Source organism: Phenylobacterium sp. (genome assembly GCF_004297125.1).
In the GTDB taxonomy this organism is placed as follows: domain Bacteria; phylum Pseudomonadota; class Alphaproteobacteria; order Caulobacterales; family Caulobacteraceae; genus Phenylobacterium.
The window spans coordinates 53,987-109,978 of the sequence record NZ_SCVD01000038.1; the positions used below are offsets into that span (position 1 = coordinate 53,987).

52 protein-coding genes (2 of these 52 only partly in view) are annotated in these 55,992 nt (G+C 69.8%); 25 read left to right on the plus strand and 27 right to left on the minus strand.

What is annotated here, in order from left to right; translation table 11 throughout:
• From EPO51_RS24350 to EPO51_RS24370, 5 genes are all read right to left on the minus strand, one after another.
• Window positions 1-742, minus strand: partial view of an HWE histidine kinase domain-containing protein gene (locus EPO51_RS24350; RefSeq protein ID WP_293355974.1) — the 5' portion only. The gene continues 287 nt to the left of window position 1, outside the view; 742 of the gene's 1,029 nt are visible here — the first part of the coding sequence; its start codon is at window positions 740-742; the stop codon falls past the left edge of the window.
• A gap of 150 nt (window positions 743-892) precedes the next feature.
• Window positions 893-2,164, minus strand: a complete 1,272-nt coding sequence (locus EPO51_RS24355) for a cytochrome P450 (protein WP_293355977.1) — start codon at window positions 2,162-2,164, stop codon at window positions 893-895.
• 101 nt (window positions 2,165-2,265) lie between these two features.
• A complete protein-coding gene (locus tag EPO51_RS24360; protein WP_293355980.1) occupies window positions 2,266-2,916 on the minus strand; it encodes a PEPxxWA-CTERM sorting domain-containing protein in 651 nt (216 codons plus the stop codon).
• A gap of 242 nt (window positions 2,917-3,158) precedes the next feature.
• Complete coding sequence (locus tag EPO51_RS24365; protein ID WP_293355983.1) at window positions 3,159-4,073, minus strand: hypothetical protein; 915 nt, start codon at window positions 4,071-4,073, stop codon at window positions 3,159-3,161.
• A 66-nt stretch (window positions 4,074-4,139) separates the two neighbouring features.
• Complete coding sequence (locus EPO51_RS24370) at window positions 4,140-4,424, minus strand: DUF4242 domain-containing protein (protein WP_293355986.1); 285 nt, start codon at window positions 4,422-4,424, stop codon at window positions 4,140-4,142.
• A 108-nt stretch (window positions 4,425-4,532) separates the two neighbouring features.
• On the opposite strand from EPO51_RS24370, the gene EPO51_RS24375 reads away from it, so the two are divergent.
• Window positions 4,533-5,486, plus strand: a complete 954-nt coding sequence (locus EPO51_RS24375; protein WP_293355989.1) for a LysR substrate-binding domain-containing protein — start codon at window positions 4,533-4,535, stop codon at window positions 5,484-5,486.
• On the opposite strand, the gene EPO51_RS24380 is transcribed toward EPO51_RS24375, so the two are convergent.
• Window positions 5,465-6,724 (minus strand): serine hydrolase domain-containing protein, encoded by a 1,260-nt coding sequence (locus EPO51_RS24380; RefSeq protein ID WP_293355992.1) that lies wholly within the window; start codon window positions 6,722-6,724, stop codon window positions 5,465-5,467. The two genes, EPO51_RS24375 and EPO51_RS24380, sit on opposite strands and share 22 nt — an antisense overlap.
• Window positions 6,725-6,840: 116 nt before the next feature.
• On the opposite strand from EPO51_RS24380, the gene EPO51_RS24385 reads away from it, so the two are divergent.
• The 5 genes from EPO51_RS24385 (at window position 6,841) to EPO51_RS24405 (ending at window position 11,681) form a co-directional block, all read left to right on the plus strand.
• Window positions 6,841-7,347, plus strand: a complete 507-nt coding sequence (locus tag EPO51_RS24385) for a VOC family protein (RefSeq protein WP_293355996.1) — start codon at window positions 6,841-6,843, stop codon at window positions 7,345-7,347.
• Complete coding sequence (locus tag EPO51_RS24390) at window positions 7,344-7,685, plus strand: DUF3703 domain-containing protein (protein WP_293355999.1); 342 nt, start codon at window positions 7,344-7,346, stop codon at window positions 7,683-7,685. Before EPO51_RS24385 ends, EPO51_RS24390 begins: the two co-directional genes overlap by 4 nt.
• A gap of 53 nt (window positions 7,686-7,738) precedes the next feature.
• Window positions 7,739-9,061, plus strand: a complete 1,323-nt coding sequence (locus EPO51_RS24395; RefSeq protein ID WP_293356002.1) for a PA2928 family protein — start codon at window positions 7,739-7,741, stop codon at window positions 9,059-9,061.
• Between the two features lie 92 nt (window positions 9,062-9,153).
• Window positions 9,154-10,608 (plus strand): sensor histidine kinase, encoded by a 1,455-nt coding sequence (locus tag EPO51_RS24400; protein WP_293356005.1) that lies wholly within the window; start codon window positions 9,154-9,156, stop codon window positions 10,606-10,608.
• 80 nt (window positions 10,609-10,688) lie between these two features.
• Window positions 10,689-11,681 (plus strand): SDR family NAD(P)-dependent oxidoreductase, encoded by a 993-nt coding sequence (locus EPO51_RS24405; RefSeq protein WP_293356008.1) that lies wholly within the window; start codon window positions 10,689-10,691, stop codon window positions 11,679-11,681.
• 30 nt (window positions 11,682-11,711) lie between these two features.
• Here EPO51_RS24405 and EPO51_RS24410 read toward each other — a convergent pair whose 3' ends face one another.
• Window positions 11,712-16,616: an autotransporter domain-containing protein gene (locus EPO51_RS24410; RefSeq protein ID WP_293356011.1), complete on the minus strand. Its 4,905-nt coding sequence runs from the start codon at window positions 16,614-16,616 to the stop codon at window positions 11,712-11,714.
• Between the two features lie 233 nt (window positions 16,617-16,849).
• On the opposite strand from EPO51_RS24410, the gene EPO51_RS24415 reads away from it, so the two are divergent.
• From EPO51_RS24415 to EPO51_RS24430, 4 genes are all read left to right on the plus strand, one after another.
• Window positions 16,850-17,677, plus strand: coding sequence for a carbonic anhydrase (locus tag EPO51_RS24415; RefSeq protein ID WP_293356014.1), 828 nt, complete (start codon window positions 16,850-16,852; stop codon window positions 17,675-17,677).
• Between the two features lie 91 nt (window positions 17,678-17,768).
• Entirely contained in the window at window positions 17,769-18,008 is a 240-nt protein-coding gene (locus EPO51_RS24420; RefSeq protein ID WP_293356017.1) for a hypothetical protein, read from the plus strand.
• A gap of 65 nt (window positions 18,009-18,073) precedes the next feature.
• A complete protein-coding gene (locus tag EPO51_RS24425; RefSeq protein ID WP_293356020.1) occupies window positions 18,074-18,259 on the plus strand; it encodes a hypothetical protein in 186 nt (61 codons plus the stop codon).
• A gap of 58 nt (window positions 18,260-18,317) precedes the next feature.
• The gene (locus EPO51_RS24430; RefSeq protein WP_293356023.1) at window positions 18,318-18,656 is read left to right on the plus strand and encodes a hypothetical protein; all 339 of its coding nucleotides are present in this window, start codon (window positions 18,318-18,320) and stop codon (window positions 18,654-18,656) included.
• Here the strand turns inward: EPO51_RS24430 and EPO51_RS24435 are convergent.
• Window positions 18,653-19,465, minus strand: a complete 813-nt coding sequence (locus EPO51_RS24435; protein WP_293356026.1) for a terminase small subunit-like protein — start codon at window positions 19,463-19,465, stop codon at window positions 18,653-18,655. The genes EPO51_RS24430 and EPO51_RS24435 overlap by 4 nt on opposite strands.
• A 374-nt stretch (window positions 19,466-19,839) precedes the next feature.
• Between EPO51_RS24435 and EPO51_RS24440 the strand changes: the two genes are divergently transcribed.
• The 5 genes from EPO51_RS24440 (at window position 19,840) to EPO51_RS24460 (ending at window position 25,366) form a co-directional block, all read left to right on the plus strand.
• Complete coding sequence (locus EPO51_RS24440; protein ID WP_293356029.1) at window positions 19,840-19,971, plus strand: hypothetical protein; 132 nt, start codon at window positions 19,840-19,842, stop codon at window positions 19,969-19,971.
• A 595-nt stretch (window positions 19,972-20,566) separates the two neighbouring features.
• The gene (locus EPO51_RS24445; RefSeq protein WP_293356032.1) at window positions 20,567-21,517 is read left to right on the plus strand and encodes a hypothetical protein; all 951 of its coding nucleotides are present in this window, start codon (window positions 20,567-20,569) and stop codon (window positions 21,515-21,517) included.
• On the plus strand, window positions 21,514-21,858 hold the full coding sequence (locus EPO51_RS24450; RefSeq protein ID WP_293356035.1) for an STAS-like domain-containing protein: 345 nt from the start codon (window positions 21,514-21,516) through the stop codon (window positions 21,856-21,858). The genes EPO51_RS24445 and EPO51_RS24450 overlap by 4 nt, the downstream gene beginning before the upstream one ends.
• An 80-nt stretch (window positions 21,859-21,938) precedes the next feature.
• A complete protein-coding gene (locus EPO51_RS24455) occupies window positions 21,939-22,457 on the plus strand; it encodes a hypothetical protein (RefSeq protein WP_293356038.1) in 519 nt (172 codons plus the stop codon).
• A 71-nt stretch (window positions 22,458-22,528) separates the two neighbouring features.
• Complete coding sequence (locus EPO51_RS24460) at window positions 22,529-25,366, plus strand: ATP-dependent DNA helicase (RefSeq protein WP_293356041.1); 2,838 nt, start codon at window positions 22,529-22,531, stop codon at window positions 25,364-25,366.
• Here the strand turns inward: EPO51_RS24460 and EPO51_RS24465 are convergent.
• From EPO51_RS24465 to EPO51_RS24515, 11 genes are all read right to left on the minus strand, one after another.
• A complete protein-coding gene (locus EPO51_RS24465) occupies window positions 25,363-25,779 on the minus strand; it encodes an SRPBCC family protein (RefSeq protein WP_293356044.1) in 417 nt (138 codons plus the stop codon). The two genes, EPO51_RS24460 and EPO51_RS24465, sit on opposite strands and share 4 nt — an antisense overlap.
• The gene (locus EPO51_RS24470) at window positions 25,772-26,077 is read right to left on the minus strand and encodes an ArsR/SmtB family transcription factor (protein ID WP_293356047.1); all 306 of its coding nucleotides are present in this window, start codon (window positions 26,075-26,077) and stop codon (window positions 25,772-25,774) included. The genes EPO51_RS24465 and EPO51_RS24470 overlap by 8 nt, the downstream gene beginning before the upstream one ends.
• A gap of 61 nt (window positions 26,078-26,138) precedes the next feature.
• Window positions 26,139-26,396, minus strand: a complete 258-nt coding sequence (locus EPO51_RS24475; RefSeq protein ID WP_293356050.1) for a lipoprotein — start codon at window positions 26,394-26,396, stop codon at window positions 26,139-26,141.
• Between the two features lie 74 nt (window positions 26,397-26,470).
• On the minus strand, window positions 26,471-27,403 hold the full coding sequence (locus tag EPO51_RS24480; protein ID WP_293356053.1) for a prephenate/arogenate dehydrogenase family protein: 933 nt from the start codon (window positions 27,401-27,403) through the stop codon (window positions 26,471-26,473).
• A gap of 3 nt (window positions 27,404-27,406) precedes the next feature.
• Window positions 27,407-28,537 (minus strand): pyridoxal phosphate-dependent aminotransferase, encoded by a 1,131-nt coding sequence (locus EPO51_RS24485; RefSeq protein ID WP_293356056.1) that lies wholly within the window; start codon window positions 28,535-28,537, stop codon window positions 27,407-27,409.
• A gap of 49 nt (window positions 28,538-28,586) precedes the next feature.
• The gene (locus EPO51_RS24490) at window positions 28,587-29,390 is read right to left on the minus strand and encodes a chorismate mutase (protein ID WP_293356059.1); all 804 of its coding nucleotides are present in this window, start codon (window positions 29,388-29,390) and stop codon (window positions 28,587-28,589) included.
• Window positions 29,391-29,487: 97 nt separating this feature from the next.
• Window positions 29,488-30,594, minus strand: a complete 1,107-nt coding sequence (locus tag EPO51_RS24495) for an ATP-binding response regulator (RefSeq protein ID WP_293356062.1) — start codon at window positions 30,592-30,594, stop codon at window positions 29,488-29,490.
• A gap of 206 nt (window positions 30,595-30,800) precedes the next feature.
• Window positions 30,801-33,290 (minus strand): TonB-dependent receptor, encoded by a 2,490-nt coding sequence (locus tag EPO51_RS24500; RefSeq protein WP_293356065.1) that lies wholly within the window; start codon window positions 33,288-33,290, stop codon window positions 30,801-30,803.
• 344 nt (window positions 33,291-33,634) lie between these two features.
• Window positions 33,635-36,805, minus strand: a complete 3,171-nt coding sequence (locus tag EPO51_RS24505) for an amidohydrolase family protein (RefSeq protein ID WP_293356068.1) — start codon at window positions 36,803-36,805, stop codon at window positions 33,635-33,637.
• A 23-nt stretch (window positions 36,806-36,828) separates the two neighbouring features.
• Entirely contained in the window at window positions 36,829-39,312 is a 2,484-nt protein-coding gene (locus EPO51_RS24510) for a TonB-dependent receptor plug domain-containing protein (protein WP_293356071.1), read from the minus strand.
• 405 nt (window positions 39,313-39,717) lie between these two features.
• Entirely contained in the window at window positions 39,718-42,579 is a 2,862-nt protein-coding gene (locus EPO51_RS24515) for a TonB-dependent receptor (RefSeq protein WP_293356074.1), read from the minus strand.
• A gap of 240 nt (window positions 42,580-42,819) precedes the next feature.
• Between EPO51_RS24515 and queC the strand changes: the two genes are divergently transcribed.
• Genes queC through EPO51_RS24530 form a run of 3 tightly spaced genes read left to right on the plus strand, consistent with a single transcriptional unit; the run spans window position 42,820 to window position 44,576 of the window.
• Window positions 42,820-43,542, plus strand: coding sequence for a 7-cyano-7-deazaguanine synthase QueC (gene queC / locus EPO51_RS24520; RefSeq protein WP_293356077.1), 723 nt, complete (start codon window positions 42,820-42,822; stop codon window positions 43,540-43,542).
• Window positions 43,539-44,171: a 7-carboxy-7-deazaguanine synthase gene (gene queE, locus EPO51_RS24525; protein ID WP_293356080.1), complete on the plus strand. Its 633-nt coding sequence runs from the start codon at window positions 43,539-43,541 to the stop codon at window positions 44,169-44,171. Before queC ends, queE begins: the two co-directional genes overlap by 4 nt.
• Before the next feature lie 33 nt (window positions 44,172-44,204).
• Entirely contained in the window at window positions 44,205-44,576 is a 372-nt protein-coding gene (locus tag EPO51_RS24530) for a 6-carboxytetrahydropterin synthase (RefSeq protein ID WP_293356083.1), read from the plus strand.
• 1 nt (window position 44,577) lies between these two features.
• Here EPO51_RS24530 and EPO51_RS24535 read toward each other — a convergent pair whose 3' ends face one another.
• The 5 genes from EPO51_RS24535 to EPO51_RS24555 all read right to left on the minus strand — a co-directional run bounded on the left by EPO51_RS24535 (window position 44,578) and on the right by EPO51_RS24555 (window position 49,095).
• Window positions 44,578-45,078: a response regulator gene (locus tag EPO51_RS24535; RefSeq protein WP_293356086.1), complete on the minus strand. Its 501-nt coding sequence runs from the start codon at window positions 45,076-45,078 to the stop codon at window positions 44,578-44,580.
• Window positions 45,079-45,262: 184 nt separating this feature from the next.
• Entirely contained in the window at window positions 45,263-46,381 is a 1,119-nt protein-coding gene (gene aroC / locus EPO51_RS24540) for a chorismate synthase (protein ID WP_293356089.1), read from the minus strand.
• A 50-nt stretch (window positions 46,382-46,431) separates the two neighbouring features.
• Complete coding sequence (locus EPO51_RS24545) at window positions 46,432-46,770, minus strand: hypothetical protein (RefSeq protein WP_293356092.1); 339 nt, start codon at window positions 46,768-46,770, stop codon at window positions 46,432-46,434.
• 104 nt (window positions 46,771-46,874) lie between these two features.
• Window positions 46,875-47,801 carry an SDR family NAD(P)-dependent oxidoreductase gene (locus EPO51_RS24550; protein WP_293356095.1) on the minus strand — a complete coding sequence of 309 codons (927 nt, stop codon included), beginning with the start codon at window positions 47,799-47,801 and terminating at the stop codon, window positions 46,875-46,877.
• Window positions 47,802-47,835: 34 nt separating this feature from the next.
• Window positions 47,836-49,095 (minus strand): MFS transporter, encoded by a 1,260-nt coding sequence (locus EPO51_RS24555; RefSeq protein WP_293356098.1) that lies wholly within the window; start codon window positions 49,093-49,095, stop codon window positions 47,836-47,838.
• 212 nt (window positions 49,096-49,307) lie between these two features.
• Between EPO51_RS24555 and EPO51_RS24560 the strand changes: the two genes are divergently transcribed.
• Window positions 49,308-49,808: a GNAT family N-acetyltransferase gene (locus EPO51_RS24560; protein ID WP_293356101.1), complete on the plus strand. Its 501-nt coding sequence runs from the start codon at window positions 49,308-49,310 to the stop codon at window positions 49,806-49,808.
• Between the two features lie 6 nt (window positions 49,809-49,814).
• Here EPO51_RS24560 and EPO51_RS24565 read toward each other — a convergent pair whose 3' ends face one another.
• Complete coding sequence (locus EPO51_RS24565; RefSeq protein ID WP_293356104.1) at window positions 49,815-50,606, minus strand: hypothetical protein; 792 nt, start codon at window positions 50,604-50,606, stop codon at window positions 49,815-49,817.
• Between the two features lie 131 nt (window positions 50,607-50,737).
• Here EPO51_RS24565 and EPO51_RS24570 point away from each other — a divergent pair, with 131 nt between their 5' ends.
• The 5 genes from EPO51_RS24570 to EPO51_RS24590 are packed head-to-tail and all read left to right on the plus strand — an operon-like array spanning window position 50,738 to window position 54,155.
• Window positions 50,738-51,310: a DUF1285 domain-containing protein gene (locus EPO51_RS24570; RefSeq protein ID WP_293356187.1), complete on the plus strand. Its 573-nt coding sequence runs from the start codon at window positions 50,738-50,740 to the stop codon at window positions 51,308-51,310.
• Window positions 51,307-51,957 (plus strand): CoA pyrophosphatase, encoded by a 651-nt coding sequence (locus tag EPO51_RS24575; protein ID WP_293356107.1) that lies wholly within the window; start codon window positions 51,307-51,309, stop codon window positions 51,955-51,957. Before EPO51_RS24570 ends, EPO51_RS24575 begins: the two co-directional genes overlap by 4 nt.
• The gene (locus EPO51_RS24580; protein ID WP_293356110.1) at window positions 51,950-52,210 is read left to right on the plus strand and encodes a hypothetical protein; all 261 of its coding nucleotides are present in this window, start codon (window positions 51,950-51,952) and stop codon (window positions 52,208-52,210) included. The genes EPO51_RS24575 and EPO51_RS24580 overlap by 8 nt, the downstream gene beginning before the upstream one ends.
• Window positions 52,207-53,457, plus strand: coding sequence for a CCA tRNA nucleotidyltransferase (locus EPO51_RS24585; RefSeq protein WP_293356113.1), 1,251 nt, complete (start codon window positions 52,207-52,209; stop codon window positions 53,455-53,457). The genes EPO51_RS24580 and EPO51_RS24585 overlap by 4 nt, the downstream gene beginning before the upstream one ends.
• Window positions 53,457-54,155: a type 1 glutamine amidotransferase gene (locus EPO51_RS24590; RefSeq protein WP_293356116.1), complete on the plus strand. Its 699-nt coding sequence runs from the start codon at window positions 53,457-53,459 to the stop codon at window positions 54,153-54,155. Before EPO51_RS24585 ends, EPO51_RS24590 begins: the two co-directional genes overlap by 1 nt.
• Here EPO51_RS24590 and hemF read toward each other — a convergent pair.
• Complete coding sequence (hemF, locus tag EPO51_RS24595; RefSeq protein WP_293356119.1) at window positions 54,152-55,030, minus strand: oxygen-dependent coproporphyrinogen oxidase; 879 nt, start codon at window positions 55,028-55,030, stop codon at window positions 54,152-54,154. The genes EPO51_RS24590 and hemF overlap by 4 nt on opposite strands.
• Window positions 55,031-55,034: 4 nt before the next feature.
• A complete protein-coding gene (locus EPO51_RS24600; protein ID WP_293356122.1) occupies window positions 55,035-55,505 on the minus strand; it encodes a tRNA (cytidine(34)-2'-O)-methyltransferase in 471 nt (156 codons plus the stop codon).
• Between the two features lie 207 nt (window positions 55,506-55,712).
• On the opposite strand from EPO51_RS24600, the gene petA reads away from it, so the two are divergent.
• A protein-coding gene (petA, locus tag EPO51_RS24605) for a ubiquinol-cytochrome c reductase iron-sulfur subunit (RefSeq protein WP_293356124.1) crosses the window boundary here: on the plus strand, window positions 55,713-55,992 show its 5' portion. It continues 275 nt past the right edge of the window; only the first 280 of its 555 coding nucleotides appear in the window; its start codon is at window positions 55,713-55,715; its stop codon lies beyond the right edge, outside the window.

The window sequence follows — 55,992 nt, forward strand, 5'->3', positions numbered from 1 at the left end:
TGGCCAGGGTGAGGGCGTCCTTGGGGCCGAGGGGCAGGATGGAGCCCTGGAGCGACACGCGGCCGGCCTGCCCGAACGGCTCCAGGATCCGCTCCAGCACGTCGCGCAGGGTCACCGCGTCCCAGTTGTGGCGGCCCAGCAGGCCATGGGTCTCCGACAGCGCCTGGATCCTGCCTTCGAACGCCTCGACCACCTCGTCCCCGGCCACTCCCCGCAAGGTCTGGACGGCGATGGCCCGCACAGTGGCCAGGGTGTTCAGCGTGCGGTGGTTCATCTCGTCCAGCAGGAACCGGAGCTGTTCGGCCTCGCGCTTGTGGTCGGTCAGGTCCACGAACGACGACACGTGCGTGCCGATGTGGCCGGTCGGGTCGTCGACGGGTGAGATGACCACCGCGGCCCAGAACAGGCTTCCGTCCTTCCGCCGGTCGCGCATCTCGAAATGGCCGCCGCTTTCGCCGGCGAAAGCGGCCTCGATCCGCTGGGCCTCCATCCGGTTGTCGCCGCGCGACAGCAGGAAGGCGAACGGCTGGCCCAGCACCTCTTCGCAGGCGTAGCCGGTGAGCTTCAGGAAGGCGTCGTTCGCGAAGACCAGCGGATTGCCGGGCGCGTCGGCGTCGGTGAAGACCATCGCCATGCGGGTCCGCTCCGCCGCGACGACGAACGGGCCGCGGTCCTGCCGGAAGCCGTCGACGCCGGCCTCGGCGGCCTTCTGCTCGGGCGACTTGACCGCGATGTTCGGCATGGGCGTTCCAATCCTTTGGAGGCCGCCCCGTGCAGGATGGGTTCGCGCCATGGTCGGCGCGGAAGCCGGGAGAAGCGCCCGCCGCCACTTAGGCGCGTGATCTCCCGAAATAGCTGCAAAATAAAAAGATGCTCGATCAGGTCGAGCCCGCTAGTTCCGCGTCGGGATCACCACCGGCAGGGTCTCGTAGCCCTTCACGAAGGTCGAGAACGAGCGCCTGGGCTCGCCCACGACCCGCACCTCCGGGAAGCGCTTCAGGATCTCTTCCCAGATGATGGTGAGCTGCAGCTCGGCCAGCCGGTTGCCCACGCAGCGGTGGATGCCGAAGCCGAACGAGATGTGCTGCCGCGGCCGCTCGCGGTCGATGATGTAGTCGTTCGGCCGCTCGATCACCGTGTCGTCGCGGTTGCCCGAGACGTACCACATGACCACCTTGTCGCCGGCCTTGATGGTCTTGCCCTGGAACTCCACGTCCTCGGTCGCGGTGCGGCGCATGTGGGCCAGGGGCGTCTGCCAGCGGATGGTCTCGCTCACCATCGACGGGATCAGGTCGGGGTTGGCTCGCAGCTTCTGGTACTGGTCCGGGTTCTGGTTCAGCGCCAGGATCGAGCCCGAGATGGTGTTGCGCGTGGTGTCGTTGCCGCCCACGGTCAGCAGCACGACGTTCCCGAAGTACTCCCGGGGCTCCATGTTCCGGGTCGCCGGATTGTGCGCCAGCATCGAGATCAGGTCGCCGGCCGGCGGGGCGTTGACCTTCTGGTTCCACAGGCCGGTGAAATAGGCGTGGTACTCGCCGAAGATCGCCATCTTCTGCTCGATGGATTCCACCAGCCCGCCCGGCGTCGGAACGGCGGTGACCACGTCCGACCAGTAGGTGATCCTGCGCCGGTCGGCCTGCGGCGCGTCGAACAGCGTGGCCAGGGTCATGGCCGTCAGTTCCTTCGACACCAGGTCGACCCAGTCGAATTCCTCGCCGATCGGCAGGTTGTCCAGGATCGCGCCCGCCCGCTCGCGGATCTCCGGCGCCATCGCCGCCAGGGCCGGCGGCGCCACGGCCGGGCTCACCGCCTTGCGCTGCACGTCGTGTTTCGGCGGGTCCATGGCGATGAACATGGGCAGCGGGTCCATGTTGGCCTGTCCGCCGGCGATGGTGATCCCGCCCTTCATGAAGTCCGACGAGAACCGCGCGTGGTCCGTGTCGATGGCCATGATGTCGTTGTACTTGGTGATCGACCAGTACGGCCCGAACTCGTGCTCGGCGGTGTAGTGGACCGGGTCCTCGGCCCGCAGCCGCTCGAAGATCGGCCACATCGCGTCGGCCTGGAACAGCTCCGGCCGGGCCGGGTTCAGCTTCTCCAGCGGCAGGCCATAGGCCTCGGCCCGCGCCTGGTCCTTGCTCATCAGGCCATTGCCGTCCGCCATCGCCGTCTCCTCCACCGTCTTTGCGACAGTGAACGCCGATAAGGCAGGATTGGCTAGAGGGTAGGGCGCAGCCGAGCCGGGCTTGGAGCGGACATGAGCCTCTAGGCTGCCACCGCCCGGCGGCGGCGGAGCATCGCGCCGGCCGTGCCGAAGCCGAGGAGCATCAGGGCCCAGGTCCCGGGCTCGGGCACCCCCGGATCGCCGCCGCCGGGCGCCACGTAGGCGCGCTCGTTGGCCAAGGTCGCGCTGAGATTGCCTTGCACGTAGACCGTCGAGCCGATGTTGAAGCCCGTCTGCGGATCGACCTGCTTGATCTGGAAGTTCTTGCTGTTGAACCGCAGCCGGTAGGTCGAGCCGTTCGTGTACTGGAAGTCCGAGACGTAGTTGAAGCCGTTGAAGACGCCGTTGTTGAACTGGATGGCCGGGGTGATGCCCATGGACCCGGTGACGGCGTCCCCGAGGTCGAAGCCCAGGCTTCCGATGTCGAACGTGAAGGCGCTGTCCGGATCGACGGCGAGGGTGGCGAATGGCACCAGGATCAGGCCGCCGGTCACCAGGTCCTTGTCATAGACGAACGAGCCGCTGACGCTCATCCCCTGGATGATGTCGCCGCCGCTGAAGGGCGCCCTCACCGCGGAGCTGCCCGAGGTCAGCGTTCCGGAGAAATCGACCTGCACCAGGGTGGTGGCGTGGGAGACGCCCGCCAGCGCGAGCCCGAAGGCCAGGGTGGCCCCAGCGATGATCTTGTTCATGTGTTTCCTCGAAACGACGACCTGACGAACGTTCATTATATTTGTACGCGTACATGTCGCTCAGAACCCACGGGATGGCGCGGTTCATCGGCAAATCAATCGTGGATCAGCTTGAAGGGACTGCAAAGTGATTTCCCAACAACGCGAACCGCAGGCTCTTTTTCTAAGCCTGCGGTTGCAATAATCATGTGACACTTACGGCAAAGCTTGTTCTTTGCCGTGTATTTGGCGATATCCGCCGCCTAGCAGAAGGCCGGAGCGACCTCCTCGATCCGCGCGCGGCCCTTCGGGCTCACCTGGGCCAGGGCGTCGAGGAAGGCCTCGTTGCGCAGGGCCGAACCCAGGAAGGTCCAGCGCATCGCCTGGTGCTGCACCTCGGTGAACCGCTCCCGGTGTGCGTCGCTCAGTGTCCGCCCGATCGCGGCTTCCAGGGCGACGAGGTCGAGCGCGGTCTGCTGACCGAGCCCGCCGTCGAGGAAACCGCCGATGTCCAGGAAGTCGTCGAACGCCTGGTCGATCTCGGCGGGCGTCGCCTGCGCCGCCAGTTCGAAGAACACCATCGCGTCCAGCTTGGCGTGCTGGCATTCCTCCATCCAGTGGTGCTTCAGCAGGCTCTTGAACTGCACGTCCAGCCCTTCGTCGCGCTCGACGCTGTCCAGGTAGTGACGCTGGGTGGCCAGCTCGATGCCCAGCACGAACATCGCCTTGCCGAGGCGGCCGTGATCGAGGACCGCGGCCTTGATGTCCTCCACAGGGCCGATGAAGCCGCAGTCCACGTCGAAGCCCTCGGCGAAGGCGCGGCGGAAGCGCACGAAGAGCTCGATGTGTTTCTCCTCCTCCTCCGCGAATTGCGCCAGCGCCGGGGCGCGGTGCGGATCGGGATCGGTGCGGGCCTGGGTCAGGTCCTCGACCATCGGCAGGATGCAGCGCTCCACCAGTTCGAACATCGCCAGATAGCCGTGGCCGCGGATCTGGTTCAGCTTCAGCCGCTCGGCGGGGCTCAGGAAGTCCAGGCCCTGGGTGCGGGCGAAGCTCTCCGGGAGGAAAGGCCTGGCGAAGTCCATCGGCTTGTCGCGGCCGATGATGTCCTCGAGGCGCCAGTTCACCCGCTTCGAGATCTGCAGCAGGCGTTCGTAGTTGAGTCCTTGGATCGTCATGTTTCTTCTCCTCGCGCAACGGCCCGCCCTCCCGGGCGTGACCGCGACGGGTGAAGCTGCCGCCGCTCAGTTGTTGGCGGTGGTTGGGTCGATGATTTGCGGAATCTCGATGATGCGCGTCACCGGGAAGCCGCTGAGTTCGGCGTGGTCGCGGATCACGTCCTCGCCGTCCGCAAGGTAGATGCAGAACGTCCGGTCTCCGGCGACATAGCTATGCTGCCACTGGATACTTCGGCCGATCCTGTCGACCGCCTGGTTCGATGCACGTGCGGCCCCGCAAAGCTCGACGATCGACATGCCGCCGACCCCCGGGATCTCACGTTCGACCAGGTAACGTTTGAGTTGGCCCATGGCGCCGCCTCGCATCACCCTTCGAATGCTTGCAGTGTCCCGCCGACCCGCCGCCGGCACAATCTAAACATTCTGGCTCTGACTAAAGGTTTTGCTTAGTAGGGAGGGATGGTTGCGCCCACCTATCTCCGTTCGCTCCAGGCGCTGGAGCTGGCCGTGCGCGAAGGCTCGTTCGGCGCCGCCTCCACCGCCCTCGGGATCACCCCGGCCGCCGTCGGCCAGCGGGTGAAGGCGCTTGAGGACTACCTCGGCATCGAACTGCTGATCCGTGGGCGCGCCGGGATCCGGCCCGCGCCCGGCCTCCTGCCGGCGCTGCCGCACCTGCGCCAGGCGTTCCAGGAACTGGACGCGGCCGCGCGTGAGTTGGAACTCCAGCGCGGCCACGAGATCCACGTCGCGGCCGCCTCCGACTTCGTCGAGCTCTGGCTGGCCCCGCGCCTCGATCGCTTCCGCGCCGCCCATCCCAACGTGCGCTTCTGCATCAACGGCGAAGGCGACGCGCCGCGGCGGCTGGGACGGGTCGATTGCGAGATCAGCTACGGCCCGCCGCGCGAGGACAGGCAGTACGACCTCCTGTTCCGCGACTATGTCCTGCCGGTGGCCTCGCCGGAGAACGTGCGCCGCACCGCCCAGGCGGGGGCCAACCCCCGGCTCGAGGGCTTTCCGCTGGTGCATCTGGACTTCTACAAGGACGATCCCGCCGGCCTCTCATGGCCGGAGTGGGTGGCGGCCAACGGCGTGCAGCGCAGCGCGCCCGAGCGCGGCATGCGCTTCCAGCGCATCACCGCCGCCCTCGACGCCGTCGCGGCGAACGCGGGCGTCAGCCTGTGCGGCCTGGCCCTGATCAGCGAGCGCCTCGAAGGCGGAGAGATCGCCTTGCCATATCCCATCGCCACGGGCCGCTGGAGCGACCACGGCTTCTTCGCCCGCTTCCGCCCCGACATGGAGGGCCGCCGCCACATCCAGCGCTTCCGCGACTGGCTCGTCGAGGAAAGCCGCCAGACGGCGTCGTGGCTGGCCGAGGCCGCGACCGGCGGGCGCTACTTCACCAGCGCGTCGTAGATCCAGGTGCGGTTCTTCCGCTGGTATTCCATGGCCAGTTCGCGGGCCTGCACCATGAACACCATGAAGACGTCGTTCTTCGGGTCGACCCAGAACTCGGTCCCGGCGATGCCCCACCACGAGAACGTGCCGTTCCCCGGCCGCTGCAGGGTGTCGTCGTTGACCAGGCTGAAGCCCAGGCCGAAGCCCATGCCGGGGCCCGGGAAGAACAGGCCGGCCTTGCGGATCTCCGGCGTGGTCTCGTCCTGCCGCATCCGCGCCAGGGTCTCCTTCTTCAGGATCCGCACGCCCTTGTACTCGCCGTCCCCGGCCAGCATCAGCACGAAGCGCAGGTAATCCTCGGTCGTGGACGACAGCCCGCCCCCGGCCGACAGGAACGGCGTCGGCTTGGCGTAGTCGTAGTAGACGCCCGCGTCGCCCTTCGCCGGCTCGGCGAACCGCGCGCGCTTGGCCTCCGGCTGGAAGAAGGCGGTGTCGGTCATGCCCAGGGGGCCGGTCACGCGCTCCTTGACCAGCACGTCCAGCGGCTTCTTGCCGGCGACCTCCACCACCGCGCCCAGCACGTCGGTCGAGCGCGAATAGTTCCAGGCGGTCCCGGGCTCGTTCTTCAGCGGCAGCTTGGCGATGACCTTGGCGTATTCGCGCGCCGTCAGGTCGTTGCGGTTCTCGCCGCCCGCCGCCCAGGCCTTGGCGATCGGCGCCGTGGGCGTGATGAAGCCGTAGATCAGCCCCGAGGTGTGGCTCATCAGGTGGCGCACCAGCATCGGCTTGGCGGCTGGGACGCTCGATCCATCCGCCTGCCAGACGCTGAGGTTCGCGTACTCCGGCAGGTACTTCGAGACCGGCGCGTCGACGTCCAGCTTGCCCTCTTCGACGAGGGTCATGGCCACCACCGACACCACCGGCTTGGTCATGGAGAAGATGCGGAAGATGGTCTCGTCGCTGACCGGCGCCGCCTGGCCCGGTCCCTGGACGCCGAAGCCTTCCTGGAACGCCACCTTGCCGTGGCGGCCGACCAGAAGGTAGGCGCCGGCGATCTTGCCGCTCGCCACGTCGGCCTTCAGCGCCGCGCGCGCCACGTCCAGCTTCGCCGGATCGAACCCCAGCGCCGCCGCGTCGCCGCGGACGATGGACGAGGTCTTCGGATCAACGGTCTTCGCCTCGGCCGTGACGGCAAAGGCCAACCCCACCGCCACGGCGACGGCCGCGCTCCGCGCGCTCAGAAACCTGTTCAGCATGAGACGTCCCTCCCGCCGCAATTGATGACGTCGTTTGCCCCCCTCTGCAAATCCGCAGACCCGCGCGGCGAACACGGACATTCCCCGCGCCGCGCCGTCGCGCTTAGCTGGCGGCCATGACCGAGCGCCTTCACCACATGGCCTTCCGCTGCCGCGACAGCGAGGAAACCCGCATCTTCTACGAGGAGGTGATCGGCCTGCCGCTGGCCGCCGCCATGCCCATCGAGGCGTCCGCCACCGGCCGGGCGGTGCGGGTGATGCACACCTTCTTCCAGCTCAAGGACGGCAGCTACGTCGCCTTCTTCGAGGTCCCCGGCGCGCCGTTCGAGTTCAAGGCGCAGCACGACTTCGACCTCCACATGGCCCTGGAGGCCGACGCCGAGGACGTGGAGCGCGCCACGGCCGCCGCCAGGGCCCGCGGCATCGAGGTGCGCGGCCCCTCCGAGCACGGCTTCATCCGCTCCACCTATTTCCGCGACCCCAACGGCTATGTGGTCGAGCTGGCGCTGAAGACCCCTATCCACGACAGCTTCGACGCCGAGGCCCCCAAGGCCGCCCACGCCATCCTCGCCGCCTGGCGCGCCCGCAACGCCGAGCTCGCCGCGGCGACCGAGGGCGCATGACCCGCAGCCCCGCGCGCCGCGCCGCCTACCGCCGGGAGGCCGACCTCGCCCGCGCCGCCTTCGCCGCCGGCGATCTGGACGCCGCCTTCGCCCGGCTGGAACGCGCCCACGTCCTGGGCCAGCCCTGGGCCGGGCCGCATAGCTGGACGCACTGGATGATGCTGCGCATCGGCTGGCGCCGCCGCGACGGGCGCGAGGTCCGCGGTCAGGTCCTGCGCCTGGCGGCCGGCGGCGTGCTCTCCTGGCTGGGTCGGGCGCCGACCGGTAACACCGGCGGCGCGAACGTCCACCCCGAACGCCCCATGCCCCCGCCCGCCGACCTCGCCCCGCTCGTGTGACGGCTTGCCCGCGCCGCCCCGCCGTGGTCCGTTTCGGGCCGGGGAGGGCGCAGATGCGGGAACCGACGGTCACCTGGCGCAGGCGCAATTTCCTGCGGGCTCTGCCGGGCCGTCTGCGCGTGGCCCTGGCGATCCTTGTCGTGCCGCTGGTCATCGCCGGCGTCGTCTGGTTCTTCGTGGCCGGCGGCGGGCTCGTCCCCAGCGCCGCCGACGTCCAGGGCGAACCCGTCCGCACCGCGACCGCCGACGGCGACCGCGTCTTCCTGATGACCAGCCAGTGGCGGACCTACCGCACGCGGGGCACGCGCACGGGCACGTCCTACACGAAGCTCCTCGTCGACGTCTGGGGCTTCGACGCCGCCACCGCCAGGCCGGTCTGGCGCCAAAGGATCGCCGACGACCGCGGCGGCGTGAACATGGGCCGCAAGATCCTGGGCGTGCAGGGCGGCGTCCTCTGGCTGCTGGACGGCAAGGGCTTGCTGGGCCTCTCGCCCAGGGACGGCGCCGAGGTCGCCGACAACGCGACCCTGGAGGCCGCCAATCCCGCCCTGCGCGGCGTCATGCCGATCGAGGACCGCTACTATCGCTTCGACCCCCAGGGGCTGTCGTTCACCGCCGCCGACGGCCGCGACTGGCGGCTGACGGGGCAGGGGTCCGCCACCGTGCCGGACGGCCCGCGCCTCGACCTCGACGCCCAGCGGGCGCCGGCCCGGCCGGGGATCTCGATCCCCGCCAACACCGCCGGCGGCATCGGCACGTGGGCCTTCTACACGCGCGGCCTCAACATCAATGGCAAGATGTGGCTGGGCCTCCTGGCCGAGCCCGAGGTGGCCGCCTTCCGGGAGCAGGGCGTGATCGGCGGCGTCGATCCCGCCCGCTATCCCCGCGCTCGCGTCTGGTCGGCCCGCATCGGCAGCAAGCCCACCTTCTTCGGCCCCAAGGCCACCTTCACCGACTTCAAGCCGCTGCCCGAGGGCCCGGAGTTCCTCACCGCCGGCCTGCTGGAGGACAACCGCTGCTGCCATCGGACGCCCATCCTGCTGTTCAAGCCCGACAGCGTCCTGGTCCTGCACCGCGACCGCCTGGGCGCGGCCGGGCGCCTCAAGCTGACCCGCGTCTCCGGCCCCCTGGGCAGGCCGTTGTGGACGGTAGAGCTGCCGGCCACCGAGCTGGAGGCCGTCATGCCCGGCGAGACCTCGCTGGTCCTGCTGGGCCGCCGCGACGAGCCGCCACTGTTCCCCCGCCGCGATTCCCGCCCCGAGAGCATCGACCAGCTCGTCTCGATCGACCTCAGGACCGGCGCCCTGGGCGCCTACGGCTTCCGCATCCGGCCCACGGCGTCGCACGACCTGCCGGCGTCGTCCACAAACCCGTGATACGCGATTTTCCACCTGGGCGGCCGCGCCGCATGGCGGGCGGCTTCGCCGACGTGTAGCTTGCGCGTCCCCCAACCTGCCTCCGAAGCCCCTTGTCCGACCCGCCGTTCGATCCCTTGGCCGGCCTCGCCGACGCCCAGACGGCTTCCCGGCCGCCGGCGGCCTCCGGCGTGTTCACCGCCCTGGCCCAGGCGCCGCTGGGCGTGGCCATCTTCGATCGCCAGATGCGCTACCTGGCCGCCTCCAGCCGGTTCCTTACCGACCAGGGCCTGCCGGGCGACACTCCGCTGGTCGGCCGCCTGCACTACGAGGTCTTTCCGGAGGTCCCCCAGCGCTGGCGCGACCTGCACGCCCGGGCGCTCGCCGACGGCGAGGAGTTCAGCCACGAGGCCGATCCCTTCGTGGGCAAGGACGGTGCGGTCGACTGGATCCGCTGGTCGCTGAAGCCCTGGCGCGCCGACGACGGCCAGATCGGCGGCCTGGTGCTCTACACCGAGATCGTCACGCCGGGCGTCGAGGCCCGCCAGAGGCTCGAGGCCGCCGAGGCCCGCTATCGCGCCGTCTTCGACCAGGCCGCCGTCGGCGTCGCGCGGGTGGCGCCCTCCGGCCGGTTCCTGGAGGTCAACGACCGCTTCTGCGCCATCACCCAGTACGCACGCGGCGAACTGCTGGCCCGCAGCTTCCCGGACATCACCCACGACGACGATCGCGCGTCCGACGCCGTCAGGGCCCAGGCCCTGCTGGCTGGCGAGGTCGACGCCTACTTCCGCGAGAAGCGCTATGTCAGCAAACCCGGGGAGGTGGTCTGGGTGAACCTGACGGTCTCGCTGGTCCGCAACGGCCGCGGCGAGCCCGACTACTTCGTCACCGTCATCGAGGACATCACCGCCCGCAAGCAGGCCGAGGCCGAGCAGCAGCGCTACCAGGCCCAGCTCCGCCTGATGATCAACGAGCTGAACCATCGGGTGAAGAACACCCTGGCCACCGTCCAGTCGATGGCCGCCCAGGCCCTGCGCGGCGAGACCGATCCGGCCAAGGCCTACGACCGGTTCGAATCGCGGCTGATGGGCCTGGCCGAGGTGCATGACGTGCTCACCCGCGAGAGCTGGCACGGCGCGGACCTGCAGGAGGTCGCCGAGCGGGCGCTGCACCCCTTCGCCGCCGGCGCCTCGGGCCAGATGCGCCTGGAGGGGACGGCGGTCTGGCTCCAGCCGCGCGCGGCCTTGACCATGGCCCTGGTGCTGCACGAGCTGGCCACCAACGCCGTCAAGTACGGGGCGCTGTCCGTCGAAGGCGGGCGCATCACCCTGTCCTGGACCTTCGATCCGACCGCCGAGCGCCTGCGCCTCACCTGGTCCGAGGCCGGCGGCCCGCCCGTGGCCCAGCCGACCCGCCGCGGCTTCGGCTCCCGCCTGATCGAGCGCGCCCTGCGCGGCGACCTCCAGGGCTCGGTCGCCATGACCTACGCCCCCACCGGCCTCGTCTGCCTGATGGAAGCCCAGCTTCCCCGGCGCGAAGGCATGCTGAACCTGCTGGACGGGATCTAGGGACGGGCGGGGCGCCCCCTTGCCCGTGACGTGGCGTCAGCGCCTAACCTTCCGCCAAACCAGAACGGGAGGAACAGGCCATGAAGGACTTCGCGGGCAAATTCGCGGTGGTGACCGGCGGCGGCACGGGCATGGGGCGCGAACTCGCCCGCCAGCTCATCGCCGAGGGTTGCAGCGTGGCCATGTGCGACGTCTCCGACCGCAACATGCAGGAGACCATCGCACTCTGCACGTCCGACGGCATACCCCAGGGCGCCCGGATCACCGCCCATGTGGCCGACGTCTCCGACGAGGCGGCCCTGATCCGCTTCCGCGACGAGGCGATGGCGGCGCATGAGGCCGACAAACTGAACCTGCTGTTCAACAACGCCGGCATCGGCGGCGGCGGCTCCATGGTGGTCGACGACCGCGCCGAGTGGGAGCGCACGTTCAACGTCTGCTGGGGCGGGGTCTACCTGGGCGTCCGCACCTTCCTGCCGGCCCTGATGGCCGCCGACGAGGCGCACATCGTCAACACCTCCTCGGTCAACGGCTTCTGGGCCAGCCTGGGCCCGCACGTCTCCCACACCGCCTACGCCGCGGCGAAGTTCGCGGTGAAGGGCTTCACCGAGGCCCTGGTCACCGACCTGCGGCTCAACGCCCCGCACGTGAAGTGCTCGGTCGTCATGCCCGGCCACATCGGCACCGCCATCGCCGGCAACAGCCGCAAGGTGATCCGCGGGACCGAGGAAGACACGCTGACTCCCGACGAACTGGTCCGCGCGCGCCAGCGCATCGGCCGCATGGGCCTGGACGCCGATCAGCTCACCGACGACGCCATCCAGGCCATGGTGGCCGAACAGGCCCGCCGCTTCCTCGAGGACGCCCCGATGACCGCCGCCGCGGCCGCCACCGTCATCCTCGACGGCGTGAAGGCCGAGCGCTGGCGCATCCTGGTCGGCGACGACGCCCACAAGATGGACGCCCTGGTCCGCGCCGACCCCGAACAGGTCTACGAGCCCGCCTTCTTCGCGGTCCTGGCCAAGGAAGTCGGCTGGCAGCTCAACGGCATCGCCGCCAACACGCGGGACTAGATGGGGTAACGGGCCGGCCCGTTACCCCATCTAGAAGGTCAGGCGGACATCCACGCGCACCCGTTGGTCCGTCACGCCGTCGCCGAACTGTCCCCCGTAGGTGACGCTCGCCGTGCCGCCGCGCCCGAAGGCGAAGTCGGCCCCGGCTTCCAGAACGGCCGCGTCGCGGGCGAGCGAGGCGCCCTCGACGCCGAACGCGGCTCCGCCGGCGAACCGGTGGGTCGACGCCGGAACGACGTCGCCGAAGGCGTGGCGCCAGCCCAGCAGGCCGCGCAGGGTGGCGCGGGCCGGGCCGACGTCGACCGCCGTCGTCGGCCGCACGCCCAGGGTGGCGATCGTGGTCCGCATCGTCTCCGCTTCGGCCGTCAGCGCCGTGGCGCCGCCCGTCTCGGCGAAGCCGTCGGTGCGGAGGCGCACGTGGGCGAGGTTGGCGAACGGTTCCAGGCTCATGCCGCCGCTCCCGAAGCGATAGCCCAGCTCGCCGAAGGCCTGCAGGGCGCCCGCGTCGTAGTCGGCGTCCAGCCGTTCCGAGATCGCCGCGACGGCGACGGAGCGCCGCGCTGAGACCTCGTGCCGGGTATAGCCGCCGCCCAGCTTCAGGCTGAGGCGATCCCAGGCCCGGCCGCCATAGGCGCCCAGGTGATAGTCGTCGCTGTCGCCGGAGGCGCGGCGCGCATCGATGTCCCAGTTGGAGCGGCTGTAGCCCGCGAACCCGCCGATCCGCCATCCGCCCAGCGGAAGGTCCAGCCCGGTCAGGAATCCGGCGGAGTCGTGGTCGACCCCCGCCGTCCCGGCGTCGCCGTCGAACTTGCCCCAGCCGCCCAGCGCCTGGGCCCAGCCGGCGGCGCGGTCGGACACATCTGAACAGCCCACGTCTCGGGCCTGTCCCTCGCGCAGGCCGCAGGCGGCGTCCTGCAGCCGCGCCAGGGCGGCCTCGCGCACCGCGGCGCTCTGCGCGATCATCACCGCCTTGGCCGAGGCGTTGGGCTCGCCCGAGATCTGGTCGAAGGCCGCCTGGGCGCTGGCGTCGGTGGGCAGGCCCACCAGGGTTCCGCGCACCGGATTGCTGGCCGGCAGGCTGTCGGCGCCCCCGCCGGCGGCCACCTGGTTGGGGGTCGCACCGGCGTCCTCCAGCGCCCGCACCTGCGCCACCGTCAGGTAGACGTTGCGGGCGTCGTAGCTGTCGCGCAGGCCGAGGAAGGCCGAGATCGGTCCGAGGTCGCCGGTCAGGCTGTAGGTCCCGGTGACCCCGCCCTCGGCGTGCAGCACGGTGAAGACGTCTCCCAGGCTGTAGGGGGCCGACCCCACCCGCGAGACGTCCAGGACCGCGCCGCCGGCGAGGGTCGCCGAACCCGTCACCGCGAGGCGGTCGGAGGCGCCCGCGGCCGTGTCGAGCTGGACCCGATAGACCGACCCCGCCGCCTGGCTGAGCGAGCCGTTGAGCGTCAGGACGCCGAGCTTGTCGCCGCCCGGCGCGATGGCGGCCCCGGCGTCGAGCGCCGCCGCGCCCACCGCGCCCGAACCGCTCAGGGTCGCGCCCTTGCGCACCGTCACCGCCGAGCCGCCCAGCGAGCCGTCCACGGCCAGCACCCCGGCTTCCACCGTCGTCGGCCCCGTCAGGGTCGCCGCGCCGGTGTAGGTCAGGCGCCCCGCGCCGCGCTTCATGAAGGTGCCGGCCCCCTCGATGGCGTTGGCGAACGTGGCGTCCGTCGCCTGGTCGAGGATCAGCGCCGCATTGTCGACGATGGCGCCGGCGCCGAAGCTCGCCGCCCCGCCTACCAGCACGCCGCCCTGGATCACCGTGCCGCCGGCGTAGGTGTTCGCCGCGGTGAGCACCAGCGTGCCAGCGTCGGTCTTCACCAGGCGAGCGTCGCCCGTCAGCTGCGCGTCCACCGTCGCGGTGAACGCCGCGCCGGCCGTCGTCCCGTCCCCGACCCGAAGGGTGGCGTCCGGCCCGGTGAGCGTCAGCGCCCCGCCGCCGATCCGATAGCCGTCGGCGGCGAACTGCAGGCCCGACGCGGATACCGCCCCCTGGCTGTTGTCCACGGTCACCACCCCGCCTTGTCCGGCGAAGATCGCGAAACCGCCGTTGGCGTAGGCGCCGTTGATCGCGGCGGCCGTATCGGTCCAGCCCTGGTCCCCGGCCGCCCGCCACGTCCCGCTTCCGCCGCTGATGGACCCGTCCGCGCCCTGGCCGCCGCCGTCCCAGAAGTTGAAGGTCGGAGGCGGAGGCGGGGGCGGGGGCGGATCGCCGCCGCCCGGTCCGCCGCCGCCGGGCGGCGGCGCGGCGGCGACCAGGTTCACCTGGCCCGCGATCGACGTCTGGATCGTGTTCGTGAAACCGCCCGGCAAGGTCCCGAGGTCAAGGCCGTTGTCGGTCAGTGTCCCAGTGTAGTTGATCAGCCGGTAGACGCCCGGCCCGAAGATCCCCCCCGCCGACTGAGTGACGTTGAGGGTCCCGTCCAGGGTCAGGTTGCCGTTGACCACCAGCAGGTCGTTGAGGCCGCCACCCACCGTTCCGGCCTGGCCCAGGCGATAGCGCAGGGTCGCGGTCGAGTTGAGGGTCAGATTGCTGTTGAAGGTCAGCGTGCCCGGGTTGGTGAGGCCGCCGGGCGCGAGGGTTCCGCTGACCGCGCCGCCGCGGGAGGATCCGGTTCCGCCGAAGGTTCCGTTGGCGCCGACGACCAGCGCCGAGCCCCCGCCGACGATGGAGCCGTTGAGCAGCAGCGTGCCGGCCTGGACGTTCGTGACGAAGCCATAGGTGTTCGCACCGTTCAGGATGAGCGTGCCGAGATCGGTCTTAGTCAGGCCCGCCGAGGCGGAGCCGACGATCGGCGTGTCGATGATGGCGACATAGTCCTTGCCATCGGCCGTACCGTCGCCGACGCGGAAGATGTTGCCGCCGCCCGCGATCGTGATCGCACCGCCCGTGAGGCGATAGCCGTCCACCGCGAACTGCATGGCGTCCACGGCGACGGCCCCGACGTTCACCGTGCCCGGCGCCGCGGCGAAGATCACCAGGGAGTCGGGCGTGTAGGTGGTGTTCGGCGTGCCGGTTTCGGTCGTCCAGTTGGTGCTGGCGGACGTCCAGGTCCCGGCGCCGCCGTCGACGCGGCTGTTGCCGGAATTGCCGCCGGCGTCGCCGTCCCAGAAGTTGACTGGCAGGCCGGCGGTGTTGACCAGGTTTACCTGCCCTGCGATCGCGGTCTGTACGGTCACCGTGGAGCCGGGCGGTGTGGCGCCGACCGTCAGCCCGTTGTCGGTCAGGGCGCCGCCGTAGTTGATCACCCGATAGAGGCCGGCGTCGAACACGCCGCCGGCGGTCACCGAGACGTCGATCGTCCCGTCCAGCGTCAGCGCCCCGCCCACCTTCACCAGGTCGTTCATCGGCCCGCCGACCACGTTCGAAAGGCCGAACTCGAAGTCCAGAACCGACGCGGACGCGAGGGTGAGATTGCCGTTGATGGTCAGGGTTCCCGGGCTGTTGCCGGGCGCCAGGACGCCGTTCGAGACGGCGACGTTCCCCCCGATCGTGCCCGAGCCGCCCAGCACGCCGCCGCCGTTCACCGCGACCGAACTGGTCGCGCCGCCCAGGGTCCCGTCCACGTGCAGCGCGCCCCCGGAGACGGTGGTGGTCCCGGTGAAGGCGGCGCTGTTCCCGGTCAGGTGGGTGACGCCCGCCACCTGGTTGATCGCCCCCGCGCCGGTGATCACCGGGCTGAACGCGTAGTTCGTGCCGGTGTGGTTGAAGTTCAGCCGCCCGGTCCCGGGGCCGAAGGCCAGGGTGGCGGTGCTGAGCGAGCCGGCCGCCGCGGCCGCCTGCGCCTCGGCCCCGCCGATACTGACCACGCCGGTGCGCCCGGCGGCGGAGCCCAGGGTGACCAGGCCGCCGACGTTCAGCACGCCGCCGTCGGTCAAGGTGGCGGAGCTCGTGGCGGCGGCGCCGAGAGTGAAGGCGCCGGTCGATGTGACGCTGGACCCTGGGCCCGACACTCGAAGGGCCGCCGTTCCATTCGAACCGCCCACGGTGAGGCTCGAGGCGGTGACCCCGCCCCCGGCGAGGACGTCGAGGGTTCCCTGGCTGAGCACCAGCGACGGGGCCGTGAGGCTGGAGCCGACGCCGGAAACCAGGACGCTGGGCGCTACCACCGTCTGGAGTTGCGTCGCGCTGCCGATCCGCATCGTGGCCCCGCCCGTCAGGGCGCCGCCGTTCAGGATATTCACCGAGGCCGTGGCGGGAAACGCGGTGCCGATCCCGAGCTGTCCGTCGATGTCCATCAATGAGCCGGCGCCGGTGATCGTCACATTCACCTGAGAGCCCGCGATCAGGCCGAGACCTTGGACGGTGGTGCCGGTGTAGGTGGAGTGGAATACGCCGCCATTTTCGATCTGGACCGTCTCCGTCCCGGCGGTCGCGCCGAAGCGGAATTGACCCGCCGTCAGCCGGCTTCCGGCGCCGCTCACCCACAGGGTGGAAGCCCCGGAGAACTGCGTGAGTCCCGCCGCCGTCAGCGTCACGCCGCTGTTCAGGCGCAGCGTGCTGTCCGTGACGTTGAGGTCGCTCCCAAGCGCGTTCGATCCGGCGAGCAGGGCCTGGCCGCTGCCGGTCAGGCTGAGGGCGCCCGGACTGTTGAACCGGCCGTTGTTCAGCTGGAACGCGCCCAGATTGAGCGTCAACGGCTTCGTCAGGGCCGGGATCGTCGCGCTGTCGGCGATGGTGACGTTCCCCGTCAGGGTGATCGAAGGGGAGCCGGCGGGATCGGCGTTCGCCGCCGTGATCGCCGCCTTGAACGAGGCCTCGTCGCTGGCGGGATGGTCCGCCGCCCAGGCCGCCTGCGGGGCCAGCGCCACCGCGGCGAGGGCCAGGTAGGAGGCGCTGACCAGCAGCCCGGAGCCCGAACGCGACGGACGGCGAACACGAACCCTGTACGACATGACGACCCTACTCGTTACTGCACTGGCGCCGCGGCCGGCTTCGGCCCCGACCGTGGCGAGATACGCGTCGACGGGTGAACCTACTACTAATGCGGGTGTTTCGTTACAGTTGTTTACAATCCTGCGTCGTAATCGGGCAGCCCGGCGACGGGGCCGCTCCACCCAAACCGCATCTTAGGATTTCGGTGTTCTGATCGCCCCGCCTCGAAATTCCGATCCGGGGGGATCAACCCATGCCCGACCTCCACCGCCGCCGCCTGGTCTCGTTCCTGGGCGCGGGACTCTGCCTCGCCGTCCCGGCCGTCGCGCTCGCCGAGGGCGGGCCCGAGCACGCCGAGCCGGCCCCCCGGCCGCGCCCCAAGCCCAAGGCCAAGCCGGCGCACGCCGCCGCCACGCCTGCGGCCGATCCGCACGCCGCCGCGGCCCCCGCCGGCCACGCCGCCCAACCCGCGGTCCCGCCGGAGGAGGCGCTGGCCCGGCTGATGAACGGCAACGCCCGCTACGTCGACGGCTATTCCGTCCACCCGCACGGCGACGCCCCGCGCCGCCTGCAGGTCTCCGCCGGCCAGAGCCCGTTCGCCGTCGTCCTGGCCTGCGCCGACAGCCGCGTGGCGCCCGAGCTGATCTTCGACCAGGGCCTGGGCGACCTGTTCGTCATCCGCGTGGCCGGCAATGTCGTCGACGACGCGGTCCTGGCCTCGATCGAATACGCCGTCATCCACCTGGGCTCGACCCTGGTCATGACCCTGGGCCACGAGCGCTGCGGCGCGGTGAAGGCCACCATCGAGGCCCTGGCCGGCCGCGGCTCGCCCGACGACGCCGGCACCCGCATCGGCGCCCTGGCCGCCCTGATCACCCCGGCCGTCCGCGCCGTCCCCGCCGGGACCGCCGACACCCTGGACGCCGCCGTCAGTCTCAACGCCGCCCAGGCCGCCGCCGAGGTGTTCGCGGGCTCGCGTCCCCTGCGCACCCGCGTCCTCGCCGGCCAGCTCAAGATCGTCGCCGCCCGCTACGACCTGGACGACGGCCGCGTCACGCCGACGAAGACCCAGCAGGCCTAGCCGGCCCAGGCATAGACCATTCGTCCGATGCGCCGGGCCCGCTCGACCGCCAGACTGGCGTAAGTTGAGTTGATTCCGGGACTTGCCGTCCATGTCGGTCGAACCGAACGCCTACATCGCGGTGGACGTGGCCGCCGACGGCCACGCGACGCTCGACACCTTCACCGCCCCGGACGACATCGCCGCCCGCCGCCGCGCCCTGCGGGTCGCCGAGGGCGTCGTCCTGGCGCTCTGGCGCGACGGTGAGCTGCTGGGCCACTGGCGGCGCGAGGAGAGGGGCTTCACGCCCGCCGACGGACCCCCGCCGCCGGCCCGCCGCCGGTCCTCCTGAGGCCTCTGGACCCCGCCCCCCGAACGCCGACACCATGGCCGCCTCAGCCCGGGAGGTCCTTCGCCATGGCCAGGTTTGTCGCGTTCCGCGCCGACGGCAATCGCACCGTCTGCCTCAACGTCGAGCAGGTCACCCTCGTCACCATGCAGGGCGCCGAGGCCACCAAGATCTACGTGACCGGCGGCCAGCACGTGGTCGTCGACGAGCCCATCGCCACCGTCATGGTCGCCCTGACCGGCCGCGAGGGCTAGCCGTCCAACTACCGCGGGTTGGTTGCGCTCGGGTTGATGTTCTCGTTATGTTCCGGCTATGCCCGCCCCCCGACCCCCCGCGCCCGGATCGACCGCCCGTCCGATCCCCGCCGACGCGGCCACCGCCATCGGCGACTTCGCCCGCTATCCGGGCTGCCGCCTGCTGCTGGCCTGTTCCGCCTGTTCCTGGTCGCGCACCTACAACCCCGAGCGGGTCCTGCGCCGCCTGCACGAGCTCAGGACCGGCGGCCACGCCACCCGGCTCACCGACGTCGCCCGCCGCGTCGGCTGGAACTGCCCCGCCTGCGGCCGCGCGCGCTGGCGGATGCAGTTCGCCTGGCCCGCCACCCTGACCGAGAGCGAGGCCAGGCGCCTGGCCGCCCGCGCCCGCAACTAGGACGGCAGCCACTCGCCGGGCCCTCCGTCCTTCGTCGGCGTGTTGTCCTGCCCCTCTTCCGGATGCTCCCGGCGCAGCTCGCCGGTGCGGCTGTCGCGCAGATAGGCCACCACCTTCTTCGTCCCGTCCGGCTGCGCCTCGACCTTGAAGTGCCGCACCGAGAAGATCACCTCCTGCTGCTGCGGCCCCCCCGACCCGCCCCGGCCGCCGGCCGCCGGCCCCAGCTCCAGCGTCGCCTCCGCCTCCACCAGCCTGTGCCGCCCATACCGCGCCGGCGACAGCGTCCCCGCCGTCCAGCGCAGGTGCCTGAGCTTCACGTCCGTCGCGTAGGCGTCGTCCGGCGTCACCGCCGAAGCGATCTCCCAGCCCAGGTCGCAGAACCGCTCGGCCTGCACCTGCCTGGCCCGCGCCATCCGCTCGGCGAACTCGGGATACCTGGCCCGCCACAGCGCCACCGTCGACTGCGACGGCATCTCCGGGTCCTCGCAGATCGCGGTGATCGCCTCGCCCAGCGACAGCCGCGCGAACACCTCCATCGCCGTCGCCTCGCAGTACGACGAGCGCCGCCCGCCGCCCCGCTCGTGGTCCCACCCGCCCAGCGTCTTCGCCCGCGCCAGCGCCCGCCGGAACCGCCCATACGCCTTGGCCCACGCCGTCACCGTACCGCGGTTCGGCATCCCGTCCTCGGTACAGATCGCCGTCACCGTCTCCCCCGCCGCCACCCGCACGCAGATCTCCCGCCCGATCTCCTTCGAGAACCGCACCCGCGTCCGCTGCTGGCGCGACGGCGCCTCCACCACCTCACCCATGGGTCTGCCCCTCCGTCCCAACCGCCGGAATGTCCGGAAATGAAAAGGGCCCGGCGGCGACCCCAAACCGGAGCCACACGACCGAACCCTGCCTGAACCCTACCAAATTCCTGTGGAAATGTCAAGAACAAAAAGAGAACAAACCATCCCGCTCCTCCCCCGGCGCGCAGACGCCGGGGGAGGGGGACCGCGCCCCGCAGAGGGCGTGGTGGAGGGGGCGAGCCCCAGTCCCCGCATATCGATCGGCCGCCCAACTCGACAGCGCCGACGCCTGATCGCTATGGTTGCGCTTGGATATGGATGAGCCACCCAAGACATTCCCTGGCCCTGGCCAGCGACTGGAGGCGGCGGGCAGCGAAGAGCGCCTGCGCCGGATGCGGCGCCGGTTCGCCAGGCTCCACGACCAGATCGACCGCGCCACAGGTCACCGGCGGTGGATCCTCCCTCTCCTGTGCGTGGCGACGTTCCTGGCCGCGTTCGTGGGCGGACTACTGCTCCTCGCCTGACACGCCCCGGCCAGGTCTCTCGCTGGCGCCGCCCCGGCGCGCAACCCGCCTTAAGTCCACGGCAGCCCACAAGCGCCGCCGGTCGGACGGGTCAAGGATCGCGCGCTCGCGCGACCGCCTGCGGCTCGTCCTTGAGGCGTCCGAGGCACGGAGCAAGCTCGGGGGTGACTTAATGTTCCGGGCGTCCGTGTGGGGCGGGATAACCTGTCCCGAATTCCGTGAATTCAGTACCTCCCCAGAGCTGCAAATACATCTCAAAAGCGTCTCCCGTGGAGATTCAATCTTTTGTTGATTCACGGAGAGCGCTGAGAAGGTACCTGCGTATACTGACCAGGGGGCAAACTTGAGAACGATTCGGCACGAGCACGTGAGGCGGCCTCGCGGGAGCGGTCGGCGATTGCGGCATTCCTTCCGCAAGCGGCAGCACCTCGCTCGCGGCGTACCCCCTGCGCCAGTCCTAGCCCGCACGCCCAGGGCGCTGTCCGAAAATCAAGTGAGAGCTCGTGCCCGTCACGAGTCGTTGCGTGCCGGGTTGCCTAGGGCTCGGATTTCATCAGGCGCGCTTCGTATGCCGGGAACGCGACGGAAGCCGGCGATGCTACTCCACGCCCCGGCCATTCTCTCATTTGGAATGAACTATGACGAGATGCTCGGTTTTATTCGCGACTTCCAACACTACCGCTACACACCTGGCGCAACTGGTCACGGGGGCAATTTCGTCGTTGATCTGGCTGACGTTGAGGCAATCGACTTAGATGCGGCGCTTGTGTTGGTCGCCGAATATCATCGTGGGGTCGCTGATCGTCCCGGATATCGGCCGCCAATCGACGATGTAGGCTGGCCAGCTTGGGTTCGATGCTTATTGGAACAGCTTGGATTCTATGAGCTGGTTAAGCCATCGGCCCGGTCGAGCGACAGCTTGGACGATGTTGCTTTCGACCACCGGTTTGTCCCATTTGTCACGGCAAGAGACGTACAGGGCGTGCTCGTTGACGGCCTAATAGAGCGGCTCAAGGCCGCCGCCGGCGCCACCCCGAAGCGCATTGCAACTTATGGGGCGCTCCTCGAGGCCATCAAGAACGTAAAGAACCATGCCTATCCGCAAGATGCGGAGCCGCAGTTGCCTACGCGAGTGGAGCAGTGGTGGGGTGCGGGTGCGTATGTGCCCGAGGAACGAACATTGGCTTTTGCAATGTACGATCAGGGCGTCGGTATCCCTGCAACGCTACCGAAGCGCCCAATTTGGGAGGCCATTCGCAGGCTTTGTCCGCCTGAGTTCAACGACGCCGACGTGATTGGCGGCGCAATCGAGCTTGGCCGGACCTCGACAGGGAAGCTCGAGCGTGGCAACGGATTGTGGACAATCTGCAGCCTGGTAAGGGAACTTCCAGGGTCACATGTTCGTATCTTGAGCGGTCGCGGAGAATTGTCTTTCGCCAGCGACGGCACATATCAGAAGCAACTTCATGCTAAGCCTTTTTGTGGGACACTGATCGAATGGTCCCTGGTCTTACCCTTGGAAGGCCCGGTCGGAGTGCCGTCGTGACGCAGCTGCTCGTCGCTTCTGAGTTCTCCCCGTACCTCGGCGGTCGTGTCTACGACGACGGCCCGTTCAGCGGCCAGGAGTTCCGTGAGAAATTCCTGCGCCCGAGGCTACTCGCTGCCATTGAAGCGCAAGCTCCCCTGCATGTAGTATTTGATGGCGTGGCAGGTATGCCTACCTCATTTCTCGAAGAAGCATTTGGGGGCTTGCTAAGAACCACGCCTAATCTGAACCTGGAAAAGGTGCGTGGTTATCTGCGCTTGGAAGCCGAGGATCCGGAGCTTTGGCCATTCTTGAAACTGGCGGAGCAGTATATGTCGCAGCAGGCGGACCGGTCTCACTAGTTGGCCCTCCGACTCCAACATCGGAGTCGCTCAATACTATCGTAGAGTTGGCGGCTTCTCCGGCACCAACAAGTGCCCTCATGTGGTTTGCAGACAAGGTTTTGCCGTCGCTCATCACGGGCCTAATCATCGCAATAGTCGGCAGTTGGCTAATTGCGCGCGCGGTTGAGCGCTTTAGAGGACAGCGCGACTATTTAAATCGGGCCCTCGACGCAGTCCGAACGCAACTGTTGGCCCTTCAAAAGCTGGCGGGGCAATATTGGACCTCAAACTACAAGGAGGCCGAATCGACGGTTCAGGAAGCCGAAATCGAGTTTCTAATTCAGGATATTTCGTCTCTCTGCGCGGCGTGCGCGCCTCATCTTTGGAAGGGGAAGGACTCTGATGGTCCCGCTCTCGTCGCTTCCCTAGCGGCCGCGGTAACCGGGCCGACCTTCGGGCAGCGCAATCGACCAAAAGAACTGTGGAGAGCCAGGGAGGTGCAGGTAAAAGCTTCCCAGCTTATGCGCCGCTTGACGCATGATCGCACGCGCTACTTCGCAGATCGCACTTTGAAGCAGCAAATCGAGTCGGTGCGCTGGCTGTGGCCGTCAGCGTAAGTGGCACGCCTGCCCCCCACCACCCCCAGTTCCCCTTCCGTTCATCCCCCACCCGCACTACCCTCCCCAAGGTGTCCGCCCCCCCGACTCAGCTCGCCCTCGCCCCCGCCCTCGTCGTCCTCCCGGGCCCGCGCTGCGCCGTCTGCACCCCCGCCGGTGACGCCCAGCCGCTAAGAGCCCCCGACGCCCGCGACCTCTTCGAATCCGCCCCCGTCCTCCTCGCCCACGCGGCGATGACGGCCCGCCGCCTGGGCCTCCACGCGCCGCCAAGAACCCCCCGCATCTTCGACGCCCTCGAACTCTTCGCCTTCGTCCGCCCCGCCCAGTTCACCGCCCCCTCCGCCGCCGGCCTCGCCCAGGCGCTGAGCCTGCCGGAACCGAAGACCGCCGAGCAGCAGGCCTCCGCCCTCCAGGCCGCCGCCCACGCCCTGCTGGCCGAACTGGCGCTGACGCCCCAGCCCTCCCGCGAGGAGGCCCTGGCCGTGGCCGAGACCCTGGCCCGCGCCGGCTGGCCCTGGGGCTCGGCGGTGATCGGCGCCCTGCGCTCGGCGCCCACGGGCAACATGTTCCGCTCGTCGGGCCTCGACGTCTGGTCCCGGCTCACCGAATGGGAGGCCGAGGCGCCGCCGGGCGAGCCGGGCTCCAAGCCCGTCGCCGCCGCCGACGCCGCGGCGCGCCTGCAACAGCTCCTCACCCAGGCGGGCCTCGACGAAGCGCGCCCCGCCCAGATGGACTATGCGGCCGAGACCGCCCACGTCTTCCAGCCGCGCGAGCGCGAGGGCGAGCCGATGATGATGCTGGCCGAGGCCGGCACCGGGGTCGGCAAGACCCTGGGCTACCTGGCGCCCGCCTCGCTGTGGGCCGAGGCCAACGGCCCGGCGGTCTGGGTCTCCACCTACACGCGGGCCCTGCAGCGCCAGATCGAGCGCGAGAGCCGGGCCATCTATCCGGACGAGAAGGTGCGCCGGGTGAAGGCGGTGGTCCGCAAGGGCCGCGAGAACTACCTCTGCCTGCTGAACTTCCAGGAGCAGGTGAACGCGGCCCAGTTGGGCGGCTCCGATCTGGTGGGCATGGCGCTGGCGTCGCGCTGGGCGCGGGCCAGCCGCGACGGCGACATGACCGGCGGCGACTTCCCGGCCTGGCTGCCCACCCTGTTCTCGGTGGCGCCCCCGGCCCAGGCCTCGGCCGCCAACCTGGTCGACCGGCGCGGCGAGTGCGTCCACGCCGGCTGCGCCCACTACCGCACCTGTTTCGTGGAGAAGGCGGTCCGCGGCTCGCGGCGGGCCGACATCGTCATCGCCAACCACGCCCTGGTCCTGACCCAGGCGGCCTTCGACGGCGCCCGCGCCGCGCGCGGCTCCAAGGGCGACGCCGAAACCACCCATCTGAAGCGGATCGTCTTCGACGAGGGCCACCACCTGTTCGACGCGGCCGACAGCGCCTTCTCGGCGGCCCTCTCCGGGGCGGAGTCGGCCGAGCTGCGCCGCTGGATCCGCGGGCCCGAGGGGCGGGGGCGGCGGGGCAGGGGCCTGGAAGCCCGGCTGCTGGACATCCTGGGGGATCGGGACGAGGCGCGGACCGCCCTGGACGAGGCCATCCGCGGCGCCTCGGCCTTGCCGGGCGAGGGCTGGTCCGGCCGCATCGCCAGCCCCAACGGCGAGGTGAACCCGATCGGCCCGATCGAGCACTTCGTCGTCGCCGTCCTGGAGCAGCTCCGCGCCCGCTCCGCGCCCTCCGAGGTGGGGATGGAGTGCGCCGCGCGCCCGGCCCTGGACCTGGTCCGCGCCACCGCCCGCGAGGCCGCCGCCGCCCTGGGCCGGCTGGAGGCGCCCCTGCTGGCCCTGGCCCGCGCCCTGGAGGACGTGCTCGACGCCGACGCCGAGACCCTCTCCGGCTCCGAGCGCGCCAGGATCGAGGGGGCCTTGAGGGGGCTCGATCGGCGCGCCCGCATGCAGCTCCCCGCCTGGCGCTCCATGCTCCGCGCCATCGACGAGGACGCCGAGGACGACCCGGACTTCGTCGACTGGTTCGAGGCCACCATCATGTACGGCCGCGCCGTCGACGCCGCCTGCCGCCGCCACTGGGTCGACCCCACCGAGCCCCTGACCAACGCGGTGATCAAGCCGGCGCATGGCGTGCTGGTGACCTCCGCCACCCTGGCCGATCCGACCCTCGACGACCCCTTCGCGCTCGCCGAGATGCGCACCGGCGCCGCGCGCCTGCCCGAGCGGCCCAAGACGCTGAAGCTCAGCTCGCCGTTCGACTACGCCGCCAACGCCCGCGCCCTGGTGGTCACCGACGTCGGCAAGGACGACGCGCGCCAGGTGGCCGCGGCCATGCGCGAGCTGTTCCTGGCGGCCGGCGGCGGCGGCCTCGGCCTCTTCACGGCCATCCGGCGGCTGAAGGCGGTTCACGAGCGGATCGCCGCGCCCCTGGCCGACAGGGGCCTGGCCCTCTACGCCCAGCACGTCGACCCGCTGGAGGTGGGCGCCCTGGTCGACATCTTCCGCGCCGAGCAGGACGCCTGCCTGCTGGGCACCGACGCCGTCCGGGACGGGGTGGACGTACCGGGACGTAGCCTGAGGCTGCTGGTCTTCGACCGTGTGCCCTGGCCGCGCCCCGACATCCTGCACAAGGCCCGCCGCGCGCGGTTCGGCAACAAGAGCTACGACGACAGCATCGCCCGCGCCCGCATCGCCCAGGCCTTCGGCCGCCTGATCCGCCGGGCCGACGACAAGGGCGTCTTCGTCATGCTCGACGCCGCCGCCCCCACCCGCCTGTTCTCGGGATTGCCCCCCGGGATCGAGCTCCAGCGCGTCACCCTGGTCGAGGCCATCGAGCAGGTGGAGGCGTTCCTGACGCCCGCCTCGTCATCCCACGGTCAGCCGAAGGCTGAGCCGGGGACCTAAAGCGCCCGCTGCAGCCCCGCCAGGATGGTGGTCCAGCCCTGGACCGTCTGCGCGACCCAGTCCTCCAGCACGCCCTCGTGGGTCAGGGTCACCTCGCAGCCGCCGTCCACGGCCGCGAAGTCCAGCGCCACGCGGGTCAGGCCCGGGTCGTACTGCGGCACGGCGAAGGTGAAGACCAGCCGGTGCGGCCGATCGATCTCCTCGTACTCGCCCTCGTGCAGGACGTCGCCCGTGTCCGGCCGGCGGTCCACGAACACGAAGCGGCCGCCGACCCGGGCGTCGATCTCGGCGCGGACTATCTCCCCGTCCGGCGTGGCGAACAGGAACCGGCGCGCCGTCTTCGGGTCCAGCCAGGCGTCGAACACGCGTTCCGCCGGGAAGGGGTAGCGGTGGGAAACCTTGAGCTCAGCCATGGGCCAGCACCTTCTCCAGTTCGCCCAGCCGCCACGCCCACAGCTTCTTCTGCGCCGCGATCCAATCGGCGGCCTCGTCCAGCGGCGCGGGGTCCAGGGACAGGAAGTGGTCCCGGCCCTCGATCCGGCGCCGGACCAGCTTCGCCCGCTCCAGCATGCGGACATGCTTGGAGACCGAATTCAGGGAGATCGGGAACGGCCTGGCCACCTCGGTCACCCGCGCCTCCCCCTCCGCCAACCGGCTCAGGATCGCGCGCCGCGTCGGGTCGGCCAGGGCAGCCAGCGTCGCATCCAACATATTCACCTCTAGGGGTGAATATTCCGCCAAAAAGAAGGCCGGTCAACCCGGCCTCCTCTGGTCAGCCGCCGCGGGCCCGCATCGCGGCCATCGCGGCCTCCAGCTCGGCCGCGGTGACCTTGCCGTCCTTGTTCGCGTCCACCGCGTCGAAGCGCTCGGCCGGCCGGCCGGCGGCGACCCACTCGGCCTTGTCGACCGCGCCGTCGCCGTTCTTGTCCCAGTTCTTCACGATGTCGGCCGGCGCCGGCATCTGGGCGTAGGCCGCCCCGGCGCCAGCCAGCAGGGCCGTGGCGACGGCGGCGAAAATCATCTTGCGCATCAAGGGTCTCTCCAGAGTGGAGCGCGAGTGGGCTCGCCGAACTTTGCCCGTGTATTTCGCGATTGTGGCGAAGATCAGTGCTTGCCGCGGTCGCGACCGAAGTTGGGCTCGGCGCTCTCCTGGCCCATGGCGACGATGCCGCGGCGGATCTCGCGGGTCCGGCTGAACAGCTCGAACAGCTTGTCGCCCTCGCCCCAGCGGATGGCCCGGCTCAGGGCCTGCAGGTCCTCGGTGAACCGGCCCAGCACCTCCAGCACCGCGTCCTTGTTGGTCAGGAACACGTCGCGCCACATGGTCGGGTCCGACGCCGCGATGCGGGTGAAGTCGCGGAAGCCGCCCGCCGAGTACTTCATCACCTCGGCCTCGGCCACGCCCTCGAGGTCGGCGGCGGTGCCGACGATGTTGTAGGCGATGAGGTGGGGCAGGTGGCTGGTGATGGCCAGGACGAGGTCGTGGTGCTTGGCGTCCATCTCCTCGACCCGCGCGCCGATCCCGGACCAGAAGGCCGACAGCCGCGCCACCGCCTCGCGGTAGGGGGCGTCGTCGCGGGCCTGGGGCGTCAGGATGGTCCAGCGGTTCTGAAACAGCTCGGCGAAGCCCGCGTCCGGCCCCGATTGCTCGGTGCCCGCGATCGGGTGCCCCGGGATCACGAAGGCGGTGTCCGGCACGGCGGCGATCAGCGCATGGGCCACATGCTGCTTCACCGAGCCCACGTCGGTGATCGTCACGCCCGGCTTCAGGCCCGGCGCCGCGGCCCGGGCGGCCGTCTCCATCGACATCACCGGCACGGCGAACAGCACCAGGTCGGCGTCGGCAACGGCCTCGGCCGCGTCCTCGAAGACGGCGTCGGCCAGTTCCAGCGCGACGATCCGCTCCCGCGCGACCGGCGAAGTCTCGGCGACCGCGATGCGGCCCGCCACGCCGGACTCGCGCGCCGCCCGGACCACCGACGATCCGATCAGGCCGCAGCCCACCACGGCGATCTTCGCATACACGGGCTCGCCCATCGATCAGGCCTTCATGAACTCGGCCAGGGCTTCGACCACGGCGCGGTTGTGCTCTTCCAGCCCGATGGTGATCCGCAGGTGATCAGGCAGCCCATAGTTCAGCACCCGGCGCGTCAGCAGGCCGCGCGCGCTGAGGAACTCGTCGGCGTCGGCCGCCGTCTTGCCCGCGACCTTGGGGAACCCCACGAGGACGAAATTGGTCGCCGACGGTCCCACGGTCTCCAACCCAAGGCCGCCCAGCTGCTGGGCCAGCCACGAGCGCCACTGGTCGACGTGGGCGATGGAGCGGGCCTGGAACTCTTCGTCGCCCAGGGCCGCCACCGCCGCGCGCTGGCCGGCGATCGAGGTGTTGAACGGCAGGCGAATGCGGTCGACCGCTGCGGCGATCTCGGCGGGGGCGTAGCCCCAGCCTACGCGCAGCGCGGCCAGGCCGTGCAGTTTGGAGAAGGTGTGGGTGACCACGACGTTGTCCGTGCCGCGGGCGAAGTCCAGTCCGTCCTGGAAGGCCGGGTCGGTGGCGAACTCGCTGTAGGCGCCGTCCAGGACCAGCACGACGCTGGGCGGCAGGGCCGCATGGAGGCGCAGCACCTCGGAGAACGGGATCCAGGTGCCGGTCGGGTTGCCTGGGTTGGCCAGGAACATCAGCCGCGTGCGGTCGTCGACCACCTTCAGCATCTCGTCCACGTCGATGCGGTAGCCGGGTTCCTTGGCGCTCCTCACCTCGGCCTGGCAGGCGCGAGCGCCGATGGCGAAGGCGGCGAAGCCGTACTCGCCCTGCACGATGTTGTCGCCCGGCTCCAGGAAGGCCTGGTTCAGCAGGGCGAACACCTCGTCCGAGCCGCAGCCGAAGATCAGCCGCTCGGGCTCCAGCCGGAAGCGCTGGGCGATGGCGTCGCGCAGGATGCCGGTCCGGCTGTCCGGATAGATCTGCATCTCGTCGGCGGCGCTCATGAAGGCGTCGCGCGCCTTCGGGCTGGACCCGAGGATGTTCTCGTTCGCCGAGAGCTTGATCGGGTTCTCGACGCCGTCCGCCTTCGCCTTGCCCGGCACATAGGCGTGGATGTCCATGATCCCCGGCTTGGGGACAGGCTTGGCCGCTCTGGCGCGGTCGAGGGGTTCTGCGGTGTCGGGCATGGAAGGGCTTGGGGAGTTGGCGGATGGCCGACTTGGCCGGAGCGCCCTCTTACACGTCCAGCGGCGCCGGTGCAGCCCCGATCACGCCGTTGAGGCGCCCGGGCGCGCGGGTCAGGCGCTCATCGTCGCGCTGGTAGAAGCCGGCCAGCACGAACAGCTTCAGGCCGCCGGCTTCGACCGCAAGGTCGGCGGCGACGCCGTCGCGGCTCAGCGCCTCCTCGATGGTCGCGGCCGACGCCGTCGCATCGGTCACCCAGAAGGTGCGGTCGTCGCCGGTCGGCTCCACGTCCACCGCGGCCACGGCCAGCGCCGACATCGGGCCCCAGGCCGAGAGGCAGGGCAGGGCGGCGAACACCTGCAGCTTGGGCTCGGCCAGCAAGCGGCCCCACCAGGCGCTGTCGGGGTCGAGGGCGCAGATCGCCACTCCACCGGGGCTGCGCGCCTGGGCCAGCGCGTCCTCGGCCCTGGCGGCCTGGCGCAGCGGCGGGGCGGCGCCGAACCGGTGACGGGCCAGCTCCACGGCGCGGCCGGGATCGCGACCGCCCCAGACGCTCAGGTGGAAGGGGCCCTGGACCGATAGGCTGTCGCCGATCATCTCGCGCCAGATGCGCACGATCAGGCCGGGGCTGGCGGCGGCGCGTTGCGCGGCGATCAGGCGGCGCAGGATCGCGGCCTCGCGCGCGGGGCGCAGGGCGAACTTGTCACCGTCGCCGGCGGCCTCCTTGGCGGCGGCCACCACGCGCGCCAGTGAGGCCCGCTCGTCCACCAGGCGCAGGAGTTCGGTGTCGAGCGCATCGATGCGCTGACGCACCGCGTCCAGCGAGGGCGCCGCGCCCGTCTTCGCCTTGGACATGAAACTCCCCCAAAACAGGAGCCCGCGACCTAAGGGATTGCGGCGAGAGGCGCAATAGGCCCTTCCGACGCAAGAAAGTTGCAGATGAAACCGGGGCTTACGCCGCCGCGGCGCTCCGCGTCGGGTCGAGGGCCTGCTGCAGGGCCGCGAGCAGTTGCTCGGGCTTCATGGGCTTCTCGACCACGCCGTTCATGCCGGCGGCGAGGTAGGCCTCGGCGTCGTCCGGATCGGCGTTGGCGGTGAGCGCGATGATCGGCACGACGCCAACCGGCCCTGGGATGGCGCGGATCATGCGGGTCGCGGCGATGCCGTCCATGCGCGGCATCTTGATGTCCATCAGGATCAGGTCGAACCGACCGGTGCGGGCGGCTTCCACGGCCTCCTCGCCATCTTCGGCGGACTCGCTCGTGCAGTCGAACATCTCGACCAGCGACTGGGCGACCATGCGGTTGGTGGCGTTGTCGTCGACCACCAGGATATGGGCCGCGCGGCCGGCGTCCTCTGTGGGCTCCTCGACCGTCTCGGGGATCGGAGCGAGCTTCATTTCGAAGGTGGCGGTGTCGGAGGCCCCGGCGTTGGCTTCCTTGCGGAGCTGGCCGTCCATGCCCTTCAGCAAGCGTCTCGCCAGCATGGCCCCCAGTGCGACCTCGAGGCCGAGGCGCTCTTCGATGGCGCGGATACGGGTCTCGGCGTCCTTCTCGTCCCAGCCGGAATCGCGGGGACCACGGACGCGACCTTCCAGGCGGACGCCTTCGGGGCCGCAATGGGCGAATAGGCCGGCCTCGACCGCGCCGCGCGCCTGGGCGCCCACGGCCTCGCCGATGAACCCGTCGAATATCTGCAGCAGGCGCTTGCGGTCGGCCATGGCGGCCGCCTCCGGATCGCCATCGTAGGAGACCAGCAGGGTGACGCCGGCCGCGGCCGCGCGCGGCTGCCAACGGGCCTCGATCTCGTCCATCACTTCCCGCAGCCGGATCGGCTCGAGGGTGAGAGCCAGGCCGTCCACGGCGACGTTCTTGAGGTCCAGTGCGGTATCCAGCATGCGGCGCACGCTGTCGGCGGCCTCCGCGACGCTCGCCACGCACGCCTCCCCGTCCGCCGTCAGGCGCTGACGGGCGAGCTGATCGGTCAGGGCCAGCATTCCGTCCATCTGCTGGCGGATGTCGGCCGTAACTCGGTCGAAGAAGAACTCGGGCAGGGACATGAACCGCCGGGGAGACGAGGAACTTGGGTACCCATTCTGTGCGGGTAGCGCTTGCGTAGAGGTTAAATCTCGCAGCCGCGGGCGGCGAATCTCATCGTCGCGTCAAAAGGAAGCGGGCGGCGGGGCCGTTTTCCCAAAAGAAAAGGCGGCGGACCTTTCGATCCGCCGCCCGCAAGTCGGCGCCTCAGGGAGGAAGAGCGCCTTGTCTAGAACCGGTACTGCAGCTCGACGCCGTAGGTGCGGGGCTGGATCAGGCCGCGGGTGATCGCCGTCCCGGTCTGGACGATCGACGTCGTGCCCGGGTTCGGGCTGGCGAAGATCGCCGTCGGCGTCGTCGACCCGTTCGAGGTGTAGCCCTTGGTGTCGAAGGCGTTCTTCACGTAGCCGATCAGGGTGTAGCGGTCGTCGGCGTCGTTCCAGAGCACCCGGAAATCGGCGACGTCGTACGCCTTCACCTTGTTCGCTTCGCTCTTGAACGGCTGGTAGAAGGTCTCGTCCGTCCAGGTGTAGGTCGCCGAGAGGATCAGCGAACCGGGCGTGAAGTCGAAGGTGTAGTTCGCGTTGCCGGCGAACTTGTTCTCCGGCGACTGGTAGATCTTCGAGCCCTTCAGGGTCTGGAACACCAGGCGGGTGCCGTTCGAGAGCACCGAGCCGCCCGAGGGGGTGGCGTTCGGGTCGAGCGCGCCCGGGTCCGCCGGGTCGTAGAAGCAGCAGCCCTTGGTGATCTTGGTGTGCAGGTAGCCGTAGCTGGCCGACAGGTCGAGGTTGTTGATCGGACGCCAGATGGCTTCCAGCTCCAGGCCGTAGGCCTCGGCGTCGACGTTGACGAAGTTGTTCGCCGCCGCCGTGCCGGCTGCGTTCAGCTGCGATAGGTTGAGCTGCAAGTCCTTGTAGTCGTTGTAGAAGGCCGCCGCGTTCAGCTGGAAGCGCTTGGCGAAGGTCTTCTTCAGGCCGACCTCGAAGGCGTCCACCTGCTCCTGCGTGGCTTCAGGCTGCGAGGACAGGGTGCCCAGCAGGAAGCCGCCCGACTTGTAGCCGCGGCTGTACTTCGCATAGGCCAGGGTGTCGGTATCCGGCGTCCAGTCCAGGTTCAGCACGCCCGTGACGGCGTCCCAGCTGTTCTGCAGCGTGCGGAAGTTCTGCACGCCCGGCGTGGTCGGATCGGCGTCGGTGGAAACATCGAATGCGAACGCCCCGCCCGCGAGCGCCGGCGACGGCGTCTGGATGATCAACCGCTGGAACTCGGTGCCTTCCTTTTTGTCCTTCGTGTAGCGGAGGCCGGCGGTCAGGGCGAACTGCTCGTTGAACTCGTACGTGCCCTGGCCAAACACGGCGAAGGCCTTGGAGGTGAGCGTCGCCTGGGTATCGGCGAAGTTCCGCAGCGGGTTCGGCGCCGCGGCCGTGCCGGTCAGGGTCAGCGGGTTGGCCAGGGCAGCCTGGTTCGGGTTCCCGAGCTGGATCCGCTGGCGGTACTCCTCGCGGTACTGATAGGCGCCGAGGATCCAGCGGAAGGGGCCGTCGCCGCTCGAGGTCAGGTTCACCTCGTTCGAGAAGTAGCGCTTGTGCTCGTTGAAGTCCGTGGTCTGGGTCGGGAAGTACAGCTGGCCCGCCAGGATGCCGGGGATCCCGGTCGTCCGGCTGGTGCCGTCGTAGTCGCCGCCGGTCTGGTAGTTGTACTGCTGGAAGCCGCCGATGTACTTCAGCGTCGCGAAGCCCAGGTCGTAGGCCACGCTGGTGGTCAGCACGTGGTTGCCGCGCAGCTGGCCGTAGCCGTCCGTGTTGGTGTTCATCACGTACGGATCGGTCACGCCGGGGTTCGGCGTCGTGTAGCCGAACTGCGGGTTGACCTGGAGCTGGCCGATCAGGCCGAACACGCGGGTGGTGTCGTAGGGCGTGACCAGGTTGGCCAGGCGGTCGCCGACGCCGGTGGTGTCGTCCCAGCTGGAACGGTTATAGCGGGCGAAGATCGACAGTTTCTCGGTGGGCTCGGCTTCGATTTGGAACTCGAAATAGGTCCGCTTGATCGTGCCGGCGTCATTGGCGGGGCCGATGTTCTTGATGAACCCGTCCCGCTGGTGATCCTGGCTGCCGCCGATCTTGAAGCGCAGGTTGTCGGCCACCGGCAGAGAGACGACGCCTTCGATCCGCGTGCGGTCGTAGTTGCCGTACGAGGCGCGGATCTCGCCGCCGAACTCGTGGGCCGGGCGCTTGGAGATCTGGTTGATCGCGCCGCCGATGGCGTTGCGGCCGTACAGCGTACCCTGCGGCCCGCGCAGGATTTCCGTCCGCTCGATGAACATTGGCGTCTTGAACAGCTCGGACGATGAGGCGGAGTAGAAGCCGTCCGAGTAGGACGCCACGCCCGGGTCGTTGCCGATGTAGAAGGTGTTGCGCCCGGCGCCGCGCAGGCTGACGCGGTCGGTGCCGGAGTAGTTCATGCCCGGCGTGAAGTTCACGAAGTCCTGGATGCCGGTGATGCCGGCGATGTCGCGGCGTTCCGACGTAAAGGCCGAGACGGCGACCGGGACGTCCTGCAGGGACTGCTCGCGCTTTTCAGCGGTGACGACCAGTTCCTCGAGGGTGGCGCCCTCGTCGCCGGCGACTTGAGCGAAGGCGGGTTGCGCCACGGCGGCCAGTGCGGCGAACGAGACGCCGGCGGCCAGTAGTGCGCGCATGGGCGCGGTTTTGCGAGACATAAGGGTCCTCCCGAGGCGCGGGCGGTCAGGCCGTCCGGTCTCGTGTTTTGCATATTGTTGGAGCGGGCGCGGGGAGGCGCCCGGGGCCGCGGACCCTCAATGGGTGTTGGGCGCGCCGTCAACTGTACAGCGATAACTTACAACGTAAACGACACGGTTTTGCGCAAGTGTGGCGAAAAGACCGCATTTTCGAATTCACCGCGCAAAATCGAACGCTGGTCTCTGAGCCCTTGCGTGGTTAGGGATTGGTGAATGTCGAATCGACCTCGAATGCGTACCGCTACCTCAAAATTGATGGCGGTTGGCAGCGGCGCGGGCCCCGCCAAGCCGAGACGCGACTGGGCTCAGGCTTCGGTCGCGCGGAATATCCGGCGTCCGGCCGGGGCAGGAGCGCAGAACGGGTCGAGGCAGCAGGCGGCGCGGCCGGCCTCGACGTAGCTGGCCTCGTGCCACCACAGGCCCGCGCTCTTCGCCGGCCGCGACCTGCGCACCGGCGCCGCCTCAGAGGCCTTCATGCTGGCGAAGGGACCGAGGATGGCGGGGATATCGAACACCTCGCCGTTCTTGACCACGTAGCGGACGGCCGCGGCGTCCTCGATCCGCGCCAGCGGATCGCCGTTCGCCACCACGAGATCCGCCAGCATGCCGGGCGCGATCACGCCCAGCGGCTGCTCCAGGAACTCGCCCGAATAGCGGGTCGCGGTGGTGAGCGCCTCGAAAGGCGTCATGCCGAACCTCACCATCGCCCGCAGGTTCATGTGGAGGCTGACCCCGTTGAAGTCGATCGGCGAGTCGGTGCCGGTCACCACCCGGCCGCCACCCTGCAGTATGGCTCGCAGGTGGGCCACATTGGCCTGGAGCGCCGCCAGCGGAACCGTGTTGTCGCCGGCCGCCGACTGCTCGGCCCGCGCCTTGAGCCGCGCATATTCCCACGGCGGATAAAGGGCCTGGGTCCGGGGATCGTCCACCAGGGAGCGATCCGAGCCGTACATCGCCGAGGCGGTGAACAGGGTCGGCGTGCGCCGCGCCCCGCTGGCGGCGAACAGGGCCGTGACGTCCTGGTAGCTGACGCCCAGCTGGCTGACGGTGCGCGAATAGCCGGTCCGGCTGGTGGCGCCGATGTGCTCCATGCCGTCCAGGCCGAACGACAGGGCCGGATAGTGGTAGTGCGACGTCACCGGGATGCCCTGGCCGTGCGCCCACGCGGTGATGTCGCGTTGGGCCTGCAAGGGCTGGCGGACGTAGGACTTGAGCAGGTCGTAGCTGAGCGCCTTGGCGCGGCTGAGCTCCAGCGCCATCTGGCCCGGCTCGGTCACCGGCCGCATGAAGTTGTAGTAGATCCGCGAACCGTCGATCGCCTCGCCGGTGGAGAAGTAGCGCGGGCCGACTCGGGCGCCCGCGTCGATCGCCTCGCGGTCCTCGACCATGTGGTAGCAGGGCGAACCCGGCGAGCGGGTGGTGGTGACGCCCAGGGACAGCCACAGCCGGCCCTCGCGGTCGCCGTAGCCATAGCCCTGCATCTGGCGGTGCGCATGCATCTCGACCAGGCCGGGGATGACGGTGGCCTGGCTCGCGTCCACGACCCTGGCGTCGCCGGTGGCCGAGCCCGCCGGGACCAGGTCGGCGATGCGGTTACCGACCACGACGATGTCGACGTCCTTGCGCACGTCCGGCGTCAGGCCCTGCCAGACCCGGGCGGCGCGGACGACCACGCGCCCCTTGGGTTTGGCCACGGCCCAGGTGATCCCGTGCGGCAGGGTCGCCGCCGCCCCGCCGGTCGCCGGGATCATCCGCAGCTCGCCGTTGCAGAGGTAGAGCAGTTTCGAGCTGTCGCCGCTCCAGGTCGGCGCGTCGGTGACTTCGGTGTTGAGCGCGCGCGGCGGGGCGGTCATCGCGCCCCTGGCGTCCACGGGCGCGACCCAAAGGCGGCTGGCGAAGACGAAAGCCAGGCTCTTGCCGTCCGGCGACCAGACCGGACCGTCGTCGCCCCGCGTGCCCAGCGACTTGTCGGGGAAGACGGGTTGGTAGGTCGCCGCCCCCGTGGCCACGTCGATGGTCAGGATCTCGCTCAGCCCCTCGCGGAAGCGGGCTGAGTAGGGCTTGAACGCCGCCAGCGCCAGGGTCTTGCCGTCCGGGCTCCAGGTCGGCTTGCCCGGCTCCCAGATCGCGCCGAACACCTGGACGATCCTGCCGGTGGCGACGTCCACCGTGTGCAGCGATCCGGCCTGGTCCAGGAAGGCGATGGTCCTGCCGTCGCGCGACCAGGCGGCCGACAGCGCGGCGTCCTTGTGCCGGGTGAGGTTGCGCTCGGCGCCGGTGGCCATGTCGCGGAGCCAGATGTCGAGCGTGCCGCCGCGGTCGGTGGAATAGGCCAGGGTCTTGCCGTCCGGCGACCAGGCCGGGTCGCACACCCAGAAGCCGTCGTCGACGATCCGGCTCGCCTTGCCGCCCAGGGGCAGGAGCCACAGCGCGTTCAGGGCGCGGAACACCACCTGGCGGCCGTCCGGCGACAGCGCGGGGCTGCCGATCCCGACGACGGGCTTCCGGCCGGCCCCGTCGTAGTCGCGCTGGCGCTTCCTGTAACTGGGGCGCGTCACCGGGACCGAGATCGTAAAGGGAATCTCGGTCACGACCCCGGCCGGCGTCCTCCGGCGGATCTTGCCGTCCGCGGCGTAGACCATGTCGCCGCCGGGCAGCCAGGCAGGCCGGAACGGGAACACGTCCTCGCCGCTCACCAGGACGCCGCTTGGTCCGTGGAGCTCGGCACGGCCGTTGGCCAGCGCCTGGTAGACGATCCTCGCGCCGTCGGGGGTGAAGGCGGGACTGCGCAGCTCCACCGGGTTCAGGCGGTCCGCCGAGGCCTGGATGCTGGGGCCGACCGTGCGCGCTCCGGCGGAGTCGACGATCTCGACCCTGGCGCGGTCGACCGCGAACGCGATCCGCTCGCCGTCAGGCGCCCAGGCGGGCTCGCAGGCCTGGCCCTCCGCCGACGCCCAGAGGGTCACCGCGCCGGTGGCGAGGTCGAGGACGTGGATCGCATAGGCGCCCGTGCGGTCCGAGCCGAAGGCCACGCGCCGGCCATCCGGCGAGACGCGCGGCTCGCGGCAATCGAAGGGCCCCTGCGTGTGCTGGGTCAGCCCGGTTCCGTCGGCGCCCACGGACCAGACCTGGAAGGTGCCGTCGCGATAGGACTGGAACACCAGCCGCTTGCCGTCCGGCGACCAGTCCGGCTGGGCGCCGTCCGTGAGGTCGTCGGTCAGCCGTCGCGCCGCGCCGCCCGCGACTGGCAAGGTCCAGATTACCCCGTAGAGGTCGAACGCCAGGGTCTTGCCATCGGGCGAGGCCGAGACCGCGATGTTGGTCCCCTCGGTGATCGCCACCTGCCGCGGCGGCTCGACCCCTTTGGCCTGCTCCGCCGCGCGGACGGGCGCGGCCAGGGACGAGGCGGCGATGCCCGCCCCGCCCAGTGACAGGACCCGGCGCCGGTGGATCCCCTGGCGAGGCGGCTTACGCATCGATCACTCCCCCGAACGCCGGCTCAGAACTTCACCGCCACCTTGGCATAGTAGAAGCCGCCGGCGATCCCGAAGGGGGAGTACTGGTTGAAGTAGGTGAAAGGCCCGGTCGCCGCCCCGCGGTTCGCCGGCTGCACGATATCGGGCAGCACGTCGGTCAGGTTGTTGGCGCCGATCGAGAAGCGGATGTCGTCGGTGAAGTCGTAGGCCACGTCCAGGTCCACGATGCCGGTGGGCGAGACTGTCTCGTCCAGGTTCGGGTTCACCGAGTTCCGCTGGATCACCTTGCCATAGCGCGTGACGCGCAGGTTCACGGTCACCTTGTCGATGGTCCACTCGGCCGAGGCGATCTGCTTGTTGCGCGGGGTTCCGACCGTGAAGTTGCCGATCTGGCCGCGGCCCACCAGCACCAGACCGGCTGCCGCCAGGGCCGGCGGCGGGGGGGTGATGCGGTCGAACTTGGTCTTGTTGAAGTTGGCCGAGAAGGTCCACTTCACCGCGCCGTACGCGCCGAAGTCGGTGCGGTAGTCCGCGACGAAGTCCAGGCCGCGCGTCGTCGTGTCGGCGGCGTTGGCGTAGTAGAACGCCGCCTGGCCGCCGGGCAGGCCGGCGCTGATCAGGGCCGCGCTGACGGCGGCGTTGGGGCCCAGCTGCTCGCTCTGCAGGATGCGGTTCTTGATCTCGATCTCATACACGTCGACCGTCGCGCTCAGGCCCGGCAGCGGCTGCATGACCAGGCCGACCGAGTAGTTGGTCGACTTCTCCGGCTCCAGCGGCTTGGCGCCCAGGGCGATGGCGGCGGGGTTGTTGGTCGGCAGGATCTGCGACGGGCCCAGCTGCGCGGGCTGGCCGGGCAGGGCGACGTTGATCGTGCTGGCCGAGCCGTAGTGCTGCTGCTGCAGCGACGGCGCGCGGAAGCCGGTCGAGGCGGTGGCGCGGATCGCATAGCCCTCGATGGGCTCCCAACGCACCGACGCCTTGCCCGTCTCGGCGGTCCCGAAGTCGGAATAGTCCTCGTAGCGGCCGGCCAGCGAGATCTCGAAGTTGTCGGTCAGCGCCTGCTCGATGTTGAGGTAGAGGCTCTTGTTGTTGCGCTTGAAATTGCCCGCCGTGGTCGGCGGGAAGCCCGAGACGCCGTTCGCGCCGCCGGCGACGGCGGCCAGGTTGGTCGCCAGGGGATGGCCGGCCGGATAGCGGAACGGCCCGGTGTCGTAGGACTCGTGCTGGCCGGCGGTGATGGTGAACTCGCTCTCGCGGTATTCCGCGCCGGCGGCGACGAACATCGGCTTGGCCAGGCCGAGGTCGAACTCGCGGCTGATGTCGAAGTTGCTGGTCCACTCCTTGAAGGTGAGCGTGCCCAGGTAGAAGTAAGTCGGCGACGCCGGGCCGTACGAGGCGTTCAGCGAGTTCTCGAAATAATCGACCTTGTTGCGCGCCAACGAGGTCGAGAGGTCCCAGTCGAATCCCAGCACGCCCGAGCCCTTGGCGCCGAGCGCGGCCTGGTAGTCGCGGTCCTTCAGGAACAGGCGGGGCGAATAGCCGTCCGGATAGACTGTCGCGTTGTTGTTGAAGGCGCTGGGCGCCCGGAAGGTCAGCCAGGCCGCCGAGTTGCGGCTGGAGACGGTGCCGAAGCTGTAGAGCTTGACGTCCGGCGTCACCTCCCAGGCTCCATTGTAGCCCAGCGAATAGAGCTGGGAGGCTGGCGAGCCGGGGTGTGAGACGTGGCGGTCGATCGTCTGTTCGCGCGGATCCGGAACGCCGGGCGAGATCGGGAAGTAGAGGTTGGCGGTGGCGGGCGTGTACTTTCCGCGATCCACCAGGTTGGTCGTCCGCGCGTCCAGGGTCACGTTGATGAAGGCCGTCTCGCCCAGCCCCAGGCCGTAGTTCAGCGATCCCTGCAAGGTCTCGCCGTCCCCCTGCAGCGTCGTCCCCGCCAGCGCCGTGAACGAGCCGCCCTCGGCATTATCCTTAAGGATGATGTTGATCACGCCGGCCAGGGCGTCCGAGCCGTACTGGGCCGAGGCGCCGTCGCGCAGCACCTCGATCCGCTGGATGGCCGACGACGGGATCAGGTCGAGGTCCGGCGGCGACTGGCCCGCCTGGGTGGTGCCGTTGACGAACAGGATGGCGGTGTTGTGCCGGCGCTTGCCGTTCACCAGCACCAGGGTCTGGTCGCTGGCCAGGCCGCGCAGCGACACGGTCTTGATGGCGAAGCTGGCGCCCGCGCCGGAGTTGGAGGTGTTGGCCGAAGGAACGAGCGTGGAGATCAGGTCCCGCGTGGACTGCTTGCCGCTCTTCTCCAGGATCTCGGCGGTGAGCACGTCGATCGGGGCCAGGCTGGTGGTCACCGTACGCACGGTGGACCGCGTGCCTGTGACGATCAGTTCGTCGACCACCTGGGGCGCGGCGGTGTCCGCGTCACCCTCGGCCGCGCCCGCGGCGCCGGCCAACGCCACGGCGAGGCCCGAAATGCCCCCCAGCAGCCACGCCTTGTGAAGTCCCCGCATCCAGCCCCCGCTCCATAAGCCATCCAGCCCTCTCGCGAACGCTTCCCCCGGGCAGCCCTCGGGTGGATTTCCCGGGCCGTTCTCTGCATCGATCTGACGTGTGCGATTGGCGCGATGCAATCGGTGCGGCGTCTCAAGTGTAAAGTCGAAGAAGATGCTGCTAACTCATGCATATCGTCGATTCTCAGGGTGCTTCGTAAGCATCTCTCCATTCTTGTTCGGTCATCGTCCGTCAGGTTGCGATTTTATACAAAGGATACATTTTGACGATCCTGTCGAATTCGTAAGCATGTCCGGATTTGATCTGCGGGTGGCGTCGGGCGGCCCAAGCCTCTGCGGCGCGCACGAAAAAGGGGCGGCGGATCGCTCCGCCGCCCCCGAAGGCTTCCCTGGAAGAGCTGGGTGCTACCAGCGCTTGGTGATCGAGACGCCGTAGGTGCGCGGCTCGGTGTAGAAGGCGTTCCGGTACAGGCCCGAGCTGTCGTCGGTCAGGTAGAAGTCGGTGATCGCCTTCTCGTTGGTGGCGTTCTTCATGAAGCCGGCCACCTCGACCCCTAGATCGCTGTTCTCGATGGTCAGCGTCAGGTTGACGTTGTCCCAGGATTTGATGCGGTCCGGAGTGGAGTTGTAGATCCGGGCGAAGGTCTTGGTCTGGTGGTAGTAATCGCCGCGCAGCGTGGCGTCCCAGTCGCCCATGGTCCAGGTATACTGGGCCCCCAGCGAGATGGTCCAGTGCGGGGCGTTCGGCAGCTGGTTGCCGTCCAGGTCGACCACTACGCCTTCCGAGACCAGGCCGCCGAAGGCGTTGGTGCCGGCCGCAATGGCGCCCGTTCCGTTGATGTTCGTGCCCGCGCCGGCGGCCGAGGCCAGGGTGCAGACGCCGAGCAGATTGAACGGGTTGGGCGTGAAGCCCGGCACCTGGCCGTTGGAGATGGCCAGGGCGGTCGCGGCCGCAGCGGTGGAGACCACGCAGTTCGAGGCGCTGCTCGACTTCACCACCGTCAGGCCCGGATTGCTCTGGGTCCGGTTGAAGGTGTCGATCGAGGTGGCGTTCTTGATCTTGGTGTCGAGATAGCCGATCGCCGCGTTCAGCCGCAGGCCGTCCACCGGCTGCCAGATCGACTCGAACTCGGCGCCCATGACCTCGGCGTCGATGTTCTCGTTGGTCGAGGCGCGGTTGACGATCTTGGAGACCTGATAGCCCTTATAATCGTAGTAGAACCCCGTCATGTTGAGCTGCATCGTGCCGTTGAGCAGCGTGTTCTTGGTCCCGATCTCGTAGGAGTTGATGAACTCCGGACGGAAGGTCGCCGGGGTCGGCACGACCCCGATGCCTGGGCTGGGCGGCGTGTTCAGACCGCCGGCCTTGTAGCCCCGCGAGTAGAACGCATAGAGCAGGGTCTCGTCGGTGAAGCCCAGGTCGGGCTTCCAGTCGAACCCGAACCGTCCGGTCGGCTCCTTGAACTTGGTCTTCAGGATCGCCGGCGCCCCGGTGAGCGGACCGCCGATGCCGAGGCCGGGCGTGCCGAGCACCACCGAGTGGTTTTCGACTTCCTTGCTGTCGACCGTGTAGCGGAGGCCGAGGGTCCATTTGAAGTTGTCGGACATCTGCCAATAGACCTCGCCAAACGCGGCGTAGGAGGTCAGGTCGTATGGCCCGTAGCTGTCGTAGTAGTTGTGGCCGCTCCGGTTCGGATCGGCGTTGGGGTCGATCGACACGCAGGGGGCCGCGCCCGTGCAGTTGGCGTTGCCCGTCGTGAGCAGATTGTTGATCTGGTAGTAACCGGTCCCCGTGTTGAACATCACGTAGTAGTCGCCGGTGGCCTGGAAGCGCGAGAAGATGCCGCCGACGTTATAGTTGAACGGCCCGTCGAAGTTCGACTGGAACCGCAGCTCGTGGCTCCACTGCGTGGTGTAGCCGGACGAGATGTCGCTGGTCGTGAAGCGGTTGAACGCGCCGTTCTGCGGATCGCGGATCGTCCCGCCGGGGAACAGACTGGCATAGATGGCGGCATAGCCTGGCACCCCGGCGAAGGCGTTCACCGGGTTGGGCGTCGTGTTGAAGTTCGTGCTGGGCGTGTAGCGGTTGTAGTCCTGGCGCGTGTAGAGCTTGGAGACCGTGTAGGCGGTCAGCCAGTTCAGCGTGACGTTCTCGGTGACGTCGAAGGCCGCGTTGAATTCATAGATGTCGGTCTTCGCCTTGTAGATCGGGTCGAAGGTCGATTCGATGTCGCGGATGCCCGGCGTCTGCATCTTGCCGGCATAGGCGTCGCCGGTCTGGAAGCCGCCCAGGGCGCCGAACAGGCCGCCCAGCGTCGCCTGGGAGTTCACGGTGCCCAGCGCGTCCGCCGAATAGAGCGAGGTGGGCGAGCAGCCCTGGCTGAACAGACCCCGCTGAATCTGGCCGATCAGACCGCCGGCCGCGGTGGAATAGCCCAGGCCGCCGACGCTGGCGGGGCCGGTGTCCTTGCTGCAGAACTGCTTGCCGATCCGCGAGCGGTTGTCGTCTTCCTCGAAGTGATCCCACATCGCCCAGGCGCGGAAGCGATCCGTCGGATTGAACGCCACGGTCGCGCGGACCCCATAGAGGTCACGGTCGTCGGCGTCGTTCCCGGTGACGATGTTCTCGCCGAACCCGTCGCGCTTGAGGTACGAGCCCGCGAGCCGCACGGCGAGCGTGTCGCCGAGCGGGACGTTGATCATCCCGCGCGCCTTCATGGTGTTGTAGTTGCCGTACTCCGCGCGGAGGTTGCCCTCGAACACGTCCTTCGGCTTGGCGGTGATCAGATTGACCACGCCGCCGGTGGCGTTCCGGCCATAGAGGGTGCCTTGCGGGCCGCGCAGGACCTCCACCCGTTCCACGTCGTAGAACTCGGTCTCGAAGAGGTTGTTGGCGATCAGCGGGGCGTTGTTCAGGTGGATGCCGGTGCCGGCGTCGCCCGAACCGGCCACCAGCTTCGAGCCGATGCCGCGGATCTGGAAGTTGTAGCCGGTGAAGTTCCCCTTGGAGAAGTTCACGTTCGGCACGGCCAGCACCAGGTTCGGGCCGCCATCGATCTTGGATTTCTCGAGCGCGTTCTGGTCGAAGGCCGAAACGGCGATCGGCACGTCCTGGAGGGCTTCCTCCTTCTTCTGGGCCGTGACGACCAGTTCTTCGATCACGTTCGCCCCAGCCGTCTGGGCCAACGCGGGCGTCGCGAACGCGGTTAGGGCCGAGGCGCAGACGCCAGCAGCCAGCAGACTCCGAAGAGTGCGGGTATCCTTCATATTGTTCCTCCCAGGGCGTCCGGGCTCTTTTTGTTGGCCCGTGGTCCGCCGTCACGCCGCTGAAGCGCAAGCCGGCGAGGAGGCGGCGCAGCCCCCCGTTCAGCTTCGACAACGGTCCACCCGTGTTCGCCGACTGTCAACGCAAGCTAGACAGCGTAAGGGATTGCGGGGTCGCACTGTGGCGCCCGGAACACCGAAGCTTCCCTAGCGTCGCTTCCCTGGAAGGCGCTTCTCGCCCATATGGGGCCGATGATCGACGGCGCTCTCGTGCTCTTTTCCGGCGGCCAGGATTCCACGGCGTGCCTCGCCTGGGCCCTGGAACGCTACAGCCGCGTGGAGACCGTGGGCTTCGACTACGGCCAGCGCCACGGGGTCGAGCTGCAGGCCCGGCAGGCGGTGCGCGCCCGCGTCGCGCGCGAGTTCCCGGCGTGGGCGACGCGGCTTGGGCCCGACCACATGCTGGACATCCGCACGTTCGGGGCCCTGGCCGAGACGGCCATGACCTCGGAGCGGGCGATCGAGATCACCGAAAAGGGGCTGCCCTCGACCTTCGTCCCGGGCCGCAACCTGGTCTTCCTGACCTACGCCGCCGCGCTCGCCGACCGTCGGGGGCTGAACGCGCTGGTGGGCGGCATGTGCGAGACCGACTTCTCGGGCTATCCCGACTGCCGCCGCGCCACCCTCGACGCCATGGAGACCGCGCTGAACCTGGGGATGGAGCAGGCCTTCCGCATCGAGACGCCGCTGATGCGCCTGACCAAGGCCGAGACCTGGGCGCTGGCCAGGACCCTGGGCGGCGAACCGCTGGTGGCGATCACCGTCGAGGAGAGCCATACCTGCTATCTGGGCGAACGCGGGACGCTGCACGCCTGGGGCTACGGCTGCGGCGCCTGCCCGGCCTGCGAGCTTCGCCGGCGCGGCTATGAGGCGTGGGACGCCGACGGCAGGCCCCTCCTACCATGAGCTATGCGGTCAAGGAGATCTTCCTGACGCTCCAGGGCGAGGGCGGCCAGGCCGGCCGTCCGGCGGTGTTCTGCCGCTTCGCCGGCTGCAACCTGTGGAGCGGGCTGGAGCGCGACCGGGCCAAGGCCGTCTGCACCTTCTGCGACACCGACTTCGTGGGCATGGACGGCCCGGGCGGCGGCCGCTTCGCCGATGCGGACGCGCTGGCGGCGGCTGTCGAGGCGGCCTGGCGGGGCGGACCGGACGACCGCCTCACCGTGCTCACCGGCGGCGAACCGCTGCTGCAGGTGGACCCCGCGCTGATCGCGGCCCTGCACGCCCGCGGCTTCTCCATCGCGCTGGAGACCAACGGCACGCTGCCGGTCCCCGACGGCGTCGACTGGATCTGCGTCAGCCCAAAGGCCGACGCGCCGGTGGTGCAGACCCGCGGCCAGGAGCTGAAGCTGGTCTATCCGCAGGAAAAGGCCCCTCCGTCGCGCTTCGAGGACCTGGATTTCGAGCGCTTCCTGCTCCAGCCGATGGACGGCCCGGACCGCGTCGTGAATACGCAGGCCGCGATCGCCTATTGCCTCGAACACCCTCGGTGGCGTTTAAGCGTCCAAACCCACAAATACCTCGGCATCGCCTAGGCTTTACCGCCGGGCCGCCCAACCGCGTTTGAGATGAGCCAGCCCACCTTCGAGATCACCAAGGCCGCGACCTTCGACGCCGCGCACCACTTCCCGCAGGGGCCGGAGCACCGGCCCTATTCGAACCTGCACGGCCATTCCTTCAAGGTCGAGGCGACGGTCCGCGGCCCGGCTCAGGAGCCCGTGGGCTGGGTAGCCGACCTGGCCGACCTGGACGCCGCGCTCAAGGCCGTCGCCGCCCAGCTCGACCATGGCCTGCTGAACGAGAAGCCCGGGCTGGAGCGCCCGACGCTGGAACACATCTGCCTCTATTTCGCGGAGCGGCTCACGCCGACGTTCCCGGGCCTGTCGCGGATCGTCGTCTCCCGCCCCACCATCGGCGAGAGCTGCGCGCTGAGCCTCTGACCTAGCCGGTCTGCTTCTGGCCGTCGGAGCCGCGGCGGCGGGGCCCCTTGTAGGCCGGGTCGTTCCGCCGGCGGCGATCGGGGCCGAAGTAGTCGTCGGTGCGCACGAAGCTGCGCGGATTCTCGATGGCTTGGTTCAGCCGCTCGATCACGCCGCGCGCGGTCAACGGCTTGGCCAGAAACTCGCTGACGCCGGCGTCGCGCGCCTCGTTGACCCGGGCGAAGGTGGAATGGCCGGTGATCATGATCACCGGCGCCATCTGGTTCGGGCTGTCGGGCGAATTGCGCAGCAGGCGGACGAAGTCGATCCCGTCCAGCGGCTGCATCGACAGGTCGGTCATGACCAGGTCGATGGGATGGTCCCGCATCATCTGCAGGCCCTCGGCGCCGTCGTTCGCCTCATAGATGTGATGCACGCCGATCGCGCGCAGGATCTCCGCCAGGAGCACGCGCATGTAGTGGTTGTCGTCCACCAGCAGGATCTTCAGGAGGTCGTAACGCACGCTGCGATCCTACCGGTGCACTGTGACGGGGGCCATCCACAAGCTACGCCCCGCTCGTTGAACGGGTTGCGTGGATTAGGGTGCCCCGCGTTCGGCGGTCAATCGTGTATCGTGGTTACTCGACACAAAATGGGTGTCGGATCAGATACTTGTCAGCCCGGAGAAGTGGTCCGGTCCTGTTGATTCAACCGGTGGGTGGTCCGGGGCGGAAGGCGTCGCCGCCGGTCTGGGCGCGATGGCGCAGGAAGGCGTCCGCCAGCACGCAGGCCGCCATGGCTTCCACCACCGGCACGGCGCGGATGCCGACGCAGGGATCGTGGCGTCCCTTCGTCCGAAGTTCGATCTCCTCGCCCGCCTCGTTGATGCTCCGCCGCGGCGAAAGGATCGAGGACGTGGGCTTGAAGGCCACGCGCGCGGTCACCGCCTGGCCGGTCGAGATGCCGCCCAGCACGCCGCCGGCCTGGTTGGAGAGGAAGATCGGCCCGTCATTGCCCATCCGCATCTCGTCGGCGTTCTCCTCGCCCGACAGCGCGGCCGAAGCGAACCCGGCGCCGATCTCGACGCCCTTGGCCGCGTTGATCGACATGAGCGCTGCGGCCAATTCGGCGTCCAGCTTGCCGTAGATCGGCGCGCCCCAGCCGGCGGGAACCCCCGTCGCCTCGACCGCGACGACGGCGCCGGTCGACGAGCCGGACTTTCGGACCTTCTCCAGGTGCTCTTCCCAGACGGGCACGATGTCGGGATCGGGGGCCCAGAACGGGTTGTCGCCGATGACGCCGAAGTCGATGCGGGCCGGATCGACGGCGTGCGGGCCGATCTGCACCACCGCGCCCCGGATGGCGACGCCCTCGATGATCTTGCGGGCCACCGCGCCCGCCGCCACCCGTGCGGCGGTCTCCCGCGCCGATTGCCGGCCGCCACCACGGTAGTCGCGCACGCCGTACTTGGCGAAATAGGCATAGTCGGCGTGCCCGGGCCTGAAGGCCTGGGCGATCTCGGAATAGTCGCGGCTGCGCTGGTCGACGTTGTCGATGATCATCGAGATCGGCGTGCCGGTGGTGACCTGCCCAGCGGTCCGTTCGTCCTGGAAGACCCCCGACAGGATGCGGACCGTGTCCGGCTCCTGGCGCTGGGTGACGAACTTGCCCTGGCCTGGACGGCGGCGGTCCAGCCACGGCTGGACGTCGGCCTCGGAGAGCGGGATCCCGGGCGGGCAGCCGTCGATCACGCAGCCCAGGGCCGGCCCATGGCTCTCGCCCCAGGTAGTCACGCGGAAAAGGTGGCCGAAGGTGTTGTGCGACATGACGCGGGTTCTCTAGCCGCTTCGATCCCCGCCGCCAAACGGCGGCTCGGCTAGATCCGCAGGTCGACCAGGCTCCCCGTCGTGCGGATCGGCTCCGGACGGGCCCGTCGGGCGGTTTCGGCCATGACGGCGGCCTCGGCCTGGATGCGCGCCTGCGGCGTGGCCTTGTACAGCGACAGCGCGTCCAGGCCGCGTTCCGCCATCACCTGCTGGCGAAGCTGTTCGCGGGCCTCTCCGGCGTTGACCATCGGCGGGACGGGGCGGACGGCCGAGACCGTGAACCCCCGCGCGGCCTCTCCGGTGATGCTCAGGCCCGCGCGACGCTGCAGGTCCGCGGCATAGGCCGGGTCGCGGGGCGTTGCGCCAAACTGGATCAGGCCGAAGCTCATGCGACGGACTGACGCAACGACGGCGCCAGGACGGCCAAGACCTCCAGGTGGCATCCCGGACAGGCCGCCTCCGCGGCCTTCCGGGATGCCACGACTTGGTTGGGTTAAGCCGGCTGCTTCGGCGCGGTCGCGCCGGGCAGGACCGCGCGGTTCAGGTCGAAGAACTTCGGCGCCATCTTCGGCACCGCCTCGTCCAGGATCGTCTGCACCGTCCAGCCCTCTTCCTTCGTCACGGTCTCGATCGGCCGCGGCTGCGAGTAGAGGATGATGTTCTCGCCGGACGAGCCGAAGATCTGGCCCGAGACATGGGCGGCGGCCGGGGCGACCATGGCCACCGAGAAGCGGGCCGGCTGGTCGGCGCGGATCTTCTCGGCCATCACCTTGCGGCGTTCGGCGGCGGCCTCGTCCTTGATCGGCACCGACTGGGTCATCCGCGTCCAGGCCACGGGGGCCAGGCAGTTGGAGCGCACGTTGTTGCGGGCGCCCTCCATGGCGATGATCCGCGACAGGCCGGCGATGCCCATCTTGGCCGCGCCGTAGTTGGCCTGGCCGATGTTGCCGAACAGACCGGACGTGGACGTGAAGAACATGTAGGCGCCGTCGTTCTGCTCGCGGAACAGCTCGATGGTCGCGCGGGCCACGTTGAAGCTGCCGCGCATGTGGACCTCGATGACCCGGTCCCAGTCCTCCTCGGACATCTTGTGGAACATCACGTCGCGGAGGATCCCGGCCGGATTGATCACGGCGTGCAGGCCGCCGAAGGTGTCGAGGGCCTGCTCGACCATGCCCTGCACCGCGCGCAGGCTGGTGACGCTGTCGGAGTTGAAGACGGCCTCGCCGCCGGCGGCGCGAATCTCCATGGCCACCTTCTCGGCGGGGCCGGCGGAGCCTTCGTCGTCGCCCTTGAGGCCCGCGCCCAGGTCGTTGACCACGACCTTGGCGCCTTCCTGCGCCGCGATGAGGGCGCAGTCGCGGCCGATGCCGTTGCCGCCGCCCGTAACCAGGACCACCTTGCCGTCCAATGCGCCCATGACCGTCAATCTCCCTGAAATGAATGGGCGACAGTTATTCGAGGCGGTCGGCCCGGCGCAAGTCGGGGAACAGCTTGGCCCAGATGCCGGTGACCATCACCGCGCCGACGCCGCCGAAGATGGCCGCGCCCACCGGGCCCAGGATCCGGGCCACGACGCCGCTCTCGAACTCGCCGAGTTCGTTGGACGCCCCGATGAACACCGAGGACACCGAGGCCACCCGTCCGCGCATGTGGTCGGGCGTGACCAGCTGGACCAGGGTCTGGCGCACGAACACGCTCAGCATGTCCGCGCCGCCCAGCACCGCCAGGGCGGCCACCGACAGCCACAGCGACTTGGACAGCCCGAAGACGACCGTCGCGAGGCCGAACACCGCAACGCCGCCGAACATGAACAGGCCCGCCTTGGACCGGATCGGATTGGCCGCCAACCACAGCGCCACCACCGTCGCGCCCATCGCCGGGCCGGCGCGGAGCAGGCCGAAGCCTTCCGGTCCCACATGCAGGACGTCGCGGGCGAACACCGGCAGCAGGGCCGTCGCCCCGCCCAGCAGCACGGCGAACAGGTCCAGCGAGATGGCGCCGAAGACGATCTTCTGGCGCCAGACGTAGGCCAGGCCCTCCTTCACCAGCTGCCAGCGCGAGCCCGGCTTGACCTCCGGCTTGGCGTTGCCGCGGATCGAGGCCACCAGCACCGCCGACAGGCCGTAGAGGCCGAAGGTGGTGAAATAGGCGGTCTGGGCCGAATGGGCGACGAGGAAGCCCGCCGCCGCGGGGCCGGCGATGGAGGCGCTCTGCCAGGCCAGGGAGTTCCAGGCGATCGCCCGCGGCAGCAGCTTGCGCGGCACCAGCATCGGCCCCAGCGCGGTGTTGGCGGGGGCGAAGAAGGCCCGGCTGGCCCCGAACAGGGCGGCGATCACCAGCAGCAGGGCGGGCGAGGCGTAGCCGTTGACCGTCGCCAGGCCCAGGACCAGCACGCTGACGATCTCGCCCGACAGGCACAGCAGCAGCACCTTCTTACGGTCGTAGCGGTCCGCCGCCTCGCCGGCCGGCAAGGTCAGCAGGAACACCGGCACGAAGGCCGCCAGCCCGATCATCCCGACGAGGAAGGCGCTCTCCTCGACCGAGCGGTGCATCCGGGCCAGGGCGTACATCTGCCAGCCCATGGCGACGCTCTGGATCTGGCTGGCGAAACTGCCCGTCCACCGGGTTCCCCAGAAGAGCAGGTAGTCGCGCTCCCTCAGCAGGGCGCGGGCGGAGGGGACGGGCTCGTCGGGCGGCGCAAGGTCGGTCATGAGGCGAGGCGAACCTGCCCTGCGCCGCAGATCGCCGCAACGGCGTTGACGCGCGCTGCGGCAGGTCCTATCTGCGCGCTCCCGATCACGGCCCGGAGGGCCTCTTCAGATGCGACGACGTCCGCTGGCGTAAGCCACCAGAAACCGCACCGGCGCCCGGCGTTTCCGGCCGACGTCGAAACGTCGTCTTCCGCATCTAGAGATCGTGCCCCATGTCCCTGCAGCCCAACCGGCCCCCGCCGGAGCTCATCCTCGTCAACGAAGCCCCGGCCCACGCGGCCGAGATCGAGGCCCTGCTGAACCGCGCCTTCGGGCCCGGCCGCTTCGCCAAGGTCTCGGAGCGCGTCCGCGAGTTCGCCGATTTCGCCACCGAGCTGTCGTTCTGCGCGATCGAGGCCGGCAAGGTCGTGGGCGTGGTGCGCATGTGGCGCGTCAATGTCGGCGACCGGCCGGTCGTGTTCCTGGGCCCCCTGGCCGTCGAGGAGAGCGAGCGCCGGCACGGCCTGGGCGCCCAGCTCGTCGAACGCGCCTGCCTGGCCGCGAAGGCCGCAGGCGAAGCCGCCGTCCTGCTGGTCGGCGACCTGCCCTATTTCCGGCGGGTGGGCTTCGCCATCGCCGCCGACGTCACCCTCCCGGGCCCGGTGGACGCGAAGCGCGTGCTCGCCCGCACCTTTGGCGAGGTGGCGCTGGCCGGCGCGGTCAAGGCCCGCTGACTGGGTCTACCTCCCGGTCACCTGCGGACCCGGAGGCGGCGGAGGGAAGTCGAGCGGCGCGACCGCGGCGCCCGGCGATCCGGCCGCCACGGCCCGGTAGATCGCATCTCCGACGGGGCTGTAGGTGATCGCCTCGGTCACCACCGCCGAGGCGAGCAATGTGGCGACGCCCCAGCCCCATGCCGGATGCACGCGACCGTTGCGCCGCTTGTCCGCCCACATCCCGGCGAGGGGGAAGATCAGGCACGCCGCCAGGGTCGCTTCCCAGGCCCAGGGCGCGATCAGCGGCATGGGCAGCAGCCGGCCGAAGCCGGGTCCGAGCAGCATCGACATGCCGCAGAAGTGCAGGCGCCGGTGCCAGTCCGTCTGCCGCCGCAGCAGGATCGCGGCCACGGTCAGGCCGGCGAACGTGAACAGCGACACGGGATCGAAAACGAGGAACTGCAGCGGCCGGAAGAAGAAGGGGACGTGGCCGGCGCGCACCATGGCGACGGTCACCGCGCACCCCAGCACCAGCATCGGGACCATCCAGGCGGCGGCCAGCCAGCCCAGACGGCGGTGGAGCGCCATGCGGTCGGTCGCCACGAAGGTGTTCTGCAGGAGATAGATCGCGACCCAGCCCATGAACACGATCGCATGGGCATGGACCAGCGGCGGCGAGGCGAAGCTCGATCGTCCCATCGCCAGTTGCAGCGAGAACCCGGCCACGATCACCAGGGTCATGGCGATCGCGCCGCCCAGGAAGAATCCGTCGTCCCGACCGGCGGACGCGGGCAGTGTATCGGTGATAGTGGTCATCTTCGCTCTCCCCCGTCGAACATTGTATCGCCAACCGGGAAGCTCGACCAGCCAGTGTCCTTACGCTCGGCTGGCGCAGGAAAGAACCGCCCGTGCTTGAGCCGACTCCGGGCCACGCCTACGTTCGTCCCATGGCGGACACCCCACAAAGCCCCGGTCTCGACGGGATCGCCGCCGCCGCCCGGCAGGCGCCGGGGCGCGGCTTGCCGCCGGTGCACCTGTGGAATCCTGCCCATTGCGGCGAGATCGACATCGTCATCAAGAAGGACGGCCGCTGGCTGCACGAGGGCGCCCAGATCAACCGCGAGGCCCTGGTGCGCCTGTTCTCCACCGTGCTGCGCAAGGACCCGGACGGCTTCCACCTGGTGACGCCGGTCGAGAAGATGCGGATCACCGTCGAGGACGCCCCCTTCATCGCCACCCGGGTCGACCGGGAAGGCGCGGCGCTGAAGTTCCTCACCAACGTCGGCGACGAGGTCGAGGCGGGGCCGGACAACGCCATCCGCGTCGAGGTGGGCGAGGACGGCCAGCCCAGGCCCTATCTCCACGTCCGGCGCGGCCTTGAGGCCCTGATCGCCCGGCCGGTGTTCTACGAGCTGGTCGAGATGGCCGAGGAGCGCGACACGCCGGACGGACAGACCCTGGGCGTGGCTTCGAACGGCGCCTGGTTCCCGGTCGGGCCGCCCGAGGCGCACCGCGCGTGAACGACGCCTTCGCCTCGCCCCGGCGCCTGCGCGACTGGATCGCCGAGCACCTCGACCCGCTGCACGACTGCGCCGTCGAGGGCGGCCAGCGCCGGTCGGACTTCGACCTGACCCCCGGCTGGACCGCGCCGGAGACCGAATCCCTCAAGGCCGCGGCCGTCCTGATCGGCCTGGTGGAGCGAGAGTCGGGGATCAACGTGCTGCTGACCCGTCGCTCCGACACCCTGCGCAGCCACACGGGCCAGGTCGCCCTGCCCGGCGGCCGCCAGGACCCGGGCGAGCGCCCCTGGGAGACGGCCCTGCGCGAGGCCCACGAGGAGGTCGGCCTGGAGCCGCACTTCGTCGATCTGGTCGGCCTCTCGACCCCCTACCAGACCGGCAGCGGCTACCTCATCACCCCGGCGGTCGGCTTCGTCCGCTCCGGCTTCAGCCTCACGCCCAATCCCGGCGAGGTCGCCGACATCTTCGAGACGCCGTTCGGCTTCCTGATGGACCCGGCCAACTACGAGGAGCGCGAGGGCCAGTCGCCCTCCGGCGAGATGCGCCGCTACTACGCCACGACCCACGACGACCGCTATATCTGGGGCGCCACGGCCGGCATCCTGCGCGCCCTCTACGAGCGGCTCTACGGGGCGGCCCTTGCTTAGGCAGATCCTCATCCGGGGCGCCCTGGCGGCGATCCCCTTCGTGATCTGGTTCCTGTGGACGGCCTGGGCGCGGCGCACGGGCCGGCCGATGGGCTCGACCCCCTGGCCCTGGCTGGTCGCGGTCGCGGCGGCCCTGCTAGGCCTGTCCTTGATGGCCAGCGTGGTCTTCCATAGTGACAACCGCGGCGAACGCTACGTGCCGGGCGAGGCCCGACCGGACGGGCGCGTCACCGAGGGCCATTTCGAGCGATGACCGACAGCCTGGGCCAGCCGCACTGGATGACCGCGCCGCAGACGGCCGCCGTGTTCGACGCCCTGGAGGCCGAGGGCGGGGCCGACTGCGCCCGCTTCGTGGGCGGCTGCGTGCGCAATAGCCTGGTCGGCCGCCCGGTCGACGACCTCGACATCGCCACCACCCTGACGCCAGACCGGGTGACCAGGGCGCTGGAGGCCGCCGGCCTGCGCGTCGTGCCCACCGGCATCGAGCACGGCACCGTCACCGCGGTGTCCAGCCACACGCCGCACGAGATCACGACCCTGCGCCGCGACGTCACCACCGACGGGCGTCGCGCCACGGTGGCCTTCACCGACGACTGGCGCCAGGACGCCCAGCGCCGCGACTTCACCCTGAACGCGCTCTACGCCCGGCGCGACGGGACCATCTTCGACCCCACCGGCCAGGGGGTCGCCGACACCAAGGCCGGCCGGATCGTGTTCGTGGGCGAGCCGGAGCAGCGGCTGCGCGAGGACCATCTGCGCAACCTGCGCTTCTTCCGGTTCTACGCCTGGTTCGGGAAGGGGCCGCCGGACCCCGCCGCGGTCGCCGCCTGCACGGCGCTGAAGGACAGCATCGACGCCCTGGCCGCCGAACGCATCTCCAAGGAGCTGCTGAAGCTGCTGGCCGCCGAGGACCCGCGCGCCGCGGTCGGCCTGATGGCCGAGACCGGCGTGCTCGAGGTGGTCCTGAAGACCCCGGCCAACCTCGGCCGCTTCGACGCCCTCTGCGAGATCGAAGGCGACCAGCTCTTCGAGACCGACCCGGTGCTGCGCCTGGCCGCCCTGCTGCCCGACGACCAGCTCGCCGCCGGCCGCCTGGCCGGGCGCCTGCGCCTGTCGAACCCCGACCGCGACCGCTTGCTGGCCGCGCTCTCGCCCACGCCGGTGCTGAAGAGCTGGATGAGCCCCCGCGAGATCCGCCGCGAGGTCTACCGCGTCGGCCAGGCGACCTTCCGCGACCGCGCCAAGCTCGCCTGGGCCGCTTCGCCCCGTTCGGCCACGACCATGCAGTGGCGCGGCCTGATCGCCCTGGTGGAGGGCTGGAGCCCGCCCACGCTGCCGCTCACCGGCCAGGAGGTGATGAACGCCGGCGTGCCCAAGGGCCCGATGGTCGGCCAGGTGCTGCGCGAGGTCGAGGACTGGTGGATCGACCACGACTTCCTCGACGACAAGCTGTCGGTGATCGAGAAGCTGAAGGCCGTGGCCCAGGGGCTGGCCTACTGATGCGGAAGGTCGGCATTCTCAAGACCGGCCGCCCGCCGAAGCCGGCGATCCCGCAGTTCGGGACCTATCCCGACATGTTCATGAACCTGCTGGGCCGCGACGCCCACGACTGGCGCGTCTACGCCGCCGACGAGGGCGAATATCCGGACTCGCCGGAGGACTGCGACGCCTACATCGTCACGGGCTCGTCCGCCGGGGTCTATGAGGACGACCCCTGGATCGGCCAGCTCCTGGACTGGCTGCGCGCCGCCAGGGGCCGCACGAAACTGGTCGGCGTCTGCTTCGGCCACCAGGCCATGGCCCAGGCGTTCGGCGGCCGGGTGATCAAGTCGCCCAAGGGCTGGGCGATCGGCCAGCAGGACTACCGTGTGCTCTCCCAGGAGCCCTGGATGGACGGCCCGGCCGCCATCCGCCTGCCCGGCTCGCATCAGGACCAGGTGGTGGCGCCGCCGCCCAACGCCGAGGTGATCGCCGCCAGCGACTTCACCCCATTCGGCGCCCTGGCCTGGCGCGACCAGCCGGCGATCTCGTTGCAGCTCCACCCGGAGTTCGAGCCCGCCTACGCCAAGGCTCTGATCGAGGCCCGCCGGGGCAAGGTCTACGCCGACGACGAGGCCGACCGCGCCGTCGCCAGCTACGATGGCGTCGATGACCGCGCGCGGGTGGGCCGCTGGATCAACAACTTCCTCGCCGCCTAGCTCCAGGCCACCAGCGGCGGCATGGAACTCAGGATCGTCTCGATGTTCCCGCCGGCCTTGAGTCCGAACATGGTGCCGCGGTCGTACAGCAGGTTGAATTCGACATAGCGGCCACGGCGCACCAGTTGCTCGCCCCGTTCGGCCTCGCCCCACGGCTCGCTCATCCGGTGGCGCACGATCTTCGGATAGACCTCCAGGAACGCCTCGCCCACCGCGCGGGTGAAGGCGAAGTCCTTCTCGAAATCGCCGGAGTTGTGCCGGTCGTAGAAGATGCCGCCGACCCCGCGGGTCTCCTTGCGGTGCGGCAGGTAGAAGTATTCGTCGCACCAGGCCTTGTACTTCGGGTGCCATTCCGGATCGAACGGGTCGCAGGCGGCCTTCATGGCGGCGTGGAACAGTCGCGCGTCGTCGGCGTCCTCGCTCCGCTGCTCGTCCAGCATGGGCGTCAGGTCGGCGCCGCCGCCGAACCAGCTCTCCGCGGTGGAGAGGAAGCGGGTGTTCATGTGAACGGTGGGCACGCGCGGGCTGCGCGGATGGACGATCAGGCTGATGCTGGCCGAGACATAGGACGGGTCCTTGTCGGCGCCCGGCATGGTCGCGGCCATCTCCGGCGAGAATTTCGCCAGGGCGGCGGAGGTATGCACCGCGGCCTTCTCGAACAGCCGGCCCTTGAAGAAGGCGCCGATGCCGCCGCCGACGCCGGTCTCCCGCGTCCAGGGCTTGAACTGGAATCGGCCGGCGGGCTCGGGATAGAGCTCGGGCGAGGCCTCGTCCTCCAGCGCCTCCAGCTCGGCGCAGATGCGCTGCTGCAGGGCTTCGAACCAGTCCTTGGCGCGCTCGCGGCGCGTGAGGATGTCGGGAGGGAGGCTGGACATGCGGCTAGTCTGTTCGTTCGACGGTCGGAAAGGCGTTGATCTGCCTCAAGGCTTCGCCGAGCGCCAGCGTCGCGGCGGTCACGAGGTTCAGCGAACGCGCACCCGGGGCCAGCGGAATCTTGAGCCGCGCGTCGGCCGCCGCATGCACCTCCTCGGGCGCCCCGGCGCTTTCGCGGCCGAAAAGCAGCGTATCGTCGGGTTGGAACTGAAATTCGTGGAACGGCGTCGCCGAGCGCGTGGTGAACAGGACCAGGCGTCCGGCCCGCGCCGGATCGCCGCGGAAGCCGTCCCATCCGGGATGGCGTTTCACCTGGGCGATGGCCGCATAATCCATCGCCGCGCGGCGTATCGCGGCGTCGCTCAAGGGGAAGCCGCAGGGCTCGATTACGTCCAGCGGAACGCCCAGGCAGGCGGCGAGCCGGATGGCGGCGCCCAGGTTTTGCGGAATGTCCGGTTGAAAAAGGGCCAAACGCATTCTAAGGCCTCTCGCCATCGGGCGTGGCCGGGGCGCAGGGGCACGAATCACGGGTGGGCGGACAAGCGGTTCGCATTCCTTCCGTGTTAACGTGCTCAGCCCCCGACCGCTCTCGGAAACGGTTCCTCCAGCCTGTCTGGTCCGGGCCGCAAGCTTAAAGGTCCTCCGGCGCGTCGTGAGGGCCTCTATTCGAAGGGTAGCTTCAAGGTGGCCGACACCGTCGTGGGCGCAACTCCCGACCCGCACGCTTCGGGTGATGACCCGAGCCGTCGCGACTTCATTCATATCGCCGCTGGCGCGGCCGCGGTTGGCGCCGCGGCGGCACTCGTCTGGCCGCTCGTCGACCAGATGAACCCGGCCAGCGACACCCTCGCGCTCGCCTCGATCGAGTTCGACCTGGGCAAGGTCGAGCCCGGCCAGCAGGTGGTCGTGAAATGGCGCGGCAAGCCGCTGTTCGTCCGCAACCGCATGCCCGAGCAGATCGCGG

Coding starts and splice junctions, on each gene's coding strand:
- EPO51_RS24420 (WP_293356017.1), top strand. CDS start 17,769: ATGTCGGTCGAACCGAACGCCTACATCGCGGTGGACGTGGCCGCCGAC.
- EPO51_RS24485 (WP_293356056.1), bottom strand. CDS start 28,537: ATGCCCGACACCGCAGAACCCCTCGACCGCGCCAGAGCGGCCAAGCCT.
- EPO51_RS24355 (WP_293355977.1), bottom strand. CDS start 2,164: ATGGCGGACGGCAATGGCCTGATGAGCAAGGACCAGGCGCGGGCCGAG.
- hemF (WP_293356119.1), bottom strand. CDS start 55,030: ATGTCCAGCCTCCCTCCCGACATCCTCACGCGCCGCGAGCGCGCCAAG.
- EPO51_RS24440 (WP_293356029.1), top strand. CDS start 19,840: ATGCGGCGCCGGTTCGCCAGGCTCCACGACCAGATCGACCGCGCCACA.
- EPO51_RS24375 (WP_293355989.1), top strand. CDS start 4,533: ATGGTTGCGCCCACCTATCTCCGTTCGCTCCAGGCGCTGGAGCTGGCC.
- EPO51_RS24500 (WP_293356065.1), bottom strand. CDS start 33,290: ATGTCTCGCAAAACCGCGCCCATGCGCGCACTACTGGCCGCCGGCGTC.
- EPO51_RS24510 (WP_293356071.1), bottom strand. CDS start 39,312: ATGCGGGGACTTCACAAGGCGTGGCTGCTGGGGGGCATTTCGGGCCTC.
- queE (WP_293356080.1), top strand. CDS start 43,539: ATGAGCTATGCGGTCAAGGAGATCTTCCTGACGCTCCAGGGCGAGGGC.
- EPO51_RS24570 (WP_293356187.1), top strand. CDS start 50,738: ATGGCGGACACCCCACAAAGCCCCGGTCTCGACGGGATCGCCGCCGCC.
- EPO51_RS24585 (WP_293356113.1), top strand. CDS start 52,207: ATGACCGACAGCCTGGGCCAGCCGCACTGGATGACCGCGCCGCAGACG.
- EPO51_RS24445 (WP_293356032.1), top strand. CDS start 20,567: ATGCTACTCCACGCCCCGGCCATTCTCTCATTTGGAATGAACTATGAC.
- EPO51_RS24390 (WP_293355999.1), top strand. CDS start 7,344: ATGACCCGCAGCCCCGCGCGCCGCGCCGCCTACCGCCGGGAGGCCGAC.
- queC (WP_293356077.1), top strand. CDS start 42,820: ATGGGGCCGATGATCGACGGCGCTCTCGTGCTCTTTTCCGGCGGCCAG.
- EPO51_RS24430 (WP_293356023.1), top strand. CDS start 18,318: ATGCCCGCCCCCCGACCCCCCGCGCCCGGATCGACCGCCCGTCCGATC.
- aroC (WP_293356089.1), bottom strand. CDS start 46,381: ATGTCGCACAACACCTTCGGCCACCTTTTCCGCGTGACTACCTGGGGC.
- EPO51_RS24600 (WP_293356122.1), bottom strand. CDS start 55,505: ATGCGTTTGGCCCTTTTTCAACCGGACATTCCGCAAAACCTGGGCGCC.
- EPO51_RS24515 (WP_293356074.1), bottom strand. CDS start 42,579: ATGAAGGATACCCGCACTCTTCGGAGTCTGCTGGCTGCTGGCGTCTGC.
- EPO51_RS24530 (WP_293356083.1), top strand. CDS start 44,205: ATGAGCCAGCCCACCTTCGAGATCACCAAGGCCGCGACCTTCGACGCC.
- EPO51_RS24505 (WP_293356068.1), bottom strand. CDS start 36,805: ATGCGTAAGCCGCCTCGCCAGGGGATCCACCGGCGCCGGGTCCTGTCA.
- EPO51_RS24560 (WP_293356101.1), top strand. CDS start 49,308: ATGTCCCTGCAGCCCAACCGGCCCCCGCCGGAGCTCATCCTCGTCAAC.
- EPO51_RS24490 (WP_293356059.1), bottom strand. CDS start 29,390: ATGTCCAAGGCGAAGACGGGCGCGGCGCCCTCGCTGGACGCGGTGCGT.
- EPO51_RS24565 (WP_293356104.1), bottom strand. CDS start 50,606: ATGACCACTATCACCGATACACTGCCCGCGTCCGCCGGTCGGGACGAC.
- EPO51_RS24425 (WP_293356020.1), top strand. CDS start 18,074: ATGGCCAGGTTTGTCGCGTTCCGCGCCGACGGCAATCGCACCGTCTGC.
- EPO51_RS24465 (WP_293356044.1), bottom strand. CDS start 25,779: ATGGCTGAGCTCAAGGTTTCCCACCGCTACCCCTTCCCGGCGGAACGC.
- EPO51_RS24410 (WP_293356011.1), bottom strand. CDS start 16,616: ATGTCGTACAGGGTTCGTGTTCGCCGTCCGTCGCGTTCGGGCTCCGGG.
- EPO51_RS24370 (WP_293355986.1), bottom strand. CDS start 4,424: ATGGGCCAACTCAAACGTTACCTGGTCGAACGTGAGATCCCGGGGGTC.
- EPO51_RS24495 (WP_293356062.1), bottom strand. CDS start 30,594: ATGTCCCTGCCCGAGTTCTTCTTCGACCGAGTTACGGCCGACATCCGC.
- EPO51_RS24550 (WP_293356095.1), bottom strand. CDS start 47,801: ATGGGCGCATTGGACGGCAAGGTGGTCCTGGTTACGGGCGGCGGCAAC.
- EPO51_RS24435 (WP_293356026.1), bottom strand. CDS start 19,465: ATGGGTGAGGTGGTGGAGGCGCCGTCGCGCCAGCAGCGGACGCGGGTG.
- EPO51_RS24555 (WP_293356098.1), bottom strand. CDS start 49,095: ATGACCGACCTTGCGCCGCCCGACGAGCCCGTCCCCTCCGCCCGCGCC.
- EPO51_RS24415 (WP_293356014.1), top strand. CDS start 16,850: ATGCCCGACCTCCACCGCCGCCGCCTGGTCTCGTTCCTGGGCGCGGGA.
- EPO51_RS24455 (WP_293356038.1), top strand. CDS start 21,939: ATGTGGTTTGCAGACAAGGTTTTGCCGTCGCTCATCACGGGCCTAATC.
- EPO51_RS24545 (WP_293356092.1), bottom strand. CDS start 46,770: ATGAGCTTCGGCCTGATCCAGTTTGGCGCAACGCCCCGCGACCCGGCC.
- EPO51_RS24475 (WP_293356050.1), bottom strand. CDS start 26,396: ATGCGCAAGATGATTTTCGCCGCCGTCGCCACGGCCCTGCTGGCTGGC.
- EPO51_RS24405 (WP_293356008.1), top strand. CDS start 10,689: ATGAAGGACTTCGCGGGCAAATTCGCGGTGGTGACCGGCGGCGGCACG.
- EPO51_RS24480 (WP_293356053.1), bottom strand. CDS start 27,403: ATGGGCGAGCCCGTGTATGCGAAGATCGCCGTGGTGGGCTGCGGCCTG.
- EPO51_RS24470 (WP_293356047.1), bottom strand. CDS start 26,077: ATGTTGGATGCGACGCTGGCTGCCCTGGCCGACCCGACGCGGCGCGCG.
- EPO51_RS24365 (WP_293355983.1), bottom strand. CDS start 4,073: ATGACGATCCAAGGACTCAACTACGAACGCCTGCTGCAGATCTCGAAG.
- EPO51_RS24380 (WP_293355992.1), bottom strand. CDS start 6,724: ATGCTGAACAGGTTTCTGAGCGCGCGGAGCGCGGCCGTCGCCGTGGCG.
- EPO51_RS24395 (WP_293356002.1), top strand. CDS start 7,739: ATGCGGGAACCGACGGTCACCTGGCGCAGGCGCAATTTCCTGCGGGCT.
- EPO51_RS24360 (WP_293355980.1), bottom strand. CDS start 2,916: ATGAACAAGATCATCGCTGGGGCCACCCTGGCCTTCGGGCTCGCGCTG.
- EPO51_RS24385 (WP_293355996.1), top strand. CDS start 6,841: ATGACCGAGCGCCTTCACCACATGGCCTTCCGCTGCCGCGACAGCGAG.
- EPO51_RS24590 (WP_293356116.1), top strand. CDS start 53,457: ATGCGGAAGGTCGGCATTCTCAAGACCGGCCGCCCGCCGAAGCCGGCG.